Origin of the sequence: uncultured Ellagibacter sp., assembly GCF_934617235.1 — a bacterium.
Taxonomy (GTDB): domain Bacteria; phylum Actinomycetota; class Coriobacteriia; order Coriobacteriales; family Eggerthellaceae; genus Ellagibacter.
The window spans coordinates 57,672-115,342 of sequence record NZ_CAKTTZ010000002.1 but is presented as its reverse complement, the minus strand read 5'-3'; the positions used below and the strand labels follow the sequence as shown (position 1 = coordinate 115,342).

Below are 57,671 nucleotides of genomic sequence, written 5' to 3'. Positions count from 1 at the left end.
CGAAGGCTTCGAGCCCAAGCCCCATTGGGATCTCGGCACCGACCTCGACATCCTCGACTTCGAGCGCGGCAACAAAATCTCCGGCAGCCGCTTCACCGTGCTCGGTGGCGCAGGTGCACGCCTCGAGCGCGCGCTCATCAACTACTTCCTCGACACGCACACCTCCCGCGGCTTCAAGGAATGGTGGCCGCCTGTGGTCGTGAAGCGCGAGACCATGGTGGGCACCGGCCAGCTGCCCAAGTTCGAAGACGACGCCTACCACGTGTCGGGCGACATGTTCCTCATCCCGACCGCCGAGGTCACGCTCACGAACCTGCACGCGGGCGAGGTGCTCGACGCCGATACGCTGCCGCGCTGGTACACCGCGTTCACCCCGTGCTTCCGCGAAGAGGCGGGCTCGGCTGGCCGCGACACTCGCGGCATCATCCGCCAGCACGAGTTCGACAAGGTGGAAATGGTGAAGTTTGCCACGCCGGAGGACTCCGACAACCAGCTCGAGAGCATGACCGCCGAGGCGGAATACCTGCTCCAGCAGCTCGGCCTTCCGTACCGCGTCATCTCGCTGTGCACGGGCGACCTGGGCTTCTCCGCGCGCCAGACCTACGACGTCGAGGTATGGCTGCCCAGCTACAACGGCTACAAGGAAATCTCCAGCTGCTCGAACTGCGGCGACTTCCAGGCGCGCCGTGCCAACATCAAGTACCGCGACCCGGCGAACTTCAAGGGCTCGCGCTACCTGCATACGTTGAACGGCTCCGGCCTGCCCGCGGGCCGCACCATGGCTGCTATCATGGAGAACTACCAGCAGGCCGACGGCACCATCAAGGTCCCTGACGTTCTTGTTCCCTACATGGGCACCGACGTCATCAAGCCGGTGGAATAACGAGCGTGGATTCTCGCAATCAACAACGCGCGGGCGCTCGCTCGTCCGCGCGCACGGGGGGCGCATCGTCGCGTGATCGCGGGGGCGCCCCCCGCCCTTCTTTCGCGAAAAAGCGCAGGAAGTGGCCTTTCGTCGTTGCTGGCGCCGTGGTGCTCGTTGTGGCGGCCGTTGTCGTCGCCTTCTCCTGTTGGCGCTGGACGTTCGCGAACGACGCGCAGGATATCCAGGGCACGTGGTACATCGCCGGTACGCAGAAGACGGTCGACGTCACGGCAGACGGCATCAAGCTCGCCGACGACGTCACGTATTCCTACACGATCGACGAGGGCGCGAAGACGCTTTCGCTTTCTTTCGGCAACATGGAAGGCGAGGCGCGCTATCGTTTCTCGCTCGACAGGCAGACGCTTGCCTTGCGCGATGGGGAAACTACCTGGGGAAATTCGCTCTCCGAGGACATCTCTTGGACGATTGCCGCCCTCGGTCGCGCCATCCAGGGAGAACAGGCGAGCCCCGAGCTTTCGGGCGATTCGACCATGGTCCTCACCCGCACGCCGCAGGACTCTGCGTCCCAGGCTGCATGATGGAGGTCATCCGCGCGTCGCGCATCTGCGTGCGCCCCCAGCGAATCGAGGTGAACGTCGACGTCGCCGCGGGTTTCCGCACGACGACGCCCGAGATTGCCTCCCGCATCTGCGCGCGGTTCCCCAACCTGGTACACCACACATGCGTGAACGACGAGGGCCCCACCTTCGGCGCGGTGATCGATCATACGCCGTTGCCCCACTTGCTTGAGCACCTCGTCATTGATTTGCAGGTGGCGGCTGAAAAAAGCGATACCCTGTCACAAAGCTTTACGTACGTCGGAACGACGCAGTGGCTCGACGAGCAGCGAGGCCTCGCGCGCGTGGAAGTGAATTTCACGGACGATTTGGTGGCCTTGCGTGCTTTGAAGGATGCCCTCTGCGCGATTAACGAGGCGGTGGTACTCTAAGCATCATGACTACGGCACACATGAAATTCGACCAAACGAGCGACAAAATCGCCGACCGCGTGAGGAATCTGCGCTCGAGCGCCGTGCGCGACCTCTTCGCCGCGGCAGTTCGTCCGGACATCATCTCGCTTTCCGGCGGCATGCCCGACGTGTCGCTCCTTCCGCAGCGCGCCATCCAAAAGGCGGTGCACGCCGCCGTCACCGACGAGCGCGCCGTTGCCCTGCAGTACGGCTCGACGAACGGCCGCCTTGAAACCCGCCAGGTGCTTTGCGACATCATGCGCGACATCGGCGTGCGCGTGAAGCCCGACGAGATGCTGCTCACATCGGGCGCGCAGCAGGCGTTGAACCTGCTCGGCGAGACATTCCTCGACAAGGGCGACATCGTTTTGGTGGAAGGTCCCACCTACCTCACGGCGCTTTCCGCGTTCAACGCCTATGAGCCCGAAATCCATCCCGTGCCCTTCGACGACGAGGGCATGCGCATGGATTTGCTGGAAGAGGAGCTCAAACGCATCGGCAAGGGCAACAAACGCCTGAAGATGCTCTACACCATTCCCAATTTCCAGAACCCCGGCGGCGTCACCATGACGGGCGAGCGTCGCAAGCGCCTGATCGAGCTTTCGCACGAGTACGACTTCATGATCATCGAGGACGACCCTTACGGCCGCTTGCGCTACGAGGGCGGGCATATGGTTCCGCTGAAGGCGCAGGACGACCGCGTCATCTACCTGGGTACCATCTCGAAGATCTTCGCGCCGGGCCTTCGCATCGGCTGGATCTGCGCGCCCGCCGACGTGCTTGCGCGCATCAGCCTGGTGAAGCAGGGCGCCGACCTGTGCGGTTCGACGTTTGACCAGGTCGTGGTCGAGCATTACTTCACGGATACGCCGTGGCAGCGCACGCTGCAGAAGTTCATCAAGACTTATGGCGAAAGGCGCGACGCCATGCTCGCCGCGCTTGAGGAATATTTCCCGCCCGAGGCATCTTGGACGCACCCCGAAGGTGGCTTCTTTTTATGGGTCACGCTGCCGAAATACGTCGACACTGGCAGCATGCTCGCTGACGCGCTTGAGGCTGGCGTGACGTTCTGCCCGGGGGACAGCTTCTACGTCGACGGCGTGACGGGCAGAAACTGCATGCGTCTGAACTTCAGCTACGAAACGCCCGAGAACATCACGGAGGCGATTCGTCGTTTGGCGAAGGTGATCGAGGAGCGCCTGGAGCTCTATCGCGCGTTCATCGATGCGGGCGCCATCAAGGTTCCGGAAGAATAGCGGCAAACACTCCGCGCCGTGGGCGAGCGGCGCTATCGAAAGGGAAGAACATGGGTCTCAAAGTTGCAGTTTTGATGGGCGGAACCTCGTTCGAACGAGAGTTTTCGCTGGCCAGCGGCAAGAATGTGTGCGCTGCACTCGAGGAGGCGGGGCATAAGGTCGTTCCGCTCGACACGACGCGCGAGCTCGTTCCGACGCTGCGCAGCGAGCGCCCCGACGTGTGCTACAGCGCGCTTCACGGCAAGCATGGCGAAGACGGCTCCATCCAAAGCCTGCTTGAGCTTTTGGGCATTCCCTATGTCGGATCCGACGCGCTTGTGTGCCGTCGCGCGCAGAACAAGGACTCGCTGCATGCGACGATGGAGGCATATCGCGAGCTCACCGACGAGCCCGCGGTCGCTTCGTGGCCGCAGGGCATCTGCATCGCGCGTGACGCCTTCAAGGATATGGGTGCTGCAACGGCGCTTGACCTGGTGGAAGAGCGCGTTCACGGCGGGTATCCCGTGGCGGTGAAGCCGGCACATGGCGGATCTGCGATGGGCGTGCACCGCGTTGACGACATCGACCACTTGGGCGAGGCGATTCTCGATGCGCTGTCCTACGACGATCACGTCGTTATCGAGCAGTGGATCGAAGGCGTTGAGCTGGCGGTTTCCGTCATCGGCACCGGTTGGGACGCGCATGCGCTGCCCCCGGTGGAAATCGTTCCCAAACACGGGCTTTACGATACCGCTGCCCGTATGGACGCGAGCTTGGTCGATTACTATGCGCCGGTGCGCAACGAGTCGCTTTCCTCGAACGAGGCTGACGCGCAGGCGATTCGCGCGGAAATCGAGCGGGCGGTTTTGGAGGTCTATCGCGCATACGGCCTTCGCGACCTGGGTCGCATCGACCTTATCTGGGACGGTGCCCAGGCGCGCGTCATGGAGACCAACGTGTCGCCCGGCATGACGGAGACCTCGCTGTTCCCCGCGGCCTGCAAGGCGAGCGGTCTGAGCCTGTCCGCGGTGCTAGACGAGCTCGTCAACAACGCGAAAGAGCGCGGCGCGGTCTTCTGCTAGGTGAGCTGTCGGCAAAATCGCGTGAGCGTCTTGCGCAGCGGGTCGGCGATGGACGTGCTGGCGTCTTCAGCCGGGCAGGCTAGCGACAGGCGCGCGAACGTCTTGCGCCAGGCCATCCGCCAACAAAGTATTATCAGGGAAGGGCCCGTTCGCGGGCCTTTCTTGTGTCCAAAGGTCGCCTCCTCTTCAACGAAACGGCAACCGAATAGTGGAGGGGTCGCGATTTTAGGCGGCGACGCCCTGCAAGCACCTATAATGAGCGCATCGAGAAAACGTCTTGAAGGAGGCCGTTATGGGCAACAAACTCGGAGTGTTTCTGGCAGGCGGTCTTGTCGGCGCGGTCGCGGCGCTTTTGTGCGCTCCGCGTACGGGCAGCGAGACACGCAACATGGTTGCTGAGAAGGCGAATGCCGTGTGGGGCGAAGCTCAGGAACTGGGTGCCCAAACCGCCTCCACTGCGCAGCAGGTTGTGGAAGACGTCGCTGGCGCGGATGCCGCAGCGCGCACGCAGACGTTCGCCCAGGACGCGGTTGCCAAGGGCCAGAACGTCGTTTCCGCCGTCGCTTCGAAGGGCCAGGAAATCTACGGCGCAGCTGCTTCTCGCGTGCAGGAAGCGAAGAACAACGTGAAGCCTGCTCCCGAAGGCACCGATGACCTTCGCGAGAAGATCGAAGCCGCCCGCGCTCGCATCGCCGCGCAGGTTGCGAAGAACGCCGAGGAGTCCGCGGCTGCAGCTTCTGAGGAAATCCCGGTCGAGGTTTCGCAAGAAGTGACACCGACTACCGATACCGCCGAAGGCGAACAGGCATAACGAAAGGCAAGACGAAGCGCTCGCATCGTGGGCGCATGTGGAAGGGGCGCAATGCTCGTGTGCGGTTTCCGCCGTGCGCAGCGCGCCCCTCTGATTTTTCGGGGACGAAATGGCTAGCAATCTCATCACAACCAAGGAACTCTACAACGTTCGCGTCATGGGCGGCAAAAACGCGTCGAAGCGCATCGGCAAGGTGCGCGCGTTTGTCTACCACCCCAAGGAGCGTCGGTGCATCGGCATCATGGTCAAGCGCCCCGACTTGCTGTGGATGTTCCATCGCAAGGACTTGTTCGTTTCGCTCGACGGCTTCGAATTCGAGGACGGGCGCGTCGTTTTGTCCGACGACTCGAAAACGCGCGACAAAGCTGCTTGCAAGGCGATCGATGTGTGCTTGGACGACTGCGTCATCTGGGGCGGCATGCCCGTCGTCACCGAGTCGGGTGCGACGCTCGGCACCGTTGGTGTCGTGACGTTCAGCCTGATGACAGGCAAGGTTGATTCTTTCCTGGTCGACACGGGGGCGACGGCGAATGCGCTTTTGGGCACGCGCTCGGTTCCCGGCGACCTCGTGTTAGGGTTCCGTCGCGGCATCGGGTGCGCGCTCGCTGGCGAATACGAGGGCTCGGACGAGAATCCTGTGCTTGGCGCCATCCTGGTGAAGGACGAAGCGGCCAGCATTGCGATCGAAGGGGGCGCCGCCGAGAAGGCGGGTGCTGCCACCGCTGTTGCCATGGACAAGGCCCATACTGCCGTTGACAAGGTGAAACCCAAGGTCAGCGAAGCTGCGCACGTTGCAGGCGACGCAGTGAACAAGGGAGCATACGCAACGGGCAAGCAAATTGGCAAGGCGACGGGCATGTTCTCCGACTTCAAGGAGGAATACGACAAGGCTCGCGGCCCCAAACCCGAGAAGCATGTAGCCGACGAGGAAGTTCTCGTTGTCGACGATGACCAAGAGGACGAAATCGAAATCGCCCCTGATGAAACACCGAAGAAAAAGCCTGCGAAGAAGACTTCCCAGGACTCCGCATCCGAAGGGATTGGGCGTGCGGTTGGCAGCCAGCTGAAGGCGGCGGGCGGCATGTTCTCGGCATTTAAGAAAGAGTTCGACAAGGCCCGTCGGGACGACTAGGCAAGATGTCTGCAAAGTGATGCAGGGAGCGATTCTGAAGTGAGCAACGGTAGCGTCAGTCTGAAAAAATCGCAGGTGAAAACCACGCCTGACGATAAGGGTGCGCAAGAGAAGGCGTCGCCTCGGCTCGAGCGCGCCAGCGAACATCGCGAGACTGCGAAAGAACGTGCCCACGAGCGTCGCGAAGCGGTCAGAGAGAAGGCTCAGGAAGTCACGACAGTCCGCGGCCGCGAGATGACGCGCGGTGACATTTTCAAGTTCGGCGGACTCATCGCATTTTTCGCGCTGATGGTTCTTGTTGTTGTTCTGGTCTGGCCCTACGTTCATGAGGTTTTCGAGCCGGGTGGACTTAGTCGCGTAATCAACGACGTGCGCAATGCTGGTCCCCTCGGCTTCCTCATCCTTTTGGCCATGCAGTTTATGCAGATCGTCGTGGCATTCATTCCCGGCGAAGTCGTGCAAATGGCTGCGGGCATGATGTATGGTCCCTGGCTCGGGGCTGCGGTCATTTTGCTCGGGTGCATCATCTCGAGTGCGTTCGTGTTCGTGCTGGTCCATCGTTTAGGCGCGCCGTTCGTGCGCGACATGGTTCCCACGAAGTACCTCGATAAGTTCTGCGCCTTCGAGGAAAGTGGCAAGCTGTCCATCGTGGTGTTCATCCTGTTTTTGATTCCCGCGATGCCGAAAGATACGTTCACGTACTTGGTTCCGCTCACCAATATGCGCATGCGCGACTTCCTCATCCTGTCGAATGTGGGCCGCATCCCAGGCATCATCGTCTCCACCTATGCGGCGAATGGCCTGGTGGACGGGAACATCACGCAAAGTCTCATCATCTTTGCGGTCGTTGCGGTCATAGCGATCGTCGCCATCGTCTTCCGCGACAAGATTATGAACTTCTTCCATCACGGCAAAGACGAAGGCGGCGAATAGCGTCAACGGCGAGGCAAGTGCAAAAAGCTGTCAGAGCCGATAATGCGGCCAAGGCGGGATTGCTGCCAGTATTTTTGTCGCGTGGGAACGGAAGCGCTCGGTGACTTCGGTGTTTACGGCAAAGGTGGGAAGCCTCTTGTGGGCATCCCCCGATGCGCAGTAATCCGCCACGTGTCGACTCGATAACGAGCGCGTAACGCAATCGCGAGCTGCGCCTGCCTGCGGGTATCATGAATGCGACGGCACAGGTCGAAAGGTTTCCCATGAACGACTCCAACAACATCAACGATGAGATTGCCGCTGCTGAGGCGGCTTTGAAAGAAGCACAGGAACGCCTTCGCGAAGCGCGCGAGCGGCAGGCGCAGGCGGGCCAGTCGGGGGAGCCGAGCGAAACCGACGAGGCGGGCCAGTCGACCGAGGCGGGCCAGCAGGCTCCATCTCAGGATGCGCAGAGTACGGGGGGCCAGCCCTATCAGCAGGGTCAAGATGCCTGGGGTCAGGCTTACCAACAGGGCAAAGACGCCTGGAGCCAGCCCTACCAACAGGCGAACAACGCCTGGGGACAAACCTACCAGCAGGCCAACGGCCAAGCCTACCAACAAGCGCAAGACCCCTGGCAAGCCGGCCAAGCGTATTCCCAACCCTATACGCAGCAATATGGGCAGCCTTACCAGCAGCAGCCTTACGCGCAATCTGCCCCGAGCACGAAAGACCATGTGGCGGCGGGCTTGCTCGCCATCTTCCTCGGAAGCCTTGGCATCCACAAGTTCTACCTGGGCTACAACACGCCGGGGTTCATCATGCTGGCCGTCACCATTGTGGGAAGCATCTTCTCGCTGGGGATTGCAGGCCTGGTCATGGTGGTCATTTCCATTGTTGAAGGTGTGCTCTACCTCTGCAAATCGCAAACGGAATTCGAGCAGGTTTACGTCTTCAACAAAAAGGAATGGTTCTAGGCGCATTGCCTCACGCGGCAGGTATCGCTCGCCGACGTGTGCAGCGCGCATGCTCCCCTTTTGCTAGAATATCTTCCGTGCGTCGCCTTGCGAATCGTCGAAGCATCGGCCGCGGCGCCTTATATCGCATCCTAAAAGGAGGATCAACATGCCGAAAATCACCCGTGATCAGGTTCGTGTCCCCGCAGACGTCATGCCCGAGTCTCGCGAGGAATACATCGACAATTACCTGAAGGCCACGCGTGGAACCGGTCGTCTCATGCTGTTCGCGTGCGACCAGAAGATCGAGCATTTGAACAAGGACTTCTACGGTGAGGGAATCGATCTGGCTGACGCCGAGCCCGAGCACCTCTTCGAAATCGGCCGCCAGGGCGTGTGCGGCGTTCTCGCTGGTCAGCGCGGCCTCATCGCGCAGTATGCCGCCGACTATCCCGAGATTAACTACCTCGTGAAGATGAACTCCAAGACCAACTTGGTGAAGACTTCGCAAGACGATCCCTATTCGCCCCAGCTCTACGATTTGGACGCCATCCTCGCCATGCGCGAAGCTGGCGTGAACATCGTCGGTTTGGGCTACACCATCTATCTGGGGAGCGAGTACGAGTCCACCATGCTGGCTGAGGCAGGGGAACTCATCGCGCAGGCGCATGCAAACGGCTTGCTCGTCGTTTTGTGGATCTACCCGCGCGGCAAGGCCGTCACGGCCGAGAAGGATCCCGACCTCATCGCAGGTGCCGCTGGCGTGGCGCTTTGCCTGGGCTCTGACTTCGTCAAGGTGAACCCGCCGAAGCCCGAAGGGGACGACACGCGCACCCCCGCCGAGGCTCTGAAGATCGCTTCCATGGCGGCTGGTCGCACGGGCCTGGTGTGCGCAGGCGGTTCCACCGTTGACGCGAAGACGTTCTTGACGCAGCTCTACGACCAGATTCATGTGGGCGGGGCCTGCGGAAATGCTACGGGTCGCAACATTCACCAGCGTTCCCTCGACGAGGCGGTACGCCTCACGAAGGCCATCAGCGCCATCACGCTGGCCGACTATTCCGTGGCGGACGCCCTCGCGGTGTTCAACGGCGAGAAGGATTTCAGCCTGTAACTCGACGGATCGCTGCGGGCGGGCCCATGGCGGCAAACTCGTAGCCGCGCTCGGTTTCGCGCCGCGCGTCGCGGGGTTGCGACGGCTCGCTGCGGGTTCGACATAAGCACATCACACAAGCGCTTGGGAGCGGATTTCACCCCAAGCGCTTTCTTTTTGGGAAAAATCTTTGCTCGTTCGCAAAAAAATATCGAAAGAAATGTTACATAGCGGTTAACTAGGTCATAAAATAAGCCGTTCGCATTGGAACGTGGGGTGCGATGGTAGCGAAGAGGAAAGGCTTTCGGGTTTCTTGAGCGTGGGTTCAGCGGTTCAACCAGATGTCAAAGGCACTGACGAGCAGGTTAAACAGACGGGTTCGTCGGACAACTCCGAAAGGGCGGTGGCCGAACATGTCGCCGCATTGGACGGACAGCCAGTCCTTCGGTCTTCGGACGAGGTCCGTAAGGCACAGGACGCAAAGCAGCTGGTGCTGAAACGTATTCTCGCTGCACATGAGGCATTCTTCGATGTGCATCGGGATTACGAGTTCGCGGGGAAATCGTTTCCCGGTTTTGCCGAATTCCATTCATTTGGCGAGCAGTATGTGCTGGTCAAACGGGCAAAATTGTGGGAAGCAAACTCTCATGAGTATCTCTTTTTCGTCTATGCGGAAACCTTCGACGAAGCCCAGCTTGACGAATGGGTCCGGTTCATGAAGACGCGCGGCCTTGAAAAGGTCACCTCCGAGCCGAATCACATGTCGTCAGGGCTTGCGCTTGTGGTTATCGCTGATGATTGCACGGAAGGCGTGAAGCGCGCGGTCCGAAGGGTTCGGTTCCGAAAGAACTTCGCTCTTGGGTTTCGCGGTTGGGCGGATCTTCGCGTGGCGATCGCCGACCTTTCAACCCATTGCGTCTATGCGAACGCAGCTGGAAAACAGGTGGCTTCAACGGTTGAGGCCAATCTGCGACTGGCGTAATGCACTTCAGACATACGTAAGGAACCTTCAATGAACGCATTGATTATCTTCCTTGTTGCTGCGGTCATCCTGGTCATCGGCTATGTGTGTTACGGTGGCTGGCTTGCCAAGCAATGGGGGGTCGATCCGAAGCGTCCGACTCCGGCCCATGAGCTGGAAGACGGCGTGGATTACGTGCCGGCACCGCCTTATGTGGTGCTCGGCCACCACTTCTCCTCGATCGCTGGTGCGGGCCCGATCAACGGCCCGATTCAGGCGGCGGTCTTCGGCTGGGTGCCCGTGCTTTTGTGGGTGCTCATCGGCGGCATCTTCTTCGGCGCTATGCACGACTTTGGCTCTCTGTTCGCGTCGCTGCGCCACAAGGGCCAGACGCTCGCCGTCGTCGTTGCAGAGAACATCGACAATACGGCGAAGAAGCTCTTCTGCATCTTCGCGTACTTGACGTTGCTGCTGGTCGTGGCTGCATTCGCCTCCATCGTCGCGAACACGTTCGTCGTTTCTGCCTCGGCGGCCCCGGCGACCAACCTCGCCAACGAGCAGACGGCCATGATCTCGGTCATCTTCATCGGCGTTGCCATCGTCTACGGCTTCCTCACGCGCGGTCGCAACATTCCCGGCCCTGTGAACATCGCCACGGCGATCGTCCTGATCATCATCATGGTTGCCATCGGGTACAACCTGCCGCTTATGGGCATCGCGATCTCGCTTGACTACGACACGTGGATGATCATCCTGGGCGTGTACATCCTGATCGCCTCCGTTGCCCCGGTGTGGATTCTCTTGCAGCCGCGCGATTACCTGTCGAGCTATCTGCTCTACGGCATGATCATCTTGGCGATTATCGGTATCGTGGGTGCGAGCATCATGGGCGCCGCGACCGACCTGCAGATTCCGGCGTTCACCGGCTTCGTCGCCTCCAATGCCGCTTTCGACGCCTCGACTGGCCAGGCGCTCGTTGACGAGGCGGGCAAGACCATCACGAACAAGGCCGCTGCTTCGGGCTTTTTGTTCCCAGCGCTGTTCATCACCATCGCTTGCGGTGCGATTTCCGGCTTCCATAGCCTTGTCGCTTCGGGCACCACGTCCAAGCAGCTCGACAAGGAAGGCCAGGCTCAGCCGATCGGTTACGGCGGCATGCTCATCGAATGCTTGCTTGCGGTGATCTCGCTGTGCGCCGTCGGCTTCGTGTGGAGCGAGTACGCGAGGGGCGGATACGCGTCCCCGACGGCGGTCTTCGCGGACGGCCTTTCGCAGATGCTCGCGTGCATCCCTGGGCTCGCCGATGTGCAGGGGCTTGCATATGCGCTGCTCATCCTTGCCGTTTCCGCATTCTGCCTGACCTCGCTCGACACGGCGACGCGCCTTGCGCGCTACATGTTCCAGGAACTCTGGACGCCGGTCGACAAGAAGCCCGAGGAGCTCACGGGCGTGCACAAGTTCATGGCGAACCCGTATGTGGCGACCATCATCACCGTGGTCATCGGCATCATCCTGGGTATGACGGGCTACTCCATCATCTGGCCGCTCTTCGGTGCGGCGAACCAGCTGCTCGCCGCCCTCGCCTTGCTCGCCGTGTGCGCATGGCTTGGCAACGCCGGGCGCAACAACAAGATGTTCTTCGTCCCGATGGCGTTCATGCTGCTTGCCACGCTGACGTCGCTCGCCATCACGTTCTACCAGAAGGTGACGGCCATCGCGACGGGCGGCATCGCGCTCGCCCCCGTGCTGCAGGCCATCCTTGCCGTGCTTCTGTTCGTCCTGGCCATCGTTCTCGCCGTAAAGGGCGTGAAGACGATTGTCGCCACTTCGAAGAAGCAGAAGGCCGCGAAGGTCGAATAGCGTTTCGTTTTTGCGGTATCTTTTACGAAGGGACGCGCCTCGCACATGAGGTGCGTCCCTTCTTTTTGCGTGCTGGCCCACGGTGCTTCATGCTGGCCTGCGGTGCTCGGTTCTGCCAATCGGGTAGGTGCCAGCGGGCTGCTTTGTCTTCTCGCTCAGCTAGCGTCAGCAGCCGCTGCAGCTTCCGCACCCGCAAGATTTCTTAGCCGCTTCAGCCTTGCGCGCTTTTTCGTCGGCACTGGCAAGTGCGTCCAGGTCGATTTCTTGGAGGCGTTTTTCCAGGTCGGATCCACCGCTCGCGGCAAGAACGTTTTTCCCGTGTTTGGCGTACGCATCGCTTCCGAAGCGGCTCGCAAATTGCGAGGTCCCTTCTCGTGCGGCGAATTCTGCAGCGAAGGCGACCATCTCCCGCCCATTCCCGAAAACGCCCTCGATGAATGCGAACGCGCACTCGATTTCCCGTGCGCACGTTTCGGAGCGCTCTTTCATGTCCTGCACGCGAGCCGAGTAGACGCGTTCTATCACGGAAAATGCCGACTCGCCGGAGGGTGTGCGTTCGCTGTCGCATGCGCTTGCAAACTCGGAAAGCCATGCTGCGCCGAGGCGATAGGGGCGCAGCTTCTTTGCGGACACGCCAGCCTTCTCGTCGTGCGCGGCTTGCTGGGTAAGGGCGCGAGCCGCGCTCTCGAGTGCATCCCGCGCGCTTTCGCCATCCAAAATCGAAGGCTTTACTTCCCTGATCGCGTCGCGCACCACGCGCACGACCTGTTCTGCCTCGACGACCTTCTCCGCGTGGGCGTCGAGCGCGTCAAGGATAAGACGTGCGAGCGCGAGCCTTTCGTCAAAGCGCGCAGCCCTCGCGCGTTCCCTGATCTCATCGGGGGCGTTGCCCGCAAGAATCATCGAAATCCGATAGTCAGAGCGGTATTTCGTAAAGAGGAGGTAATACTGGGCGAATCGCTCGGCAATGGAATTGTCTTGCAGAAATTGGTCGACGAGGGTGCGGTCGACCGGCTTGCCCTTCATTTCGTGGAGCTTGATGATACGCGACAGATCGTCCCATCCGCGCGCGGTGACGAACGATTTACCGTCGGGCGTTGACTCGACGGAGTAGAAGTGGTCGGGCTTCACTTCGAGATACGACAGAATCGCAGGATGAACGCCTGTTTTGAGCGCATAGGCACGCCAGGCGCCCAGGTCGGGCTCGACGGCGATCTTGCGCAGTCGGTCGAGCGTCACAACGTCGAAATCGTAAACCGAGCGGTTATATTCGGGCGGATTACCTGCGCAAACCACGATCCACCCATCGGGAATTCTGTGGCGCCCGAAGGTTTTGAACTGCAGGAACTGCAGCATCGAAGGATAGAGCGTTTCCGATACACAGTTGATCTCGTCAAGGAAGAGAATGCCCCGATTATGACCCGTTTCCTCGCGGTAGTCGTAAATCGAGGCGATGATTTCGCTCATCGTGTACTCGCTGACGTCGAATTCCTCATCGCCGTAGCGCTTGTGCACGATGAACGGCAGGCCAAGCGCGCTTTGCCGGGTATGGTGCGTCATCGAATACGACACGAGCCCGATGCCAAGTTCACTCGCTACCTGCCCAACCACGGCCGTCTTCCCAATGCCAGGTGCGCCAAGGAGGAATAAGGGGCGCTGCGCTTCGGGCGCAATGAGGTAGGCGCCGGTTTCGTCGCGGGTGAGATACCCCTCGACCGTGTCCTCGATTTGGCGTTTCGCCTCTGCGATATTCATGAACTTGAGCTCCTTTCGGAATGGCCGCCCGACGTCGCGCGTTGCAGCGCTGTCCGTTAGGCATCTATCTGTTGCTATCTCGCCGAGTTTTCCCTACAGCTCGAATACGTCGTCTTCGTCCATAATCACCTTCATCGCCCATGGCGGCACCTTCCTCTCGCGCGGCGTCTCGTCGACGAAGACGAACGCCGTCTCGTAAGCAGGTGGGTTTGACGGGTATTTCCCCAGGCCATCGGTGAAATAGATGAGCCCTTTCAGGTTCGCGAGCTCACGGGTGCGCACGAGCTCGTCGACGTATTTGAACACGGGGCGGAAGTCAGTGCCGCCGAAGCCGCGCGTGACGAACTCCTCGAAGGCGCGGTCGATGTCTCGGATCGAAGTAATTTTCACATCGCGCGTGATGTCGCAGTCGCATTGGATCACGTGGATGTTCACCTTATGGCCGAAACCCTCGGAATTCTTCAGCACGTCGTAGGTCTTCTCCGCGAAGGTGCGCACGAGCTTTCCCGCGCACGACGCCGATGTGTCGATGGCGATGACGAAGTCGCGGATGCGGTTCGACTCCTGGTATTCAAGCGGCTCGATGAGCGGCATGTTCTTGTATCGCGAAAGCCCATACGTGTAGTAGATATAGTCGAACTCGTCAGGGCTTGTCTTCATTTCCTCCGACAGTGCGGAAAAGCGCTTGAGGAACGCGCGGTAGTCGTATCGTTTGCGATTTGCGACGGTGAGGTTCACCTGGAAGGTTCCGACGTTGAGACCTATCTTGCCCGAGAACGCCTCCATGTCCATATCGATCTGCGAGCTGATATCTTGCCAGCTCATGTCCGAGAAATCGGAGTAGGATACGCCGTCCATCGATTCGAAGGTTGCCTCTGCTTCCTCGGATGACTCCACGTCGACGATCGCATCGGGGTCCTCGATGTCCCCGAGCACCGCGTTGCTGCTCGACGATGGCGCCGCCATTCCGGGCATGTTAGCTCCAGGCGAGCGGCTTTTGTCCTCGCTGTTTGCGTCGTCATCGGTTTCCCCGCTGAGCTTGTCAGTTCCGTCGGAGGGCATAAGGGAAAGCTTGTCACCAGTGCTTTTCAGCGAGGAGTCGTGTTCGTTGGTGCGGGGCCACGCCTCGTGTCCATCGCGCGCGAACACGCCTTCGAGCGAAGCGGAGAAAGCAGGGGAGAGAACAGGCGGGTTCTCCTCGCCATTTCCAATGAGCGCACGGTAGATGCTCTGCGCGGTGAGGGCGGGGCATTTCTCGCGAATTTTGCCAAGCATGCGTTTCTCGGTGTTGTCTTGCGCGCTCGGAAAGCCCGTTCCGAGCAGCTCGATTGCAGTCGCCTCGACCGATGCGTCGCACGCGATGTCCCAAAGGGCGTGCGCGGGGTGCTTATCGTCGAAGGGGTGGCGGAATACGCAGTGCATGATGGTGTGAAAGTACCCGCGCAGCACTTCGTTGGGGCTTTTTCGGTACAGGTCGATCACTCGTGAGGGATCGAACCAAAGAAGGCGCCCGTCGGTTTCGAAGGCGTTTTCTTGAAGGCGTGCCACAAGCGGCATACGCCACAGTGCGACGTCCATGAAAGGGAGCTGCGCCATGAGGGAAATCCGTGCGCTTTCGATTGCCTCCTTTGCGATGCTTGCCGCTTCGGCGAGGACTGGCGCGGTTGCCGATGATGCTCTAGATTCCGTAATCGACGCACTGGTTGCCAAAGCGCTCCTCCTTCCCGTCGATCACGCGCGCTGCGGCAAGCGTGAACCCGAACCGGTTGAGCGCGCTTACCGCTTCGGGGGTGCGCTCGCCGTCGAGTATTCCCGATTCCATAAGGTTGTCGAGCGTTCCCCAGTCGTTGCGAGCGCCGGTGTGGACGCAAAGGCTCACAAACGATTTGTCGACGACGCTGCGGAAGAGGGCTTCGTGCGCTTCGTCGAGCAAGACGGGTCTCGCAAGGCGAGCAGCCATGAGGCGTGTCTGTTCGAATTCGTCTTTGACCTGGGGGAGGGAGTTGTCATAGGCGCTGGAGAGTGCTTCGGGGCGAATGCGGCCCGCGAAGAACGCCGCATCGATGATGGATCCGCGGACGGCGCCTGAGGGTACCTCGAGCGAGATTTCTCGATAGGCACCGCGGGGTATCGCGAACTCGATAGTGAGGCGGTCGCATGCGCGATTGGGAAGCGGTGGCGTATTCTCGGGGAAGGAGAGGCGCTCGGAGACGAGCAGGTGCGCGATGTGGCGGGTTCCCGCGAAGGTGGCGGGGGCAACCGACCGCACGCGCTCGTCGAGCACAACTTCGCCGATCGACCCAGGGCAGAAGACGGCATCGAGTCGCCCGTCTGGGAGCGCGCGGCACAGTACGCCGCCGTGCATCGTAAAGGTGCGATTGCCAGGCGCGACCGATATCTCGCTGAGAGAAGACGCGTATGCAAGCCCTGTTGACCCCGGGAAGGACGGCCCCGTGCATAGAGCGTCGTCACCGATGTTCTTGCAGGCAGAGGGGATGGCGAGCCGCGAAAGCGATGTGTTCGAAAACGCCGAGTCTCCGATGGTCGTAAGCGACTTTGGCAAATCGAGACGCCCAAGGTGAGAACAGCCGCGAAACGCCCCTTCGCCAATCACTTCGAGAGAGTTGCCTAGCTGCACGTCGCGAAGGTTCGCGCAGCGGGCGAAGGCCTCTTGCCCGATGGTTGTCAGCGAATCGGGCAGGGCAATGCGTTCGAGGGCGGCAAGATCGGAAAACGCGCCTCTGGAAATCGCGGTGACGGGCGCGCCGCCGAGGGCTTCAGGGACGACTATTTCTTTAGACGAGGACTCGGCAAGGAGGACGTATGCCTTCCCTGCGTCGGTGTGGTAACGGTATTTCGCCTGGTCGGTGAGGTGTACAGAGGTCGCATCGAGCGAGAAAGGAGAAGGTCGGTTGCCCGCAGGTTGTGAGGGGGCAATACCAGGCGAGGCGGGGATGCGGGGGATTGCTCGTCGCAGGGCGGCACCGCGCAACGAGTGCGGCGCGCGAGCTCCCCGGCCGCCCACTGTTCGGTGAGACGGTGCTGGGACGGTTGCGGCTCGCCCCTCCCGTTCGAGCGTTTGCGTCAATGCTGGTTGGTTCATCTTCGGGATGCGCCTTTCGATGATCTTCGTGCGGGTGCGCGAAGGCGGACGATGCGAACCTTTTCTCGTCCGGCGGTGTTGTTTAGAAGTTCGCTTCATCTAACACGAAAGGCAGTATACCGCGAAAGAGATGACAAGTTAGCCATACCAAACAAAATAATGAAACAAATTGTACGATCGCGCGAGAAGGCGAGGTGCGCTCGGGCTTGAGGTCGTGCGGGTTTTCGGAGGGCGATTTGTAGCCGAAAGGGATTGCTGTAGCGTTGCACGTCTTCATCGGGCGATTCGCGGTCGAAAGGGGCCGAACCGTGTCCCAAGAAGGAAGGCGATCCGTGTACAACGGGGCATGAAAAAAGCCGCTCAACGGCGGCTTGCTTGCGAAAAACTGGTGCCCGAGGCGAGAGTCGAACTCGCACGTCGTGAGACAACGGTTTTTGAGACCGCCGCGTCTGCCATTCCGCCACTCGGGCACATCAGCCTTCACAGTATAACGGAAGCATGCGGGCGCGTCCATGACAAAATTTGCCCAGAGCTCGACTCTGTTGCTGCCTGTTGCTACCTCTTCTCTTCGCCTCCGATTTCCGCTTAGCCCCAGCTTCCCTTTGCCGCCTTTGCCCCTTGTTTTCCTGCGACTCTTGTTTCACGTCCTCCCGCGCCTCGATTTCACCCCGCGCCTCCAGGCTTCACCTTCGCTCCCTGCCCCCAAGCCGCGCTCTTTCGCGAATCGCGCGATTGCGGGCTGTTCGCGGACGGTGCGCTGGGGTAAAGTTGACGCGATACCAACAACATCAAGGAGGTTGTCCCATGGAAGACGTTCTTGTGGGCGAAATCGATTCATATCTCGAAAAGCATTGGGAAGACATCGTCGCGGATATCGAACGCGTCGTGCGCATCGAAAGCACGGAAGATCTGTCGGCAGCGCAGCCCAACGCGCCGTTTGGGCCCGGCCCTCGCGCGGCTCTCACCGAGGCGCTCAACATCGCGCGTGACATGGGCTTTGACGTCCACGACGTCGATGGTTATGTGGGATATGCCGACCTGCCCGGCGAGTACGATACGCAAATCGGAATCATCGGTCATGTCGACGTGGTTCCTGCCGGCCCTGGTTGGACGGTCGATCCGTTCGCCGTCACGCGTCGCGAGGGGTATCTTATGGGCCGCGGCGTCATCGACGATAAGGGCCCTATCATCACGGCACTCCACGCGGTGAAGTTCTGGCTCGACAAGGGCGAAAAGCTGCCCTACACGATCCGCGTCATCTTCGGCGCGAACGAGGAAACGGGAATGGGCGACGTCCCGTACTACCGCGAGCGCTTCGCCGACCCGGCGTTTCTCTTCACTCCCGACGCCGAGTTCCCCGTGAGCTATGGCGAGAAGGGCCTCTACGACGGCACGTTCACGAGCAAGCGCTTCGAGGGCGGCGCGATCGTCGACATCGAAGGCGGCGCGGCGACGAACGCGGTCCCGGGCATCGCCCACGCGATCGTGCGCGCTGACGTATCGGCGCTCCCCCAGGCTGAGGGTATCGTCGTCACCGATGCGGGCGAGGGCCTGGCGCGTATCGATGCGCAGGGGAAGGCGGCTCATGCGAGCTTGCCGCATCTGGGCAAGAGCGCCATCGACCTGCTCGTTGCCTATCTGCTGGAAAACGACGTGTGCACCGCCGAAGAGCGGGCGTACTTCGAGCTGGTCCGCAAGCTCACGAGCGCGACCGACGGGGCGAACCTCGGCATCGAGACGGCCGACGAGCACTTCGGCGAGCTGACCGTGGTCGGTGGCACCATCTCGATGAAAGACGGTCGCGTGAGGCAAGCGCTCGACTGCCGTTTCCCCACGTCGATCACACCTGAGGAGCTTGCCGGAACTCTCGCTGGCTTGGCGGGCGAAGCGGGCGCCGACTACGAGACGACCCGCACGGTGGAGCCATTTCTCATCGACCCGGAATCGGGCTATGTCCAGGCGCTTCTTTCCGCCTACAACGAGGCCACGGGCGAGCATGCCAAGCCCTTCACGCAGGGCGGCGGCACCTATGCGCGCAAGTTCTCCTGCGCGGCGAGCTTCGGCCCCGAGATGCCGTGGATCGAGATGCCTGAATGGGCGGGCGGTATGCACGGCCCCGACGAGACGGTGCCCGAGGAGCTGCTCAAGAAGGCGTTCAAGATTTACGCGCTCACCATTGCGCGCCTGATGGAGCTCGAGCTGTAGAGGGCTGGCGCGCCGGGTCGCCTTGCGGTCGGCGCGCCGCGCTCGGCCTGCGCCCCCACTTCCTCAGCGACCCCCTGCTGGGGTTGTCGGCGTTGCGCTTACATTGGCAGCCAACCTGTTTCGAAATGATGCCGCATAACGTACAAATCTGGAGTGCTTTGATTTATAATCGACCGTTAGGAGTACGCTCTGCGAAAGGCGCAGATGCGGCATCATCGAACACGAACCTGGGAGGCTTATATGCTCAAAGCAATCATCGTCGACGACGAGGCCCCCGCGCGCTCCGAATTGAAATTCCTGCTCGACGAACTTGGCCAGACCGAGGTTGTTGCCGAGGCGGCTAGTGTGCGCGAGGCTATCGAAAAGCTCAAAGAATACCCCTGCGACGTCATGTTCCTTGACGTGAACATGCCGGAAGCCACCGGCCTTCAGCTTGCCGAGGCGCTGCAGCACCTGAAATTCCCGCCCGCGGTGGTGTTCGTCACCGCCTACAGCGAGCACGCGCTCGACGCGTTCAAGGTCAACGCCATCGATTACCTGGTGAAACCGGTCGAGACCGAGCGTCTCTCTCAGGCACTCGCCCGTGTGCGCGAGCACGTTTCGCTGCACGTGCAGGCTCAGAAGTCAGAGCGCATCCCCGTAGAAAAGGGCGGCAAGAAGATTCTCATCGGCATCGACAAGATCCGCTTCGTCATGGCGCGCGACGATTATGCATACCTGCAGACCGACACCGACCGCTATTTCTCCACGGTGAGCTTGGCTCAGCTCGAAAAGCGCCTGGACGGACACGGATTCTTCCGCGTGCACCGCGGCTATTTGGTGAATCTTTCCATGGTCGAGGAAATCGAGTCGGTTTCCGGCGGTACGTTGCTGCTTACGCTGAACGGCGTAGAAGAGAAGATTCCCGTAAGCCGCAGGCGTGTGAGCGCGCTGAAGAAGGCGCTGGGACTGTAGCGGCGATTTCGCTGCTTAGCACGGCATTTTCACAATTGGGATAAAGAGCGCTCGTCGCATTCGCGGCGGGCGTTTTTTGCGCAAGGCGGACATGGATGCGGGGACGCGTGTCCTGGAAAGCGAGTCACCGCAAAGGGGACGAGAATGGGACAGGGGCAACACGGAGAAGAGCGAGATGGACTAGGTCGAGGGCGAATACGCTTCCCAATGGTGATTCGCTCTGTGATTTCGACCCGTTTCCCCACTTGTCCATAACTCCATCACAGGGTTCGAGGATAATTCATATCGTGCATGCCTTCGAAGGGCGCGCACAATACCGAAAGAAGGTTTACATGCTGATTAGCGACATGGAAAAGCTATACCCTTCTGCGAAAACGCTCGTGAAGGAATGCGTCGCCAGCCGTGTGCGGGCCAAGGACGCATCGCTCTACGATTTTTCCGACGGTGCGCGCGAGTGTGCCGAGAATTTTATGGGATGGGTCGATTTGGGCATGAACCCCCAGTGCGACCTCGAGAAAGTCCAGCGCTTCGCCGATAACGTGGTGGACAGCGGCATTAAAACCGTCGTCCTCATCGGTCAGGGCGGCTCCACGCAAGCTCCCATGACCATCACGAAATACAATAAGTCCGATACGGTCCGGTCGAATCGCGTCTCCTTCAAGACGCTCGATTCCGATTCCCCCGTCCGCATGCGCGAGCTGCTTGCCGATTGCGATCCCGCGACCACGCTCGTGATCGTGTCCTCGAAGTCGGGGGGCACCATCGAGCCGCGACTGCTTTCCGCTGCATTGCGCGACGCTCTTGAGGCTCAGGCGCCGGAGATCAACTTCGCGAATCACCTGGTCGCAATCACCGACCCTGGTTCGCAGCTCGAGCGCCAGGCGCGCGAAGAGGGTTGGCTTGCGGTCTTCAACGGCGAGCCAACCGTCGGCGGGCGCTTCTCGGCGCTGTCGATCTTCGGCCTTCTGCCTGCGGCGCTTGCCGGCATCGACTTGGAGCAGTTCGTTGCCCACGCGTGCGAGGCCGAAGAGCATTGCAGCGAGGATTCCATCGACAATCCGGCAATCAATCTTGCCGCGTTCCTCTACGACAATTACCTTAAAGGCCGCAACAAGTTCTCCTTCCTCACGCCGAAGCGCGGGCGTGTTTTGGGCCTTTGGATTGAGCAACTTGTGGCCGAATCGCTTGGCAAGGAGGGGCAGGGCATCCTGCCGAACATCGAGGTCGACTCGCTTTTGCTTGCGCGCGACGCGGGCGATCGCAGCGTCATCATGTACCAGACGAAGACCGATTTGTGGGACGAGCGCAAGAACTTCGAGATGAGCCTCGCCTATATCGACCCGGCCATCCCGCGCCTGAATTTCAAGATCGACTCCGCGCTCGAGCTCGCTGAGCACTTCGTGATGTGGGAATACGCCATCGCGATGTGCGGCTACCTCATGCGCGTGTGCCCGTTCGACCAGCCCGACGTCGCCTCTGCGAAGGCCGAGGTCTTAAAGATTCTCGCCGAGGGGCAGCCGGAGCCCGATTTCGTGCAGGACTTCATCGGCGATGTCCACATGGGCGAAGTCGAGGTGCGCTTGGCCCCGTGCTTTAAGGATTGCACCGACGTGCGCGGCGTCCTGCGCGCGCTGCTCGGCAGCATCCAGCCGGGCGACTTCTTCGCGCTGAACGCGTTTCTGCCCTTCACGGGCGAGGGCCGTCGCGAAGCGCTCGAGGACATCCGCCACGGAGTGGGCGAATCGCGTCAGGTCGCGTCGTGCTTGGAGGTGGGCCCGCGCTACCTGCACTCCACCGGTCAGCTGCAGAAGGGCGGCCCGAACTGCGGCGTGTTCCTCATCTTGTCGGCTGACGAGCTGAAGGACATCCCGCTTAAGCGCGAGGCGGAAAGCCTGGGCGCGCTTGCGAAGGCGCAGGCGTCGGGCGATTTGCTCACGCTGGCGAGTCGCGGTCGTCGCTGCGTGCACCTGCATCTGCCCGACAACTCGGGCGTGACGTTGCGCGCGCTCGCCGCCGTCATCCGCGAGATCCTGGCCGAGCTCTAGGTTTGCGCCGTTTTGCGCCGCGCCCGTTGCGAGATGGGCGCGGCGTTCTGTATTGTCTGAGTTTTTGAGGGTGAGAAGCATGATCGAGGCGCTCGATATTCATGTGACGGGAATCGTCCAAGGGGTGGGCTTTCGCCCCTTTGTCTACCGAATGGCGAAGAAATACCTGATTAACGGGTGGGTTTTGAACGCGACGGACGGCGTGAACATCCATGCGGAGGGTGAGAGCCGCTTACTCGACGAGTTCGTGCTCGAGCTTTCCGAGAACGCGCCCGCGGCGGCCCAGGTGAAGGAAATAGAGCTGAAAGAAGTGCCTCTGCAGGATTTCACTTCCTTCGAGATCCGCTTCTCGGACGACGCTGCGGTGCGGGAGACCACGCTCGTGTCGGCCGACTTGGCGACCTGCGACGATTGCGTGGCCGAGCTTTTCAACCCGAACGACCGCCGCTTCCGCTACCCCTTCATCAACTGTACCAATTGCGGGCCACGCTTTACGATCATCGATGCGCTGCCCTACGATCGCGCGAGCACATCCATGAAGGATTTTCCCATGTGCGAGCGCTGTGCGGCCGAATATGCCGACCCCTTGGACCGCCGTTTCCATGCCCAGCCGGACGCGTGTTTCGAATGCGGGCCGCATCTTTCCCTTGCGTGGCGTCCAGAAGGCGAGTGCGAGTGCGAGTGCGAAGGTGAGAAGCTTCCGTCCTTGGCAGTCGACGAGGCGGGCGCGGCAGCGTCGGACGATCTTCCCAGTGGATGGCGTATCGCCTGGGGGAAGACGCGCGAGGCCTCAGATGCTCTCATTGCGCGGGTAGTCGAGCTCCTTTGCGCGGGGCAGGTCGTGGCCGTGAAGGGGCTTGGCGGGTTCCACCTGGTGTGCGACGCGCGCAATGCCGCGGCGATCGCGCGACTGCGCGAGGGGAAGCATCGCGGCGGCAAGCCGTTTGCCGTCATGGTGGCAAACGCCGATGCGGCGCGCAGCGTCTGCGAGGTGACCCCTGAAGAGGAAAAGGCCCTCGCCGATCCGGTGCGCCCGATCGTGCTGCTGAAGAAGCGTCCGGGTGTGGCGCTTGCCGCGGGGCTTGCCGATAAGCTGCTCGAGTTGGGCGTCATGCTCCCCGCAACGCCGGTGCAACACCTCCTGCTGCACGATTTCTCCGAGGCTCTCGAGAAGATGGGCGCTCCTGAGCCTGCGATGCTTGTGATGACCTCGGGAAACATCCATGACGAGCCGATTGTCACCGACGATGCCGAGGCGCGCGAGAAGCTCGGCGGTATCGCGTGTGCTGTGCTGGGGAACGATCGCGCCATTCTCTCGCGCTACGACGATTCGGTCGTTCGCATCATTTCGGCAGGTTCTGCGGGAGTTGCGGTGCAGATGATTCGCCGTGCGCGCGGCTTCGCGCCCGTGCCGCTGAAGCTGGCCCAAACGAGCGCCGAGGTGGCGGGCCAAGAGGGGGCGGCTTCGGGCGAGAGTCCCGCAGAAGCCGATGCCCCGACTGGTGCTGCCGATGTCTCCACGCCCGAAGAAGCCGATGCTCCCGCGGCGAGTGCCGCCGTGCTTTTCGCAGCTGGCTCGGAACAGAAAAACACCTTCACCTTCGTGCGCGGCGAAGAGGCGTTCGTCTCCCAACATGTGGGCGATCTGGAAAACGCCGAGTCCTTCGACGCCTGGCTCGATGCGAAAAGTCGCTTCGAGAAGCTGTTCGACCTGCAGGCAACGCGCTTTGCCTGCGACGCCCATCCCGAGTATCTGGCATCGAAATGGGCGCGTGAACAGGCGAAAAAGCAGAATATCCCCCTGCTTGAGGTGCAGCATCACCATGCGCACGTCGCTTCGGTCATCGGCGAGAACGGCCTTTCGGACGCGGTGTGCGGAATCGCCTTCGATGGAACGGGGTTCGGAGCGGACGGCTCTATCTGGGGCGGGGAAGTGCTGCTCGCGAATGCGCAGGCGTACGAGCGCTTCGCCAACTTCGCCTACGTTCCCATGCCGGGTGGCGCCGCATGCGTGAAAAACCCTCTGCGCATGGCGTACGGCGTGCTGTGGGAGTTCGACTTGCTCGAGCATCCGGCGGCGAAGCGTGTCCTCGATGCGCTTGGTGAGCAGGCCGATCTTTGCGACCAGATGATCGAGCGCGGCTTGAACACGCCGATGACCTCGTCGGTCGGCCGTCTCTTCGATGCGGTGAGCGCCATCTTGGGAATTTGCGAGCATCCGACTTACGAAAGCGAGGCGGCGGTCCTTTTGGAGGCTGCCCTGTGCCAGGCGGTGCCTTCCGATGGTGTCTCGCCTGATGAGAAGGTCGCCAACAGCCGCTACTCGGTCGCCATCACAAAGAACACCGCGACGCCGAGCTCGACCGCCCAGGACACGTCGGTCCTGCTCTTCGACGCAGCTCCCACGTTTAAGGCGCTTCTCGATGACTTGCAGGCCAACATCCCCATCTCGCTCATCGTCCGCCGCTTCCACAATGCCATCGTGGAAGTCATCGTGAACGCGGCGAAGCTGATGTATAGCGTGTACGGGGTGAGCACGGTGGCGCTTTCCGGCGGCGTCTTCATGAACCGCTATCTCATCGAACACGCGCTCGCCGCCCTGCAAGCCGAGGGCTTCACGGTTGCCGTCAATCGCGAGCTGCCGCCTAACGACGGATGCATCTCCTATGGACAGGCTGTGATAGCATGTTCGCAAGACAAGACGAAGAAAAAGGACTGAGTGCCTATGTGTCTGGCAATCCCCGCGTTGATCACGGAAAAGAAAACGAACAACATGGCCACGACCGAGATCCTCGGTGTCACGCGCGACGTCTCGCTCGATTTGACCCCGCAGGCCGAGGTCGGCGATTACGTTTTGGTGCACGCCGGCTTCGCCATCGAGGTAATCGATGAGGAATACGCGAAAGAGACTATTGAGCTGGTCAAACAATTCGAGGACGTTGCCGTATGAGCACCTTGGAAAACGTTGCCGACATCGATTTCTCGGCTTTTAAGGACCCGAAGCTTGCACGCGGGCTTATCGAGGCTATCCATCGTCTTGCCCCCGAGCATGCGACGCTCATGGAAGTGTGCGGCACGCATACTGTGGCCATCGCGCGCAACGGCATTCGCGATTTGATGCCCGAAGGGCTGCGTTTGGCGTCGGGCCCTGGCTGTCCCGTTTGCGTCACATGCAACCGCGACATCGACACGGTGATCGCGCTTTCGCGCATCCCGAACGTGACTATCACCACCTTCGGCGACATGACGCGCGTCCCCGGGTCGACTTCGAGCCTGCTTGCCGAACAGGCTGCGGGTCGCTCGGTCGAGATCGTGTACTCGCCCCTCGACGCGCTCTCCTTCGCCCAAGCGCATCCCGAGAGGGAGGTCGTGTTCGTGGGCGTCGGCTTCGAAACGACGACGCCGCTTGTGGCCATGGCGATCAAGCGCGCGAAGGCCATGGGACTTACCAACTTCACCGTGTTCGCGGCGCACAAGAACATGCCGGGCGCCCTGGAAATGCTCGTGGGGGATCCCACGCTCGAGCTCGATGCGCTCATTCTCCCTGGTCATGTGAGCACCATCATCGGTGCCGAGCCGTATCGGTTCCTTGCGGAGAAGTACGGCATTCCTGGCGTGATCACGGGCTTCGAGCCGGTTGACGTGCTGCAGGGCATTGCCATGCTCGTGCGTCAGCTTCACGAGGGCCGCGCCGAGATCGAGATCGCCTATGCGCGCGGCGTCATGCCCGAGGGCAACCCCGTGGCGCTTGCCGCAATCGACGAGGTGTTCGAAACCTGCACGGCCACGTGGCGCGGATTGGGCGACATCCCAGGCTCGGGGTATCGCATTCGCGAGGAATTCGCCGACTTCGACGCGGTTCGCCGTTTCGAGCCCGAAGTGGAGCCGACGCACGACCCCAAAGGCTGTCGTTGCGGCGATGTGCTGCGTGCCCGCATGGCCCCTAACGAGTGCCCCCTGTTCCGCACGGTCTGCACGCCGGAGAACCCCGTCGGGCCCTGCATGGTGTCGAGCGAGGGCAGTTGTGCGGCGTACTATCGGTATTATTAAAGTTAACTACGGTTAAGACCTTCCCCGTAACTGTTTGCGCTGTGGTACCATAGGGAAAAGCGCTGATTGGAGGACGAGCATGGAAAAAGTATCCATGTCACACGAAGATTATCTTGAGGCCATCGTCATGCTGGGCGGAACGACCGAAGACTCTGTGCGCTCGGTCGATATCGCGAACAAGCTGGGGGTCTCTAAGGCTTCTGTAAATAAGGCAATGAACGCGCTGAAGGAAAAGGGCTTCGCCGACCAGCCCTATTACGGCGACGTCACGTTGACGGAAGACGGCTATCGCTACGGCACGTCGGTGCTCGAGCGCCACGAGCTTCTCTGCAAGTTCCTCACCAAGGCTCTGGGAATTCCCGAGGAAACGGCTCAGGAGGAAGCGTGCTTGATGGAGCATGCCATCAGCGATGAATCCTTCGAGAAATGGAATTCTTATATCAAGCAACTCGATATCTAGAGCCCCTTTTTAGCCGTCTTTTCGCCATCTGATTCTTTCGGATGCGCGTCAAGGCTGCTCAGCGGGCTGCGAGCATAATAAACCACCCTCAAAGCGCTGGCCGTTTTCGCGTGCTGGCGCTTTGCTTGTGTGGTATCCTGCAAAGAGCTTCTTGCATTACACACACTCTCATCAAACCACGATGCACTAAGGGGCCATTCGTTGACACAACAGGCGAAAATACTTTCGTTTGACAAGGCGCGGCGTTCGCAAGGGAGCCGTCCGCATTCATTCGATTCATCCCAATCCACAACACGCGATGCGCGTTCTTCCCGCACGGGATATTCCTCCCGCGAACGTTCGGAGTCACGCGCGGCTGCTCGTTCGCGCCGCGAGGCGGACTATGCCGCCCGCGCGGCGGAGCGCTTGCGCTATTCGGATGAGGGAACGCGCGAGGTTCGCTCGCGTTCGTACGACGATGCCCGCGGCACCCGATCCCGTCCGCGTTTGTACGACTCCCGACGCTCCTCTTCGGGCAGGGATTCCTTTGACGGGCGCGCCTGCACTTCGCGCTTCGAGGATGATTACGCAAACAGCCGGCTCGCCTGGGATGATCCTTCTGAAGAAGTCGACGCGGAGCAGCAAGAGCGCGAGCCCGAGCGGCTTTCCCGCTTCGAGGCACTCAAGCGCAAGCGCGCGAAGGACAAGGCGGATCGCAAGTTCACGCGCCAGTACGGTGGCAGCGGAAACGCCGCGGCCTCTGGCGAAGGCGGCTCGCGCGCTGCGGTGTACAAGGGGGAAATGGGCTCGGCGCACCGGCGCTCCGCTCGTATGCAAAACGAAGGCTCCTCGTCGGCGTCTCGCCGTTCCCGCGGCGAAGGATCGCGCACGTCCGCATCGCGCCTAGTGACGCGTCCTTGGTTCGTCGCTGTGGCTGCCACGGCGTTTTGCCTGGTGTTCACCGTGTCGTTCCTCTATCCTTCGGCGGCGCAGCTCTACCACTCCGTGCGCGAGCGCGATCAGTTGCAGGCGGAATACGCCGCCATCGAGCAGCGCAACGATTCGATTCAGGCAACGGTTGACGCGCTCTCGACCGACGCAGGCGTGGAAGATCGTGCGCATCAGGAATTCGGCTGGGTCTCGAAGGGCGAAAACGCCGTCACCGTGTACGGCCTCGACCTCGACGACGATTCGACCTTCACGGCGAGCATCGTGCCTGGTAGCGTTCCCGCTCCTGAAACGTGGTACTCCAAGCTGCTCGACCCGATCTTCGGGGAGAAGTAATGCGCTTGGGAAGGTATGCCGCGATCGACATCGGGACGGTGACCTGCCGTATGCTCGTTGCCGATGTGGACGAATCGGGGCTGCGCGAGCTCACGCGGGAATATGCCATCACCAACCTCGGTGAGGGGGTGGATGCAACAGGCGAGCTTAAACCCGAGGCAATCGACCGCGTCGTGTGCGCTATCGATAGGTTCCTCACCGTTCGCGATTCGCTTTCGACACCTGAGCATCCCGTGATTTGCACCATCGCAGTGGCGACTTCGGCCGCCCGCGACGCGCGCAATGCCGACGATTTCGCGGCACGCCTGCGCGAGCGGGGGATCGAGCTGTCGGTCATCCCCGGCACTCGCGAAGCCGCCCTGTCGTTTTCGGGCGCTTCGATCGACTTTTCGGGCGAGCGCCTCATGGTGGTCGATGTGGGCGGTGGCTCAACCGAGGTCGTCATTGGGACGGGCGGCGCATCGCCCCAATGCGCGAATTCCTTCAACGTGGGATGCCGTCGGGTGACTGAGAGATTCCTGGCGAGCGACCCTCCTGCACCCGAAGAACTCGCCCAGGCGCGCGCGTGGATTCACGATCAGATGGCTTCCTGGTTCGCCGCTCAGGCGAAAGAGCTGCCCGAGCTCGAGCGCGTCATCGCGGTGGCGGGCACGGCCACGACCGTCGTCAGCATTCGCGAGCGTATGGAAGTCTACGATTCCGCTTGCGTTCACAAGGCGCAGGTCTCGCAGCGGGCCTTGCTCGAGGTGTACGAGCGCCTGGCCGCCTTGCCGCTTGTCGAGCGAGAGCAGGTGATAGGACTCGATCCTAAGCGCGCACCTGTTATGGTTGCGGGGCTTCTTATTTTGCTTGAAGTGCTTGATTTCGCCGGCATTGATGCGTTTACGGTGAGCGAAACGGACATTCTCCATGGTATTACGCTCGCTGCTTCGCATGAGGCCTGCGAAAAATCGCGCTTGTGATAGGATTTGCACGAGCAAATCGCGGGGGCGTGGCGGAATTGGCATACGCAGCGGACTTAAAATCCGCCGCCGCAAGGCTTGTGGGTTCGAGTCCCACCGCCCCTACCAGATTTGATCTTTCAGCAACGTTCGAACTACGAAGACAGGCGATTCACCGACCGCATGGAAACCATCAACGACATCATCGCATTGACCGAGCAGCCCCCCTCCTCGTTTGAGGAATACCTGGGTCGCTACGCGTCCAAAATTGGGGATATCCTAAATGCCTATATCCCGTCGGGGTCGCATCCCGATATGGATCGCTACCTCTACGACCCGCTGAAGCGCTATAGCGAAAACGGCGGAAAGCGTCATCGTCCGCTCATCTGCTATGCGGCGTGTCGCGCGGTTGGCGGGGATATGAATCTTGCCACGAGCGCTGCGGCGGCTATCGAGCACTTCCATACGGCCGCGCTCATTCACGACGACATCGCCGACGAGGCGGAGCTGCGCCGTGGTGAGCCGTGCCTGCACCTCACGGAGGGTATAGGCCTTGCCATCAACATGGGTGACCTTGCGTTGTCCCTGGTAAACGGTACGGTAATCAACGACCCGCTGCTCAGCGACGCGGTGAAGGTGCGCGTTGTGAGCGAGCTGATCGAAATGACGCGCCGCACCATCGAGGGCCAGGCACTCGATATCGGCTGGGCTCGCGATGGCCGCTACGACATCACGCCTGAAGACTACTTGGTCATGGCGACGCATAAGACTGCGCATTATTCGGGCGCGGTCCCCTTGGCTGTCGGTGCCATCGTGGGTGGAGGCACCGAGCAGCAAATCGAGGCGCTGCGCTCGTATGGTCTCGACACGGGCCTCGCATTCCAGATTCAAGATGACCTGCTGAACCTTATCGGCAGCGAAGAGTCCACCAAGAAGGACTTCCGCAACGATATCACCGAGGGCAAGCGCACGCTTATGGTTGTCCATGCGCTGCAGAATTCCCCGAAGCGCGATCGTTTGATTGAGATTCTCTCTTCCAAGGAGAAGGATCCCGCCGTGCTCGCCGAGGCGGTGGGGATCATGGTCGAGTCGGGCTCTATCGAGTACGCGCGCACCTATGCAGAAAATCTCACGAACGCTGCCAAGAATCGCCTGGTCGACCTTGTCGAGCCGTCCGATTCGCTGAAGCTGCTCATCTCCATGGCCGATTGGTTCGTCAACAGATTGAAGTAGGCGGTTCTCATGGATAGGATTAAACGAAACGACAAAGGGCCGGCGGTCGAAGACGTGCAGCAGCGCCTTGTTGCCGCAGATTGCCTTGAAGAAGGCGCCGTGAGCGGTGTCTTCGATGATGCGACGGTTGCCGCGGTGCGCGCCTTCTGCGTGAAGTCGGGCCTTCCTGCGGCTGAGGAGATCGACGAGAAGGTGTGGTCGGCGCTCGTCGACGCGACCTTCTCCCTGGGCGATCGCACGCTCTACCTGCGCATGCCGTACTTCCATGGTCGCGACGTCCGCGAGCTGCAGCAGGTTCTTTCTGCGCTGGGATTCGCCTGCGGCGTGATCGACGGCATCTTCGGGGCCCATACCGAAGACGCACTGCGCAAGTTCCAGCTCAACCTTGGGCTTCCCTCCGACGGCATCGCGGGCGCGTACACCTATGCCGCCATCCAGAACCTGCACCATTCGTGGGTCGGCAAGGCTGCTATCCATGAAATCGTGCATCTTGGGTTCGCGCGCGCGGCGGGCGTGCTCGAGCGGAACGCGTTGTGCCTGTTCGGCACCGAGGGATTCGCTCGCAGCGTCGCGTCGCGCATGTCGAATCTCTCACTTGCCACGAATCCTCAGTCGAAGATCCTCTCAGCGGATTCGCTTTTAGTCGCACCTGACGAGTCGATGCTTCTGGTGCACATTGTGCTTCCCGAGGAGGAGGCCGTGCAGAAGGTGCCGCGCGTGAGCTACGAGGACGAGGCGACGCTGCCGCTTCGCTTGGAGCAGGCCATCTCCGCTGCTCGCAAGGCAACGCCGCGCCGCATCGCCATCGAGCTTCCCGGTCGCGTATGGGAAGACGCAGGCGAGGGCCGCAGCGCCCAGCACTTCGCAATTACGCTGCTCGACGCTCTGTGCACCGCGCTTTCCCAAGGCGAGCGCTCTGCCTAAGTGCTGCCCGCTGCGCGTCTTGCGCGAAGGGCTGCAGCATCTCTCTTGAATGGGGGTTCGCTGCGAGACAATCGAAGAAATCGAATGAGGGCCGCCTTAGTGCGGCTCTCTTGCTGCGCTCGGCGTGAGAGGGCCAGCGTGCGTCTCTCCCGCTGTGTTGGGGACGGGGTTGCCTGCGCACGAGGCTCTTGCTGTCATTGCCGTATCGGGAATGACAGCAAGCGTACAGCCCTCTTGCTGTGCCGAAAATGGGACAGAAAGGCGTTTGAGCGCCTTGGTGAGTCGGGAATTCGATTAGTAATCTACCTGGGGCTTCAAGTAATACCTGAAATCCGCCGAATTTCAGGAAATTGCTCTTGCCTTGCGGATATCGAACATGACATAATGCCCGACAGTTGCCTGAATGTTGGGAAAACTTGTCGCTCGGGATCGAAGAACGTTGCTTCATGACGTCGCTTGTTTCCGTTCTCAGTCTCGCGTTCGGCAGCAACGTCGAAGAGATTGCGACCGACGTAAAAACGGACGAGAAACGAACGAAGCAAAGGGAGACATCATGGTTTCGAAGGCAGAAACGCCTACGGAGGGCCAGCGCGAGCATCTTACCCCGATGCAGGAGCGCCTGCTTGGCTATATCGCTTTCCGAACCGTCGACCAGGATGGGACGAGCGAGTCGAAGCGCCAACTTGCCGAGCACCTTCACAGCAGCACGAAAACGGTCGATCGGGCGATTACCCGTCTGTGCAACGAGGGCTACATTGAAGTGAAGGAAAACCTTCTTCCCGATGGTCGTCAAGGAGCCAACACGTATCGATTGATTAGATAAGCTAGCAGCTTACTTGCGTTTGTGCGCTTCGTCGTGAGGCTCCCTAGGGCTCGATTCTCCCGCCTCCCGTGCACTTTCCCGTGAACCCTTCTTGTCTTCCCGCGCGCCCCTCTCGCCTTCCCGGGCTTCGTCGCAATTTGCATCTTACGTGCGGATGAACTTCGCGACCTGGCGGGAGTGCTACAATGTGCGGGTTTTACAGACGGTTCAACTGCACGAAAGAGGGAGTCAACATGGCACGTCCCATGACCATGGCGGAAAAGATTTTGGCCGCCCATGCGCATCTCGATGAAGTGGAGCCGGGGCAGCTGATCGAATGCGATCTCGACCTCGTGCTTTCCAACGATATCACGTCGCCCATCGCGATCAAGAACTTCAAGAAGATCGGCGTCGAGAAGGTGTTCGACCCGACGAAGATCGCCCTGGTGCCCGACCATTATGTTCCCAACAAGGACATCAAGAGCGCCGAGCAGGCCAAACAGGTGCGCGAATTCGCCCGCGAGCAGGGCATTACGCACTACTACGAAGTCGGCTGCATGGGCGTTGAGCATGCGCTTCTGCCTGAGCAGGGCGTCGTGGGCGCGGGCGACCTCATCATCGGCGCCGACTCCCACACCTGCACCTATGGTGCGCTTGGCGCGTTCTCCACGGGCGTGGGCTCCACCGATGCCGCGGTTGGCTATGCCACCGGCAAGGCGTGGTTTAAGGTGCCCGAGACGCTGCTCTTCAAGATCGACGGCGAGCTCAACCCGGGAGTTACCGGCAAGGACATCATCCTCTACATCATCGGCATGATCGGCGTCGACGGTGCGCTGTACAAGGCGATGGAATTCACGGGCAGCGCTATTCGCAGCCTCTCGATGGACCAGCGCCTTTCCATCTCCAACATGGCGATCGAAGCTGGCGGCAAGGCCGGCCTCATCGAGGTGGACGACATCACGCGCGCCTACATGGACGGCCGCACCGAGCGCCCCTACACCGAGTATCATTCCGACCCCGACGCGAAGTACGCGAAGGTGTACGAGATCAAGGCGTCCGATATTCCGCCGACGGTCGCGTTCCCGCATCTGCCGTCGAACACGCGCCCGGTCGCCGAGGCCCGCGACGTGAAGATCGACCAGTCCGTCATCGGTAGCTGTACGAACGGCCGCCTGGAAGACATGCGCCAGGCCGCGGCCGTGCTCAAGGGGCGCAAGGTTCACCCCGACGTGCGCTGCATCGTGATTCCCGCCACGCAGCAGGTGTACAAGCAGTGCATCGCCGAGGGGCTCATGGATATCTTCCTCGACGCCAATTGCGCGGTGTCCACCCCGACGTGCGGTCCGTGCCTGGGCGGTTACATGGGCATCCTCGCCGCAGGTGAGCGCTCGATTTCTACAAGCAATCGCAACTTCGTCGGCCGCATGGGCGACCCGACGAGCGAGGTCTATCTTTCCTCGCCGGCCGTTGCCGCGGCGAGCGCCGTCTTGGGCCACATCGGCCTGCCGGAAGATTTGGACTAACGGGAAGGGAAGGTTCCACTCATGCATTTCAAGGGTACCGCGCATCGCTACGGGCGCGACATCGACACCGACGTCATCATTCCGGCCCGCTACCTGAATTCGTCCGAGCCCGAGTGGCTCGCGCAGCATTGCTTGGAGGATTTGGACGCTGACTTCGTGAAGAAGGTCAAGAAAGGCGACATCATCGTGGCTGAGGAGAACTTCGGCTGCGGCAGCTCTCGCGAGCATGCGCCGATCGCCATCAAGGCGGCGGGCGTCGACGTGGTCATCGCGAAGAGCTTCGCGCGCATCTTCTACCGCAACTCGATTAACACGGGTCTCGCCATCATGGAGTGCCCCGAGGCGGTCGACGCCATCAAGCAGGGCGACGTTGTGGATGTCGACGCCGATGCGGGCGTCATCACGAACGCTACGACGGGCGAGACCTTCAAGGCGCAGCCGTTCCCGCCGTTCATTCGCGAGATTATCGAGGAAGGCGGCCTGATCAACCGCACGAAGAAGGTGCTGGGGAAGTAAAGAAGGGCAAAGAGGCGGCGACGCAAACGAAGGTGAAGGGGCGGCAGGCGGCGGTTCGCGCTGCGGGAAGGTGCGCGGTGGCGGCGGTTGCTTCAGTTTAACCTGGCGCCTCCCGTTTCCCTGATTTTGCACTGCTCCATGCTTTCCAGATACGGGCCGCCTCCCGTCTTCCGGACGTGAACGGCCTCCCCTTTCTCGGATACGAGAAAGGGGAGGCGGCGACGATGTTCGCCGAAGGTTGCGGATACCGTGGGGCAAAGATGCCACTACGGAAGTACCCCGCGGGGCGAGCATGTTGCTTCCAAGATGTCTTGTAGAGCAAGTGAGTTGCTTCTCGGGCGTCTCCAGGGAGCACAACCCCGAGTTCGTGGTCAACTGAGCGAGTTGTGCGCTGCCATTTCTCAGAATAATCCAACTTGCTTTAAGTTGACCTGGGGCTTTGCTCTCGAAGGACGCTCCAAGCCATCATGAAGGGGAGAATCGGGCGAAAAAACGTCGCACAACTCGTCCAGTTGACCACGGACTTGCCTCTCTGCTGATCGGACGCTGTCTTTCCGCAAATGCGGCAATGATTTTCCACCTGATAACTGGTGTTCTGAAAAGCGAATACCAGAGTTATCTGATTTCCATTCAGGTAGTGCGATTCTCCGATACACTAATCACTCGTATTAGAACCATATAAACTTACTAGGGAAATGCTGGCTTCTCCGTCCTGCCTCTGCGTGCGTAGCTCGCGCGGCGGACTGGCGCAGGTCGGGCGCACGTGCCGTCCTGCTTCTGCGCGAGCGGTGCGTGGTGGAGGTTGCGTGGGCCGGACATGCTGTGCTGCGCAGGTCAGGAGCGCGTGTCATCCTGCGAGGGCCCGGCGCGCAATGGGTTGGCGCGGATTGGGTGCACGTGCCGTGTAGTGTGGGCGAGAGCCTCAAGATTTCTGCGAGCTGTTGTGCCTCGGTCTTTGCGCGCCCCGCATGGACGAGGCCGCTGGGGTGGCTAGCGTTTTCCGAGCGTTTGCCCTTTGCGGAAGACGACATCGAGGAAAGGAACGCAGGCTGCATGAACGACTCAAGCTTCGAGGCGATGGCTGGGGAAATCGAGGGGCTTCTCGGCATTGACCAGGAAAAACACGCTAGTTGGCACGCGGAATCCATCGCGGTCCATGGCTACGAGGGCGCAGACGCGCGCACGGGCGCCATCAGCTATCCCCTCTATCAGTCCGCGACGTTCGCCCATCCTGCTTGGGGCAAATCCACTGGCTATTGCTATTCCCGCTGCGGGAACCCGACGCGCCTGGAGCTAGAGAACACCATCGCCCTTTTGGAAGGCGGGAAGAAGTGCATGGCATTTTCGAGCGGAATGGCGGCCATCACCACGCTGCTCAAGCTTCTGCGCTCGGGCGACCATGTGCTGGTGAGCGACGACCTCTATGGCGGAACGTATCGCCTGTTCAGCAACATCTACACGCAGTACGGGCTGGAATTCGACTACGTCGACCTTACCGATTCCGACGTGCTTTCGGCATCGTTCAAGCCGAACACGAAGCTTGTGTTTCTGGAAACGCCCACGAACCCCACGATGAAGGTGGCCGATATCGCCGCCGTCGCCGAGGCTGCCCACGCGCACGGTGCCGTGCTTGCAGTGGACAACACCTTCCTCACCATGTATTTCCAAAAGCCGCTCGAACTGGGCGCTGACGTGGTCGTTTGCAGCGGCACGAAGTACCTGTGCGGGCATAACGATGTGCTGTCGGGCTTTCTCGTGTTGCGCGACGGCGCACTGCTCGAGACGCTTTTCAACGCCACGATGAGCGAGGGCAACCAGCTCGACCCGTTCGACAGCTGGCTTATGCTGCGAAGCCTGAAGACGCTCGGTGTTCGCCTGCGCCAACAAGAGGGCAACGCGCAGCGCATTGTGGAGGCGCTGAAAGCGAATCCCCATGTCACCGATGTGTTCTACGTGGGCGACCCCGATCATCCGGACTACGACTTGTCCCGTCGTCAAACAACGGGTTTCGGCGCGATGGTCTCCTTCAAGGTCGACACGCACGAACGCGCGCTGGCGGTGCTCGAGCGCGTGCGGCTCATCCTCTTTGCGGAAAGTCTCGGCGGGACGGAGAGCCTGGTGACGTACCCGCTCGTGCAGACGCATGGCTCCATCCCGAAACCGATGCTCGACAAGCTGGGAATAGACGAGCGCCTGTTGCGCCTTTCGGTCGGTCTTGAAAACGCGGAGGACCTTATCGCCGACTTGGGACAGGCAATAGGGTAACCTTGTCAAGGGAGGAAAAATCACCAAGGTCGTGCGTTTCGCCTGGGACGGGTGCGCCCAGGTGCGGCCTTGCGTGCGCAAGTGAATGGAGCATTCGCATGACGAAGTACGATTTCGAGACGATCATTGAGCGCCGTGGCACGGGCAGCTTGAAGTGGGACGCGTGGAGCCGTCGCGGGCATACCGCCGATGAGCTGCCGCTTTGGGTTGCCGACATGGATTTCAAAACCGTGCCCGCCGCAATCGAGGCGCTGACGGATCGCGTGGCGCACGGCGTGTTCGGCTACTCGATGGCGCCCGACGGGTACTACGAGGCGGTGCAAGGATGGTTTGAACGCCGCCATGGCTGGCGCCCCGCGCGCGAGTGGTTCGTCATGACGCCCGGCGTGGTGTTTGCCCTGGCCATGGCCGTGACTTCGTTCACGCAGCCAGGCGATGCCGTGATTATCCAACCGCCCGTGTATTATCCGTTCCGTATGATGATCGAGGACAACGGCCGCAAGATGGCCACGAGCCCCCTGATTTACGAGGGCGGGCGCTACACCATGAACTACGAGGGCTTCGAGCGCGAGCTGGAGAAGACGGGCGCGAAGCTGTTCATCCTGTGCAGCCCGCACAATCCCGTGGGGCGCTCGTGGACCGAAGAAGAGCTGCGCCGCATCGGCGACATCTGCCTGCGCCACAATGTGATCGTGGTCGCCGACGAGATCCACGCGGATTTCGCGCGCGCGGGTCATGTGCACGTGCCGTACGCTTCGCTTGGAGAACGCTATGCCAACAACGCCGTCATCTGCACGGCGCCGAGCAAGACGTTCAATTTGGCGGGGTTGCAGCTGTCGAACATCTTCATCCCGAACCCCGACCTGCGTGCCGCATTCAGGCGCACGCTCGACCGCACGGGCTACGACGAGCCGAGCGTGTTCGGCGTCGTGGCCACGCAGGCGTGCTATGAGCAGGGCGAAGAATGGCTCGACGAACTCAAGGGCGTGCTTGACGAGAATTACGCCGTGCTCGAAGCGGCGGTTTCGCGCATGCCGGGCGTGGAGCTCGTGCCGCTCGAGAGCACGTACCTGCCGTGGCTCGACTGTCGCGGCCTGGGGCTTAGCGACGACGAGCTCAAACATCTGGTGGAGCATGACGCGAAGCTTTGGCTCGACATGGGGACGATGTTCGGCTCCGAGGGCGCGGGCTTCGTTCGCGTGAACCTCGCGAGCCCGAAGGCCATGATCGAGGATGCCTGCGGCCGGCTCGAGCGTGCTGTCGCGGCTCTGGGGGAGTAGTCGCCTGGGGTTGGCTGAGGTGCGGGCGGGTGTTCGCTCGATTGCGCCCTGATAAGAGCTTCCTGTTGGGAGAGATCGTGCCAAGGGGTCGAGTTGGAGGCCTCCGGTCTTAGGGCGTTCGGCAACGCAAAGGAGCGACCAGGCCATCGTTTGCCCTGGTCGCCCCCTCCCTGCAAGTGTTTGTCGCCCAGCGGCCTACTTCCCGAATATCTTCGAGAAGAATCCTTGCTTCTTGATCTTCTCCTCGCGAAGGGCCCCTTCCCGCTTCGCTTCTGCCTGCGGAGCGCCACTACCGCCACCGTTGCCGCCGCCACCGTTGCCGCCGATGCGGACGATTTCGTGCAGGAAAGGCGACTTCACGTAGCGAATCTCGATGGGCGTTGCGTGCACGGTGCTCTCGCCCGAGAGGTGCAGGTTCGAGTTGAGCGGCGCGACGACGTGGATTTCGCGCGTCTCGCTGAACACCACGGCGGCGGCGCGCCCCGTCTGGCCGTTCACGGCGATGCGAACCTGCTCGCCCTCGCGTCCGTCCGAGGCGGGCCTGTCGACGTAGTAAATGGGTACGAGCATCAGCCCAGAAGTGTGCTTTCTCACATTGTATGTCCAGGTGCGGAGGCTCTTCTTGCTCAGGCCGAGCGCCTCCTCCGCGTCGTTTATCGCAATCTTGAGCGCCAGGTTGTCGATGATGACGCTGTCCTTCGCGAAAGCCTCGACGGCCGCCACGCGGAAATTCCCTTCTTGCATGGCGGGGTCGAAGGGGGCAACCGCCGAGAAATCCCACGGCTCTAAAAGGTTCATGAGGGCCAGGTCGAACATGCGTGTTTTGGGGTAGACCCAGTCGAGCACCTCGAAGAGCACGAGCGTCTCTTTCTGGAGCTTCTTGCCGGGATAAGACGCGATTATGCGCAGGTCGGCAAGCGATACGGCGGCATATGCGAGGATCATCTGGTTTGAGATGGCGTCTTCCACATTGTGGCCTGCGAAGATGTCCGGATGCTGCCGCACGAGCTCGCGCGCGTTGGCGCGCGCCTGCTGCTCGGATATGCGGCAGGGAATTGCCTGGTCAGGAATGTATTCCGAGCCCGTCCCGATGGACAGGTACTTGCTGAAGGTGCCGGGTTGCAGCAGGTCGGTGGCGCCGATTTTGTTCCCGCACGACGGACACTCGAACACGCTTTGCGTCGATTCGCCTTCGAACGCCGCGCCGCAAAACGGGCAGGGGATGCTTACGGTCGTCGCGCGCTCGAACTCGCCTGCCGTGGCGGGGTCTTCGTTCAAGATCCACTCGGTGAGGGACATGTTGCGCCAGTAAGGTTTGAAGAAATACCAGTCGGATTCCTTCGGAGGCTCAAGACGCGACACCTGCGGCAGTTTGATCAGGCCGTTTACCATCTGAAGGGGCTGGTGGCGGAACTTCACGATGGAATCTTGGTCGGACGCGCCTTCTCCCCAGGGCTCGCTCGACCCGCAATACGCGCATTCGAAGCTGCGAGTTGCCTGATGGGAATACATGGGGCCGCCGCAATTCCGACACTTGATGGCGAAGAAATCTTCCATGAAGCCTCCTTAGCATTTGGGTTGCGCCTGAAAGTATGCGTGAGCGAGTGTGGGCTCGGGAATACCCCTATGGCCCAATTCGCGCCGCCGTTGTGGTCGGGGCAGCATGCTCTTACTGGCTGGCGTGCGCCCCAATCGGGCGTGCGGTTCAGTTGCCCGCTGCCGTCGCGGCCACGTTTTCCCGTTTCGCGAGTTTGCGCGGGGAAATCCGAGTGAGACCCTTCCTTACCGTTGCGCTGCGCTACTATAGGCGGGTGCGAGAAAACGCTTATCGAAAGAGGCATGCAATTATGACTACGAAGTACAACATTTGCCTTTTGCCAGGTGACGGCATCGGCCCCGAGATCATCGCGGAAGGGGTGAAGGTCCTAAACGCTGTCGGCGCGAAGTACGACACGGAATTTGCGTGCGAGGAATCGCTCATCGGCGGCGCCGCCATCGATGCGACAGGCGAGCCGCTTCCCCAGGCGACGCTTGACGCCGCGAAGGCTGCCGACGCCGTGCTGCTCGCCGCGGTGGGCGGGCCGAAGTGGGATACGACCGACCCGAACGCGCCGCGCCCTGAGCAGGGATTGCTCGGCATCCGCAAGGGCTTGGGCCTCTACACCAACCTGCGCCCCGTGCAGATCTTCGATGCGCTCGCTGGTGCTTCCACCCTGAAACCCGAGGTCATCGCGGGTGTTGACCTCATGATCGTGCGCGAGCTGACGGGCGGTCTGTACTTCGGCAAGCGCGAGCGCTTCTACGACGAGGAAGGTGCGGGCACCAACGGCGCCAAGGGCCAGCGTGCCTACGACACGCTCGAGTACCGCGAGTACGAGATCGAGCGCATCGCGCGCCAGGCGTTCGAGGCTGCGCGCAAGCGTCGCAAGAAGGTGACGAGCGTCGACAAGGCCAACGTGCTCGAGACCTCCCGCATGTGGCGCGAGATCGTGCATCGCATCGGCGAGGCCGAGTACCCCGATGTCGAAATCGAGGATTTGCTCGTGGACAACACGGCGATGCAGCTGATCAACCGTCCCGCCGACTTCGACGTTGTGGTGACCGAAAACATGTTCGGCGACATCCTCTCCGACGAGGCTGCCCAGATCACAGGCTCGCTCGGCATGCTCGCCTCCGCCAGCTTGGGCGACGGCACCGCACTCTACGAGCCCTCCCACGGCAGCGCTCCCGACATCGCGGGCAAGGGCATCGCGAACCCGCTCGCGCAGATTCTCTCAGTCGAGATGATGCTGCGCTACAGCTTCGACATGAACGATGCTGCCGATGACATCCGCCGCGCGGTGACCAACCTGCTCAACGACGGGTGGCGCACGGGCGATCTGAAGGATGCCACCACTCCTGCCGACAAGGTGGTCAACTGCGCCGGTATGGGCGATTTGGTCGTGAAGTACCTGTAAACTAGTCCTGACGTGATGCTATCGAAAGGAGCCGACATGGCTGACGATTGCTTGTTCTGCAAACTCATCTCCGGGGAAATCCCCACGAACAAGGTCTATGAGGACGACATCTGTTTCGCGTTCGACGACATCGAGCCCGAGGCGCCCGTGCACACGCTGCTTGTGCCGAAGAAGCACTACGACGACATGTGCGACGGCGTGCCCGAGGAGGTTTTCGGCCACATGATGTCGGTCGTCCCGAAGGTCGCTGAGATCAAGGGCGTGCGCGAGTCCGGCTTCCGCACGGTGGTGAACACTGGTCCCGATTCCGCGACCACGGTGAAGCATTTCCACATCCACATTCTGGGTGGCGTGAAGATGGGCCGCTTCACGTTCGAGAACTCCCAGCGCGCGCAGGGCGAGGAATAGGTCCCGGCGCTCGGCGTGACGCTGCGCTTGGGCGCTCGGCCTTTTGCCGGGCAGCTTTCGGCGTGACGGCTCGCAGGGTGCTCATGCCCCTTTCGCCAACGAGTGCGCTAGCTGTCCGGCCAGCGCTTGCTCGCGCTCTCTTCAAGCCCCTCCGAATCGCAGTTTGAACTGTGCGGAGGGGCTTCTTATGTCGCGATCTGCAATATCACGAGCGCCCATGTCTCCGCCCGGCGCGAGATGCGCGGCAAGCTTCACGCGGGCGCAGCACGACCTGCCTCAACGTAAGGTGCGGGAAAAATCCTCCTCAAGAGTTCGTGCGCGCTCCATCTGCGCCTGCCCTTCCCGATAGGGTTTAACGGTTGTTGCCTAGTGAAGAGGGGTAAACCCGTGAAATCCAATCGCTTGGGGAAGCTGTCGGCTGCGTGCCCCACGCGCCGCTCTCGCATCGCCGTCGCCGTGTTCGCTATCCTGCTTGTTGCCTTCGCGGGGTTCCTCGTGTGGTTCAATTCGGGAATCGATCGCGTCCCCCTGCGGCCGACCGGGGGAAGCGAGTTCGAGAAAGCGACGGTTGACGAGGTCATTTCGAGCGACGTGAGTTTGAGCGACTCGGGCGAGATGCAGGGGAACCAAACGGTGCTCCTCACGATTGCGTCGGGACAATACGCAGGGCAGCAGGCGAAGGCGACGAGCCCGTACTCCAACAACTCCGGCGCGTTCTGCTCGCCGGGCCTGAAGGTGATTGTCCTGGTGAACCAGGGGCAAGATGGTTCCCTGGTCGCGACGGTCTACAACTACGACCGCGGGATCGTGCTCTGGGCACTCGTGGGGTTGTTCCTCGTTTTGCTCTGCGTGGCAGGCGGGCGCTCGGGAACGCTCTCGGCGCTCGGCCTGGCATTTACCTTCGCCTGCATATTCTTCCTGTACCTGCCGATGGTCTACAGCGGCGCGTCGCCCTTTTGGACCGCCGTGCTCGTGGTGGTGCTCGTGACGATTGTCGGCATGTACCTTATCGGCGGCTGGTCTGCAAAAACGCTCTGCTCGATAGTTGCTACGGTCGTGGGTGTGCTTGTGGCCGGCTTGGTCGCCAGCGTGTTCGGCTCGCTGGGTCATATCTCGGGGTTGAACGTCAGCGAGATTGAAACGCTCTCCTACGTTGGGCAGAACAGCAAACTCGACGTGTCGGGTCTTCTGTTCTCGGGGATTCTCATTTCCTCGCTCGGCGCGGTGATGGACATTTCCATGTCGGTGACCTCGCACGAGTGCGAACTTCACGCCGCTAACCAGGCGCTTTCCATGCGCGAGCTCTTCAAGTCGGGGATGACCGTCGGCCGCGACATGATGGGCACGATGACGCACACGCTCATCCTTGCGTTCGCCGGCGGCGCAGTCAACACGCTTGTGATCATCTACGCCTACGCGATGCCGTACTTCGAGTATTGGAACGAATATGCCATCGGAATCGAAATCCTGCGAGGCCTTTCTGGATCGATCGGCATTATCGTGTCCGTTCCGTGCGCCGCACTGATTACGGCTTTCTGCCTTTCGAGAAAGAGCCAGTTGGCTAAGTAGGGGGACTCTGCGGGGGGGTCGAGGAGCCCGGGGAGGAAGATTCGGCGCATTGTCCGCATCGTAGGCAATGCGCCGAATGATTTGCCACCGAATCCTATCGGCGGCTTACCTCAGGCTGTAATGGGACTCCGAGAGGGGAGGATCCGTGGCGCGCTCGAGCGCTTCCGCTGTCCCCCTGATACGCCGCAAATCGGGACGCCGCCCCCGTTGTCGGCGAAGCAGGAAGGGCTCTGGCGCTGTCCCCCTGATACGCCGCAAATCGGGACGCCGCCCCCGCCTTGTAAATTCCTTAACAGAGCTTAACGTGCTTCTTGCGAAAGCAATGCCCAAACCTTCCCTTCGCCTGATGCCGACCTTACGTTGGTTGGCCACACTTATCAGTTGTGCCCGCAGTGCGCGCGGACGCGAATAATCATGCGAAAGAGGAGGAAAGCGGAAGTATGAAACGATGCTTCAACGCCGTGATTGCCGCAACGCTCGCTGCGTCGCTCGCGGTACCGGTGCCTGCGGCATTTGCCGACGGGTCTGGAGACGATGCAACGGACGGCACCGCACAGGCGGCGGCAGCAGCTGCAGGCAGCGCGGGGGAGGACCAGGCGGCTTCAGGCCAAACGACTTCAAGTCAGGCGGCTTCAGATCAGGTGTCTCCGCTGCTGGTAACGGAAGTGGTCACTGATTCCCCTGGCAAGGGGAAGTACACCTACGTCGAGGTGTACAACAACTCCGACAGCCCCATCAACTTCAAAGATTACGTGTACTACTACTGCTACGAGGGAGGCATGGGCACGGGAAAGGTGTTCAGCTCCTCCGATAAGCATCTGGGCATCGATTACGGCAGCAAGGGCTCCGACGTCATCATCGAGCCTGGTAAGACGCTTGTCCTGTGGATGGGCGGTGCGAAGAACGAGACGTCGCTCGCCGACTTCAACAAGACGTACGGAACCAACCTCGTCGAAGGCAAGGACATCATCCGCACGCCGTATTCGGGCATCCACACTACGAACAAGCGCGGCTACTTCTTCGGCAAAGACAGCGACGCCGTCATGGTCGGTGCCTGGTCAAACGCAAACGGCGACGAGATTCCCGCGGGTAATCCCGACAAGCAAGGCATCCAGTACACCTATCCCGGCTCCGGCCGCGAGTGCGTCGACAACGGCCTCGCGAAGGCGACCCCGGGTTCGGTTTCCGCCGACCAGATTCCGGCGCAGCGTTCGAACGCGAGCGATCAGCAGGCGAAAATCGAGAAGGCGAGCGCAACTGGCGACGGTCAGTTCCAGGTAACTGCTGAGGTTCCTTATCAAGGTTCGTCGGCGCCTATGTTCGTGAACCTGCACTACAAGCAGCACTACGGCGAGAAGGCGTCCGATGAGAAGACGGTTACGCTTGAGCCGACCGGAGACGGCAAGACCTTCACAGGCGCGATCGACTCGAGCGAGCTGTTCGGCGAAAGTGTCGAGTGGTATGTCACCGCGTACGGCAACACCGGCAACGAAGTGCGCACGGATGCCCAGACGACCCCGATCACCGCGCAGGTGCCCGTCGCGGAGAAGGCGGCGCCCTACTACATCACCGAGGTGCACGCCAACCCGCAGAGCACCGATGGCAAGCAGTATTCCTATTTCGAGGTGTACAACGCTTCCGACAAGCCCATCAACCTGAGCTACTTCAAGATCTTCTACTACTACAACTACCCCGATCAGACGGCCTCTGCATATGGCAAGGTTTGGTCGCTCGACGATTTCACGGCTTATCTCGAGCCGGGCAAGACCATGGTGTACTACCTGTCTAGCAACGGCACCACGGTCGAGGACTTCAACAACTTCTACGGTACGAGCCTCGAGGAGGGCAAGGACATCGTGCGCGTGAACTACGCGGGCCTGCACTCCTCCGAAGCTCGCTGGATTCGCTTCGGCACCACGGAAGATGACGCGTTCACCGTGGCGGGCTTCAACGAGAATGCGGCCGAGCGCAGCAACCGCGACACCTCGCTGCAGTACACCTATCCTCGCGGCACGGGCGATCGCGAGCCGGTCGGCACGGGCGGGCTCACGGCGACGAACGCGTCGCTTCCTGTCGAGGTTTCCGCCGCTACGCCCGGCGAGGTCGCCGATTGGCAGAAAAGCCCGGTGACGGCGAAGTTCCAGGGCTATCCGGGATATCCGGAAGATGACGGCCATGCCCCGACGCTTGCCGAGAACACGCAGGACATCTACACCGTTCCCGAGTCCATCGACGAGGGCGACACGCTGAAGGTGCTCTACGACACCGATCTTCTGCTCGGTGCCACGGGCGATGCCCGTCGCGACGCCTTCACCGACAACAAGGAGAACGCGTCGGGCGCTGACAATCCGACGAACTACCCTGGCGGCGCGGAGGCGCTCAAGACGCGTCCGTACCTGCTCGGTACCGAGGTGCTCTACAAGCTCGACGATGACTCCGATTGGACCGTCGTCAAGCAGAAGACCCAGTGGCGCCTGGGGCATTTCATGATGCAAATCCCCTCTGACGTGCTGTTTGGCCACGACAAGGTCACCTACAAGGTGCGCGCTTACTCCCTTTACGGCATGAGCGAAACCGACGAGAAGACGGTGAAGATCAACCGCCTGAACGACACCGAGGGCATGCGCCTGTCGGTTAAGGATGGCTCTGTTGTCTCCGGCACCACCACGGTGACCGCCAACGATGGCTCCGACAACGCGAAGACGACGATCTCCGTTGACGGCACTCAGGTCACCGATTCGCGCAAGACCTTCGAGAACGGCGCCTGGTTCATGGTGCAGACGAGCGGCATGGACAGCTACTTCAAAAACGCCATCACCGCGCCCTACGGCGACAACTCGCGCGACATCATCACCATCCTGGGGCCGTGGTGTGAGACCCCGACGTCGCGTGCGGTGCATATCGACAACAAGTACTTCACCTACAACGCGGAGAAAAACACCTACAACGTGACGCTGACCTTGTGGGCGGGCGATTCGGGCACGCCGTTCGAGGAGACGCTCTACCCCTCGGTGTTCGGCGAGAACCATGAGGACTACAAGGTGTCCGGCCTGCAGATGAAGCTCGCGAATGGCAAGAGCTACCTGCCGGTGAGCATCGCGCCCGACAACGAGAAGACCAACACGAGCACGGCGCTCGGCGTATGGCACACCATCGGCGACTCCGCGGGCATGGAGACTCACCTCGATGCCACGTTCGAGATTCCTGCGGCGGACGCTACGGCCATGGGCTTTGATTGGGACACCTCGCAGGTTGCCGACGGCACGCATGCCGTGACCGCGCAGGGCGAGAAGGGCACGGCTTCGGCCAACGTCATCGTCGACAACACCAAACCGATGATTGACCTGGGTATTGAGGATGGCAAGCCGCTCTATCAGGCCGTCACCCTCGACCCCTCTAAGATCGCGAGCGATGCGAACGGGCTGAAGTCGGTCGCCGCTACGCTCGATGGGGAAGACCTCGCGCTGCCCTCCGCCATCGACCCGCAGAAGCTCGCGGTGGGGGAGCACGTGCTCGCCGCCGCCGCGGTCGACGAGGCTGGCAACACCACGACCTCGCAGGTGAAATTCACCGTCGAGGACAATGACCCCAACGTGACCGTCGACTCTGACGGCGACGGCATCGGGACCACGACGGCGAACCTGACGGTTAACGTGGGCGAAGACCCCGCCAACGTGAGCTTCCGCCAGGGCCGCACGCTTTCCGCTGACGACATCGTTGCGGCGTCGACCAATCAGACGACCACCGACGACGGCTCGTTCCCGGCGCAGCTGTTCGAGGCGAAGGTGGGCACTGCCGCCGAGGGCGATGTCGTGTCGCTTTCCTGGAAGGGCCAGGCGTCGAACGTCGATGACGCCCATCCGATCATGATGTACGCCTACAACTTCACGACGCAAGGCTGGGAGAAAGTCGCAACCGCTGACTCGAGTGGCGAGATGACCGGCGAGTTTGCTGCGGCCGACCACCTGCGCGACGGTAACGCGGTGATCCTCGTGCAGCAGGTTGCCACCGAAGGCTATCCGACGGCGGCGCTTCCCGACGAGTCCGTGTTCACGGAAAATGTGTCCCTGCAGTCCCTCGACGGGGCGGGCGAGGCGGCCCAGTCCAGCTGGGATGGCACGGGCCTTCCCGAGAGCTACGACTTCTCCTTCGCTTGGGAAACCGACACCCAGTACTACGCCGAAAGCTTCCCCTACCACTACGACAACATGAACCAGTGGATCGTTGACAACGCGCAGAGGCTCGGCATCCGCTACGTCATGCACACCGGCGACATCGTCGATGATGTGGACATGGGCGGCGAATGGGTGAACGCCGACCACTCCATGAAGATCCTCGACGACGCGGGCATCCCCAACGGCGTGCTTGCGGGCAACCATGACGTCTATGCGGGTATGGAAGGCTACGGCAACTACTGGAAGTACTTCGGCGAGGACCGCTACAACGGAAACCCCTGGTACGGCGGCTCGTACAAGAACAACCTCGGCCACTACGACCTGCTTTCCGAGAATGGCCAGGACTTCTTGGTCCTGTACATGAGCTGGGACATCTACACCGACGAGATCAACTGGATGAACCAGGTGCTCGCGCAGTACCCCGATCGCAAGGCCATCATCTGCCTGCATCGCTACGCCAACGTGAAGGAAACGGGCGCGGGGCTGCTCGACTACACCGGCAAGCTTTTGCAGGAGGAAGTCGTCGCGAAGAACCCGAACGTGTTCGCGGTGCTCAACGGGCACTACCATGGGTCGTCCATCGAGACGAGCTCGTTCGACGACAACGGCGACGGCGTGAACGAGCGCACGGTGTACCAGATCTGCACCGACTACCAGTCCGATCCCGAGGGTGGCAGCGAGTACCTCAAGTTCCTGTACTTCGATTTGAAGAACAACAAGATTTACGTGAACTCGTATTCCCCCTATCGCGATGATTTCAACTACTACGACACCGCGAAGCAGAGCTCGTATGCGGCCGGCACGCTGTACCTCAACCAGGACATCGTGGAGCTCGACGTGCCGTTCACGAAGAGCGCCGACGACCTGAACAAGAGCCTGACCACGCAGGCGATCAGCGCAAACGTGGAAAGCGCGACCGAGATCGGTGCTGCGGCGGGGTCGGGGGATGTCTCCTTCACCTGGAAGGGGCTGACGCCGAGCACCAAGTACGGTTGGTATGCGGTGGTCACGAACGACAAGGGTGGCGTGACGCGCACTGCCGTGCAGGAGTTCACGACCGAGGCGGCGGCCGAGCCTGTGGTACCTACTTTCACCGATGTCGACTACTCGCTTTGGTACGGACCTGCGGTGACGTTCGTTGCTGGCAAGGGGCTCATGACGGGCTATGCCGGAACCACCCTGTTCGGCGTCGGCGACACGCTGACGCGCGGCCAGCTGGCGACGATCCTTTGGCGTAACGCTTGCCCCGATGAGGCAGCGTCCTACGATGCGACCACGGCCAAGGACGAGACCGGAATGGCGGGGTCGGCTGACGGCATGTACTACACCGCCGCTGCCAACTGGGCCGTGAAGCAGGGCGTGATGACGGGCTTCATCCTCGATGACGGTTCGGCGAATTTTGCGGCGGAGGAGAACGTGACCTTCGAGCAACTTGTCACGGTTCTGGCTCGCCTCACCGCGAAGTCCGGCGACATCGATGCGGCGGACGACAATCTGTCGAAGTTCGTGGACGGGGCGACCGTGTCCGATTGGGCGAAGAAGTACGTCAACTGGGCAGCTGGCGAGGGCCTTGTGAAGGGTTACGACACCGATGCGGGCCAGGTGCTTCTGTCGGGCGAGGATGTTCCCCGCGAGCGTGCGGCGATGGTTCTTCTGCGTGCGTTTGACCTGGGCCTTTTGAAATAGAGTTGCAGCTGATTTCTGCTCGCTGACGTTTGGCGCGCAACCCGAGCCCCTCCGCGATCTGTGGCGGAGGGGCTCGCCTGTTTTGCGGACGGTTTAAGCCTCTCTCTGCGGGGAGCGGAATCTTTCCCTGCGTTTTGCGGTTATCGTCCTTGGACTAACTGGGCTTCCTTCTCGAGTGTACCGACTCGACCAACGTGCGCGGCCTCTTTCCGACCTCTATATCTCGATTGATATGATAGTAATTAAGTGTCATTTAGAGACATATTCGCGCCATTCGTCCTAGAACGCAGTCGTCGCGGTAAAATACTCAATATCTGGAGTATTTTGAACTCCGTGAAACGAGTTGGTTGCATGGCCGCGACGGGGGTTGCGTTGACTGCGCGGCATGCGGGGAAACGGGACGGAGCTCCCGAAGAAAGAAGGCAAGATGACTACCTCGATCAAGCTCGCTGTGCCGACGATGGGCGCGGCTGGACTCAATGCGGAGCGTTCCGGCCACTTCGGCCATTGCGACTGCTTCACCGTGGTCGAAATCGTCGACGGCGTGGTTTCCGAAGAGGCGACGATGGTCGCGAATCCGCCGCACGAAGAGGGCGGTTGCCTGCGTCCGGTGGGCTTGCTCGCCGACGCCGGTTGCAACGCAATCGTTGCTGCTGGCATGGGCATGCGTCCGCTCATGGGCTTCAACCAGGCGGGCATCACCGTGTACTACGACGCCGAGCATCCCATCGTGGGCGATGCGGTTCGAGCAGTTGCGGCTGGCGAAGCGCCGATCATGTCTGCTGACCAGGCCTGCAATCACCACCACTAAGTTCCCTTCGAATACCCTTCGCGCGGCGGTTCGATCGAGCCGCCGCATTTTTTTCGCGGGGACGGTTTTGTGCCAGAATCTCGCCTTTGCCGTGCACCGAGTCGCTCGTATCGACATTGCGCTTCGTCGAGCGGGGCATCTGCGCTGCGCAGTGCTATCCTTTCCCCAAGAGGAAAGGAAGTTTGATGGCTCATTGCGAGGCGGAACGAGACGGCGTATATCGCATCGATGGCAAGGTCGGCCTTTTCGGCACGCGCCTTCAAGTGCTGCCCGATGCGGTCATGCCTCTGCCCGATGGTCCCGCGTCGACCTCATCGTTCGGTTGGATCCGCGACCGCTCCATCACCCCTTCTGCGGGGGATCTCTACCTGGTTGAGTTCATCGCGGAAAACAAGTTCCGTATCTGGGGATACGTCGATTGCTACGGCCGCGCGTTCGTGACTGACCGCCCGCTTTTCGCGCCCCCGGCACGCGATCCCGACATCCTGTTCTCACGACCCTGGGATGGGAAATCCCCAACCGATTTCGGCACGCTTGTCACGCCTCGCTCGAAATTCAAGCGTGACGAGGAGATTCGCGGCACCGTCCAGCTGCGCGACAAACGCGGAGTGCGCCAGGTTTCGCGCTTTTCCCTGAAAAATGGCCGCTACTCGCTTTTCGATTCCTGGTGCGATTTCGGCGCTCATTCGAGCGACCTTACCTATTACGAGGTTCTTGCCCGCTGCTTTTTCGCGTTCACCTTCCGCCCGCTGCTTGGCGGCGCGAGGGTTCCGGCGCGCGGTCTCAGCGAGATCATGGCAAGCCTCGATTCCGAAACGCCCTTCGACGATTTGCTTGACGCCCTGCGCGATATCCGCTCGGCGGCTCTCGATCCCGCGATGCGGCCTCCGGCGCTCGCGCTTCTGCTTGCGAGTTGGCTTGATGATGCGAACGCGATGGGCGTGCTGGCGAGCGCCCAAGCCGATGAGCTGAACGCTCCGTCGCTGCGTTTCGTTCGGGCGAAGCGCTATTCCGATACGTATTTCATCGGTCGCGGGGAAGGCGACGACGGAATTCCCGAGGAGACGATTTGGGCTATCGAGTCGGCGATCAACCGCTTCGTGCTCATTGCGCGAGCGCTCGAGGACGACTTGGGTGACGTTCGTCGCGACGGGACGGATGGGGAATTCTCCGAAATCGATGCGTGCGGGGCGGTCGAAGCTCAGCTGTTCGAGGTGGTCGCGACGCAGGCGCCCGACCCTGCGCACCCTGCGGATGAAAACGCCGCGGCGCCGAATAGGGCGGGGGAATGGGATGTCCGTCGTTTGATTGGGGAATCGATCGAGCGCTTCCAATTGCCTGTTCGCTTTGCGGTCGAGTATCGCGTCGATGTGTGCGCCGGCACGGTCGCCTTCGATGCGGTCGTGCCGTCTGCGCAGCTCATGCCGCAGCGGATGTTCTCTTTGCAGGCGGGTACCTGGATCGATCTTGCAGATGACGAACGCGAGCGGATGGCGCTGCGCTACGCCGAGCATGTGGGAATGATGCTTGCCGCCGCCGCGTTTCATGCGGGTTGCTCGATCGAAAAGGTCGTCGTGTGCGCGAGAGAGCTGGCGACCGCCGGCGGTGCTGCCTCCGGTGGCGACCCGCTTGACGGTGCGGGTGGTGGGGTCGGTTGCGACACGAGCGACAATGAGCTTGGTGACGCAAGTGACGGCGCGCTTGACGGCGGCGCGAGCGCCGAAGGTGACGACTTCGAAGGCGGCAGCATCATCGTTGAGCTCGAAGACGGCAGCATCGTCGTCAAGCCTGGCAGCAACGTCAGCGGAACCCTCGACGGCGACAGCCGCGATGCGCACCCTCTCTACCAGGTGACATTCTCAAGGAACATCTGCGAAAGCGCCCGTTTCCGCGAGGCGCTCGAAAGCGATCCCGCGTCGTTGTTCGCGGAATGCAGGGCGCGTTTCGGCAAAGATGCAGACGGGTTCTCGCTCGACGACGCAGTCTCCGCCGATGCGCGGCGTGTCCGCGGCGAGCTTCCCGAGGTGGGCACGCTTGCCTTCGGCCCGCGCGAGGCGAAGGCGTTCGGCGCCGAATCGCTTCGTGACCTAAGAATTCACGCAGATGCCCAGCTGCGCAACGCAGGCGAGCGGCTCGCCGATGCGATTGCCCGCGCGACGAGCACCACCGAGGCCATCCGCCTTGCGCAGGCGGAGCAGAACGCCGCTGACGACCCGCGCGTTTTCGAGGCTTGCACGCGCCTCATGACCGATCTTCTTGAGGGAAAACTCGACCCGCACGATCAAAATGCGCTGGTCAGCTGCTTCATAGGGGAAGACCCCTACCTGAATGCGCTCAGGCAGGCGCGAGCCGTCGCGCAAACCGACCCGCATAAGGCGGCATCGATCCTGCGTGACACGATTCGCCAAACCGAGGAGTCCAAGCGCTTCGCGGACAACTCCGAGGCCGTCCATCGCATGTTCGACTCCTATGCGTCGCGCATCATCTACAACCGCGAGCGGCAGGGAAGCGCGCCCTGGCGCAGCGGGCTCGCCTTTCCTCATGCTGACGAGGGAAAACGCGTCGAGCTGCTGCCGTCGTCTTTGGCCATGTGCTATCTGGAGTCGGTGCGCCTTCTCGAGGAGTCCTTCAACCACGCGGAGGAAGCCGTGCAGTTCGGCCTGCGCTGCATCCAGGTTGCGCCCACCTATACGCCCGCGTATCGCCAGACGGCGCGCGCGTACATGCTCATGGGCGACATGTCCACGTCCTCGCGCATGCTCAGGCGCTGTTTGGAGATCGCCACGCAGCCCGACGAGATCGCGCTTGCGTATTACCAGCTCGCGTATGTGGAATGGAAGGCGGGGAAGGCGGCGCTCGGCATGGCGTGCTACATGAAGTCGATGCTGGTGGCGCCGGTTTATCTCGCGCAATGCACCATCGAGATGCATCGTCTTGTGGCAGAAACCGGACAGGGACCTATCGATCGTGAGGACGTCGATGCGATCCTTGCAAGCGAAGGCGTGCCCGTCGCGCCGCTCGACTCGCTGCTCGACGCGCTCGATGATGCCATGCGCACGGCGATTGACGACAACATCTTCCAGGTTGGCCAGCCCCTCTTGGCGCTGCGGTTGTTCTATCGCCCCGACGACGCGCTCGTGAACGTGCACAAAAGCCTCAACGCCCCCCTGCCGCCGCAAGCGCTCGACTAGGGGGAATGGGTGCCGCGGGCCAACCCGCGAAGAGCCGCAGCACCAGTTCGCTCGCCGCCATAAGGCCAGCTCGCGTGCTATTTTCTCGAAGCCTTCCAACAACACCGGGAAGCCGTGCGACCGCGAAACAAGGTCGCACGGCTTCTCTTTTTCTCCGCAATCTCTCTCAAAAGATGCGACATCTCCCCGCATCTGTCTCACGGGAAAAACACGACGGCATACCTGTCTCAAACGGTCTTTTTTTGCCTGCGAGCGGTCGCTAAAGTACGTGTCGTTCGGTCGGCAAGGGCTGACCGACATGCACCATCGCAGGCCAATCAGCAAGGCGTTCGCCAAGGCTTGTGAGCAAGAGGGGTAAGCGGAGCGGGCAAGACAACAACCCGCCCATGAGAGAAAAAGAGGGGTTGAAAATGAGCGAAGAGGCTCGCAAGTCCGAGATCAATCAAACAGGCCGCGCGTGGCTTGTCGCGATTATCGCGATCGTCGCGTCCATCCTTATCTCGGTCAACAACAACAAACTTCCTGCAACGGCGTCACTTGTGTTGCCGGCGCTGGGCATCGACACCGGTGCGCTCAGCACGCTGATGTCGTTGAACGGCTACGTCGGGTTTGTCCTGGCGTTCGTGGCTGCAACCATCATCATGAAGTTCGGTTCGAAGAAATCGACGCTCATGGTGCTGGGATGCGCGCTTGTCGGTGCAATCATCAGCGCGTTCGCGCAATCGTATGAGCTTCTGGTTGTCGGACGTCTCATCGAGGGCGTGGGCTACGCCTGCATCGGCACCGTGGTTCCCGTGCTCGTGTCCGAATGGTTCCCGCCCTCGAAGCGCGGCGTGCCGATGGGCATCTTCTCCGTATGGGTTCCGCTCGGCTCCATGTTCATCATGGGCACGTCCGGATTCTTCTTCAACACGGCCGATCCGTCGAGCTATCACAACGTGTTCTGGTTCGTCGTCGTGCTCATGGCGATCATCACCGTCATCTGGGTTGTCGCCGTTCGCAATCCGCAGCATTCCTACCTGGAAGACGAGGCTGACCCTAGTGCACCGAAGCCGAAGGTCTCCGAGGGCTTCAAGAGCTTGTCCTGCTGGGTTGCCATGATTGCATTCGCCGCGTTCGCCCTGGGCACTGCGTGCGTCATGAACTTCGAGACGCTCTACATGGTTCAGACCATGGGCATGGATCAGGCAGCCGCGAACGGCATGCTCAACGTCGCGAACATCGCGGTCGTCGTTGGCGGTATCGCAATCGGCTTCGTCATGAACGCGGTGAAGAGCAATTCCGGCCGCCTGGCTATCTTGGTCGTCAGCTCGGCGGTGCTCGGTATCTGCTTCGCGCTGGCCTACACGGTCAGCGGCGCGATGCTCACTCCGTGGCTCATCGTGTTCGGCCTGTCGAACGGCGTCGTGCCGGCCATCTTCTTCACGATGGTCGCGGAAATCGCCCCGCGTCCGGAGCTCGCGAGCGTGTCCTCCACCCTCATGAGCTGCGGCCAGTGCGTCGGTGGCATCCTGTTCGCCGCGGTTGGCGCGGTCGTTGCAACGGCTGGCTGGGGCGCATGCACGGGCCTGCTCGCGGCTGTCGGCATTGTTCTCTTCCTTGGTTCTTTGGCCCTTCTGTTCGTGCTTAAGGCGCGTGAGAAGAAGCAGGCATAAAGATACAGAGCGTTAACTACCTTCCGATTATTTGAGACGAGAGAGAAAGACGAGAGGAGCTAGATCATGGAATTCAAGAACGACCTGGGCAAACCTTGGAAGTTCCAAGATGGCGACTTCACGGTTTACCGTTCATCGGTGTGGAGCCCCCCGGGGTGCCATCCAGTTGGATGCGGCATCAAGATCTACGTCGACAAGGACGGCCGCATGGACCACATCGAGGGTGACGAGAACGACCCCATCACGCATGGTCGCCTCTGCCCGAGATGCCTGGCGCTCAAGGACTACGTGTACAATCCGAGCCGCGTCATCTACCCGATGAAGCGCGACAAGGCCGAACGCGGCAACGCCGACGCGTGGGAGCGCTGCAGCTGGGATGAGGCGCTCGACCTCATCATGGACAACTGGAAGGAACTCACCGAGCAGTACGGTCGCAAGACCATGGCGATCTTCGTGGGCACCGGCCGCGACGGCATGCTCTCGCAGGACTTCCAGCTCTCCATCTTCCGCACGCCCAACCTGGCTTACACGCAGTCCGGCTACGCCTGCTACCAGCCGCGCATGATGTCCTCCCAGATGGTTCTCGGCGCGCTCTACCCCGAGCTCGACTACGCCGGCGGTCTCGAAGGCGGCTACGACGACCCCGAGTATCAGGTGCCCGAGCTCATGGTTCTCTGGGGCAAGATGCCGCTCGCGTCCAACCCCGACGGCTTCTTCGGCCACGCGGTGATCGACCTTATGAAGCGCGGCGCGAAGCTCGTGACCATCGACCCGCGCGTGAACTGGCTCGCCACCCGCTCCGTCGTGCAGCTGCGCCTGCGCAACGGCACCGACGCGGCGCTCGCGATGGCGATGTGCAACATCCTCATCAAGGAAGACCTCTACGACCACGACTTCATCGAGCGCTGGTGCTACGGCTTCGACGAGTTCGCCGAGCGCGTCTCCTACATGACGCCGGAGAAGGCGGCCGAGATCTGCGAGGTGCCCGTCGACGACATCTACCGCGTGACCCGCATGTACGCCGCCGCGAAGCCCGCATCCATCGCTTGGGGCCTCGCATTCGACCAGAACACCAACGGCATGCAGGCCGGCCAGTGCGTGCTTGCCATGATCTGCATGACCGGCAACCTCGACGTTCCCGGTGGCAACATCGTCGCCGACCTGTCGATGCCCGAGGACCTCACTGGCGATGCAGCTGCGGGCCAGTCTGCGCACAACACCGATACCCGCTCGTTCATCACCGAGGGCTGGTACCAGATGACCGACGAGGAGCGCGCTGAGTGCGTCGGCATGGACAAGTACCCGCTCTACTGCAATCAGATTACCGGCTGCCAGGCGGACTGCATTCTCGACACCTTGGAAACCGACGAGCCCTACCCGGTGAAGATGGCCTGGATCGCCAACACCAACCTGCTCGCGCCGACGAACTCCGCCGAGCCGACGCGTTGGCACAAGGCCTTCCAGCGCTCCATCGAGTTCGCCTTCGGCACCGACTGCTTCATCACCCCGACCATCCAGGCGGTATGCGACGTGTTCCTGCCGCTGTCGACCGTGGTCGAGCATGACGGCGTGAACCGCACCCACTACGGCGCTGCCTCCATCACCACCGGCTGCGGCAACAAGGCGATCACGGTGGGCGAGGCGAAGTCCGACCTCGAGATCTACTGCCTGCTCGCCGAGCGCATGGCCAAGATGTTCCCGGACGACCCGAAGGCCTGCTTCGCGCACGAGAAGTACGCCGAGTACCACGACTACCTGAACAAGAACCGCCTCGAGGGACGCCACACCTTCGACGAGGTCAAGGGCCTTGTGAAGTTCAAGCGCAAGGTATACTACAAGAAGTACGAGACCGGCAAGCTGCGCCCCGACGGGCAGCCCGGCTTCCTCACCCCGACCGGTCGCGTGGAGCTGTGGTCCTCGCAGTTCAATGACAACGGCATGGATCCGCTGCCGTACTACTACGAGCCCGACCTTTCGCCGCGCATCCCGGACAAGAAGCCCGAGGACCTGCATCTGCTGGCGAACCCCTATGTGCCCGAGGAGCTCGACGCCAAGTGGCATGAGCGCGACCTCTCGCACGAGGAGATCATGAAGAAGTACCCGTTCATCCTCTCCACGGGCCATCGCCGCTACAGTTCCTTCCACTCCGAGCATCGTCAGATCGCCGTCCTGCGCGAGATCGACCCGAACCCGATGCTCGAGATCAACCCGAAGGACGCCGAGAAGATAGGCCTCGCCGACGGCCAGTGGTGCGAGATTTCCAACATGTTCGGCAAGGCGAAGTACAAGGCTCGCATCTTGCCGACCATCAAGGAAGGCCACGTCGAGGCCGACCACGGCTGGTGGTTCCCTGAGCAGGACGGATCGGAGCCCTCGCTGTTCGGCGTGTGGCAGTCCAACTGCAACGACCTGATCCCGCTTCATCACAACAACGCGCTCGGCCTGGGCGCACCGTACAAGAGCGCGTGCTGCAACGTCACGCCCCTGAAGGAAAGCTACGACGTCGACATGAAGGCGTTCGGCGAGAAGTTTGGAAAGCTGGTGTAACGAAAATGACTCAATACGGTCTGCTTATCGACTACGAATACTGCACGGGCTGCCAGTCTTGCGAGGTCGCCTGCAAGGAAGAGCACAACTTCCCGGTGGGCAAGTGGGGCATCCGCGTGCTCGACGAGGGTCCTTGGCAAAAGGATGACTCCTCTGACCAGGGCGCGAACTTCAACTGGAATAAGATTCCGGTCCCGACGGACCTGTGCGACCTGTGCGCCGAGCGCCTGGCCGACAACCGCGAGCCGGTGTGCGTGCACAACTGCCTCGGCGCGTGCATGAAGTTCGGCACCATCGAGGAGATGGCCGCCGAGCTCACCAAGAAGCCCAAGCAGGTTCTTTGGGCGCCGACTGAATAGCTATCCGACGCTCTGCGAGATTCTCCACCTCGTATGAGCAAACCCCGAGCCGATTCAACCTCCCCCCCCAGAGTTCGGCTCGGGGCATTTCCCTCCCCGCGTACCGCCTGCGCGCTTGCGTGCACTCGCGGTACGCATCGGATGGGGCAACGAGCGCACGATTGCTCCATCCGATGCGTCGATCGGGGGATTTCGCGCATAATAGAAAGCCTAAGAAGAGGGGTTGTAGGCATGAAAAACAAAGAGGGGTGGGGTCTTTCGACCCTTAACGTAATCGGTATTTTGGCGCTCTTCTGCACGATGAGCGAGTTTGCCATCTTGACGCCTTCGATAGCCGCGTTCTCGCACCATTTCGTGGGGACGGACATCACGACTATCATGTTTGCGAACAGTATCACGGGTATCGTATCGGTGCCGGTGAGCGTGCTTTCGGGAGCTATTCTTCACAAGGTCGGCTTCAAGCCGATGGCTATCCTCGGTATCTTGGTGATGTCGCTCGGCGGCGCTTTCCCGTTTCTTATGCCGGACATCACCGACTACACGCCTGTCATCTTTTCGCGCGTTATCGTGGGCATCGGCTTGGGCGTGATGTTCCCTGTGGGGAATGCGACCATCATCGCCCTGTTCGAAGGCGAGAAACGCTCGCGCCTTCTGGGGCTCGGCATCACGATCCAGTTCCTGTTCAACCTGATTTACACGACGGTTGCGGGGTATCTCACCGAAATCGGCTGGAATTATTCCTTCCTTGCGTATCTTATCGGCCTTGTCCCCATGGTTATCGCGCTTGCGTGGATGCCTGAGGCGAAAGGCGTTGTAGCCGAGGGTCGCGAACGCGAGCGTGTGGAATGCACGGAGGCGGCAAAGGAGAAGATTCCTCACGCTATCTGGGGATATGCGCTCTTTGCGCTGGCGACGTGGACCTGCGTCGTGACCGTGCAGATCATCACATCGACCATCCTCGACGTTCGTGGGCTTGCAAGCTCCGGTCAGGCGGCGCTCGTCATCAACTGCTGCGGTATCGGCACCATCTTGTGCGGGCTTGCCTTCCCGACGCTTG

43 protein-coding genes and 2 tRNA genes (2 of these 45 cut by a window edge) are annotated in these 57,671 nt (G+C 61.2%); 39 read left to right on the top strand and 6 right to left on the bottom strand.

Annotated elements, in window-relative coordinates:
• The 12 genes from serS to Q0G85_RS00945 form a co-directional block, all read left to right on the top strand.
• Positions 1-883: the 3' portion of a serine--tRNA ligase gene (serS, locus tag Q0G85_RS01000; RefSeq protein WP_297153892.1), read on the top strand. Its footprint begins 407 nt before the window's first position; 883 of the gene's 1,290 nt are visible here — the last part of the coding sequence; the start codon falls outside the window, past its left edge; it ends in the stop codon at positions 881-883.
• A 146-nt stretch (positions 884-1,029) separates the two neighbouring features.
• Positions 1,030-1,464: a hypothetical protein gene (locus Q0G85_RS00995; RefSeq protein WP_297153889.1), complete on the top strand. Its 435-nt coding sequence runs from the start codon at positions 1,030-1,032 to the stop codon at positions 1,462-1,464.
• On the top strand, positions 1,461-1,874 hold the full coding sequence (locus Q0G85_RS00990; RefSeq protein ID WP_297153886.1) for a cyanophycin synthetase family protein: 414 nt from the start codon (positions 1,461-1,463) through the stop codon (positions 1,872-1,874). Before Q0G85_RS00995 ends, Q0G85_RS00990 begins: the two co-directional genes overlap by 4 nt.
• A gap of 20 nt (positions 1,875-1,894) precedes the next feature.
• Positions 1,895-3,151, top strand: a complete 1,257-nt coding sequence (locus Q0G85_RS00985; protein WP_297153883.1) for a PLP-dependent aminotransferase family protein — start codon at positions 1,895-1,897, stop codon at positions 3,149-3,151.
• Between the two features lie 50 nt (positions 3,152-3,201).
• On the top strand, positions 3,202-4,212 hold the full coding sequence (locus Q0G85_RS00980) for a D-alanine--D-alanine ligase (RefSeq protein ID WP_297153880.1): 1,011 nt from the start codon (positions 3,202-3,204) through the stop codon (positions 4,210-4,212).
• Positions 4,213-4,504: 292 nt separating this feature from the next.
• Positions 4,505-5,023: a YtxH domain-containing protein gene (locus tag Q0G85_RS00975; RefSeq protein WP_297153877.1), complete on the top strand. Its 519-nt coding sequence runs from the start codon at positions 4,505-4,507 to the stop codon at positions 5,021-5,023.
• 109 nt (positions 5,024-5,132) lie between these two features.
• Entirely contained in the window at positions 5,133-6,155 is a 1,023-nt protein-coding gene (locus Q0G85_RS00970; RefSeq protein ID WP_297153875.1) for a PRC-barrel domain protein, read from the top strand.
• 39 nt (positions 6,156-6,194) lie between these two features.
• Positions 6,195-7,088: a TVP38/TMEM64 family protein gene (locus tag Q0G85_RS00965; RefSeq protein WP_297153872.1), complete on the top strand. Its 894-nt coding sequence runs from the start codon at positions 6,195-6,197 to the stop codon at positions 7,086-7,088.
• Positions 7,089-7,351: 263 nt separating this feature from the next.
• Entirely contained in the window at positions 7,352-8,044 is a 693-nt protein-coding gene (locus Q0G85_RS00960; protein WP_297153869.1) for a TM2 domain-containing protein, read from the top strand.
• Between the two features lie 148 nt (positions 8,045-8,192).
• Positions 8,193-9,137: an aldolase gene (locus Q0G85_RS00955; protein WP_297153866.1), complete on the top strand. Its 945-nt coding sequence runs from the start codon at positions 8,193-8,195 to the stop codon at positions 9,135-9,137.
• A 292-nt stretch (positions 9,138-9,429) separates the two neighbouring features.
• Complete coding sequence (locus Q0G85_RS00950) at positions 9,430-10,098, top strand: hypothetical protein (protein WP_297153863.1); 669 nt, start codon at positions 9,430-9,432, stop codon at positions 10,096-10,098.
• A gap of 30 nt (positions 10,099-10,128) precedes the next feature.
• Positions 10,129-11,937, top strand: a complete 1,809-nt coding sequence (locus tag Q0G85_RS00945; RefSeq protein ID WP_297153859.1) for a carbon starvation protein A — start codon at positions 10,129-10,131, stop codon at positions 11,935-11,937.
• Positions 11,938-12,102: 165 nt separating this feature from the next.
• Here Q0G85_RS00945 and Q0G85_RS00940 read toward each other — a convergent pair whose 3' ends face one another.
• The 4 genes from Q0G85_RS00940 to Q0G85_RS00925 form a co-directional block, all read right to left on the bottom strand.
• Positions 12,103-13,692: an ATP-binding protein gene (locus tag Q0G85_RS00940; RefSeq protein ID WP_297153857.1), complete on the bottom strand. Its 1,590-nt coding sequence runs from the start codon at positions 13,690-13,692 to the stop codon at positions 12,103-12,105.
• Positions 13,693-13,785: 93 nt separating this feature from the next.
• A complete protein-coding gene (locus Q0G85_RS00935) occupies positions 13,786-15,402 on the bottom strand; it encodes a VWA-like domain-containing protein (protein ID WP_297153855.1) in 1,617 nt (538 codons plus the stop codon).
• Positions 15,371-16,795: a leucine-rich repeat domain-containing protein gene (locus Q0G85_RS00930; protein ID WP_297153851.1), complete on the bottom strand. Its 1,425-nt coding sequence runs from the start codon at positions 16,793-16,795 to the stop codon at positions 15,371-15,373. The genes Q0G85_RS00935 and Q0G85_RS00930 overlap by 32 nt, the downstream gene beginning before the upstream one ends.
• Positions 16,796-17,181: 386 nt before the next feature.
• A tRNA-Leu gene (locus tag Q0G85_RS00925) sits at positions 17,182-17,265 on the bottom strand.
• A gap of 334 nt (positions 17,266-17,599) precedes the next feature.
• Between Q0G85_RS00925 and Q0G85_RS00920 the strand changes: the two genes are divergently transcribed.
• From Q0G85_RS00920 to Q0G85_RS00890, 7 genes are all read left to right on the top strand, one after another.
• Positions 17,600-19,000 carry a Sapep family Mn(2+)-dependent dipeptidase gene (locus Q0G85_RS00920; protein ID WP_297153848.1) on the top strand — a complete coding sequence of 467 codons (1,401 nt, stop codon included), beginning with the start codon at positions 17,600-17,602 and terminating at the stop codon, positions 18,998-19,000.
• Positions 19,001-19,240: 240 nt separating this feature from the next.
• Positions 19,241-19,954, top strand: coding sequence for a LytTR family DNA-binding domain-containing protein (locus tag Q0G85_RS00915; protein WP_158050265.1), 714 nt, complete (start codon positions 19,241-19,243; stop codon positions 19,952-19,954).
• Positions 19,955-20,286: 332 nt separating this feature from the next.
• Entirely contained in the window at positions 20,287-21,999 is a 1,713-nt protein-coding gene (locus Q0G85_RS00910) for a glucose-6-phosphate isomerase (protein ID WP_297153845.1), read from the top strand.
• 79 nt (positions 22,000-22,078) lie between these two features.
• The gene (locus Q0G85_RS00905; RefSeq protein WP_297153842.1) at positions 22,079-24,718 is read left to right on the top strand and encodes a carbamoyltransferase HypF; all 2,640 of its coding nucleotides are present in this window, start codon (positions 22,079-22,081) and stop codon (positions 24,716-24,718) included.
• A 6-nt stretch (positions 24,719-24,724) separates the two neighbouring features.
• Positions 24,725-24,949, top strand: a complete 225-nt coding sequence (locus tag Q0G85_RS00900; protein ID WP_297153839.1) for a HypC/HybG/HupF family hydrogenase formation chaperone — start codon at positions 24,725-24,727, stop codon at positions 24,947-24,949.
• On the top strand, positions 24,946-26,049 hold the full coding sequence (gene hypD / locus Q0G85_RS00895; protein WP_297153836.1) for a hydrogenase formation protein HypD: 1,104 nt from the start codon (positions 24,946-24,948) through the stop codon (positions 26,047-26,049). The genes Q0G85_RS00900 and hypD overlap by 4 nt, the downstream gene beginning before the upstream one ends.
• A 79-nt stretch (positions 26,050-26,128) precedes the next feature.
• Positions 26,129-26,509: a metal-dependent transcriptional regulator gene (locus Q0G85_RS00890; protein WP_297153833.1), complete on the top strand. Its 381-nt coding sequence runs from the start codon at positions 26,129-26,131 to the stop codon at positions 26,507-26,509.
• On the opposite strand, the gene Q0G85_RS00885 is transcribed toward Q0G85_RS00890, so the two are convergent.
• Entirely contained in the window at positions 26,506-26,826 is a 321-nt protein-coding gene (locus Q0G85_RS00885) for a hypothetical protein (protein WP_297153829.1), read from the bottom strand. The two genes, Q0G85_RS00890 and Q0G85_RS00885, sit on opposite strands and share 4 nt — an antisense overlap.
• An 88-nt stretch (positions 26,827-26,914) precedes the next feature.
• On the opposite strand from Q0G85_RS00885, the gene Q0G85_RS00880 reads away from it, so the two are divergent.
• The 10 genes from Q0G85_RS00880 to Q0G85_RS00835 all read left to right on the top strand — a co-directional run bounded on the left by Q0G85_RS00880 (position 26,915) and on the right by Q0G85_RS00835 (position 37,256).
• On the top strand, positions 26,915-27,772 hold the full coding sequence (locus tag Q0G85_RS00880; protein WP_297153826.1) for a septum formation initiator family protein: 858 nt from the start codon (positions 26,915-26,917) through the stop codon (positions 27,770-27,772).
• Positions 27,772-28,734, top strand: coding sequence for a Ppx/GppA family phosphatase (locus Q0G85_RS00875; RefSeq protein WP_297153823.1), 963 nt, complete (start codon positions 27,772-27,774; stop codon positions 28,732-28,734). Before Q0G85_RS00880 ends, Q0G85_RS00875 begins: the two co-directional genes overlap by 1 nt.
• 23 nt (positions 28,735-28,757) lie before the next feature.
• Positions 28,758-28,842: transfer RNA gene (locus Q0G85_RS00870), tRNA-Leu, on the top strand.
• Between the two features lie 54 nt (positions 28,843-28,896).
• A complete protein-coding gene (locus tag Q0G85_RS00865) occupies positions 28,897-29,946 on the top strand; it encodes a polyprenyl synthetase family protein (RefSeq protein WP_297153820.1) in 1,050 nt (349 codons plus the stop codon).
• 9 nt (positions 29,947-29,955) lie between these two features.
• On the top strand, positions 29,956-30,870 hold the full coding sequence (locus Q0G85_RS00860; RefSeq protein WP_297153818.1) for a peptidoglycan-binding protein: 915 nt from the start codon (positions 29,956-29,958) through the stop codon (positions 30,868-30,870).
• Positions 30,871-31,423: 553 nt separating this feature from the next.
• Complete coding sequence (locus Q0G85_RS00855) at positions 31,424-31,693, top strand: winged helix-turn-helix transcriptional regulator (RefSeq protein ID WP_297153816.1); 270 nt, start codon at positions 31,424-31,426, stop codon at positions 31,691-31,693.
• A 233-nt stretch (positions 31,694-31,926) separates the two neighbouring features.
• Positions 31,927-33,195: a 3-isopropylmalate dehydratase large subunit gene (gene leuC / locus Q0G85_RS00850; RefSeq protein WP_297153813.1), complete on the top strand. Its 1,269-nt coding sequence runs from the start codon at positions 31,927-31,929 to the stop codon at positions 33,193-33,195.
• 21 nt (positions 33,196-33,216) lie between these two features.
• Complete coding sequence (leuD, locus tag Q0G85_RS00845; RefSeq protein ID WP_297153810.1) at positions 33,217-33,711, top strand: 3-isopropylmalate dehydratase small subunit; 495 nt, start codon at positions 33,217-33,219, stop codon at positions 33,709-33,711.
• A gap of 1,053 nt (positions 33,712-34,764) precedes the next feature.
• The gene (locus Q0G85_RS00840) at positions 34,765-35,976 is read left to right on the top strand and encodes a PLP-dependent aspartate aminotransferase family protein (protein ID WP_297153807.1); all 1,212 of its coding nucleotides are present in this window, start codon (positions 34,765-34,767) and stop codon (positions 35,974-35,976) included.
• Between the two features lie 98 nt (positions 35,977-36,074).
• Positions 36,075-37,256 carry a MalY/PatB family protein gene (locus Q0G85_RS00835; protein ID WP_297153805.1) on the top strand — a complete coding sequence of 394 codons (1,182 nt, stop codon included), beginning with the start codon at positions 36,075-36,077 and terminating at the stop codon, positions 37,254-37,256.
• A 195-nt stretch (positions 37,257-37,451) separates the two neighbouring features.
• Here Q0G85_RS00835 and Q0G85_RS00830 read toward each other — a convergent pair whose 3' ends face one another.
• Positions 37,452-38,813, bottom strand: coding sequence for a hypothetical protein (locus Q0G85_RS00830; RefSeq protein ID WP_297153801.1), 1,362 nt, complete (start codon positions 38,811-38,813; stop codon positions 37,452-37,454).
• A 290-nt stretch (positions 38,814-39,103) separates the two neighbouring features.
• Between Q0G85_RS00830 and leuB the strand changes: the two genes are divergently transcribed.
• The 10 genes from leuB to Q0G85_RS00780 all read left to right on the top strand — a co-directional run.
• A complete protein-coding gene (gene leuB, locus Q0G85_RS00825) occupies positions 39,104-40,213 on the top strand; it encodes a 3-isopropylmalate dehydrogenase (protein ID WP_297153798.1) in 1,110 nt (369 codons plus the stop codon).
• A gap of 36 nt (positions 40,214-40,249) precedes the next feature.
• A complete protein-coding gene (locus Q0G85_RS00820; protein ID WP_276998092.1) occupies positions 40,250-40,621 on the top strand; it encodes a histidine triad nucleotide-binding protein in 372 nt (123 codons plus the stop codon).
• A 387-nt stretch (positions 40,622-41,008) separates the two neighbouring features.
• Positions 41,009-42,190: a YibE/F family protein gene (locus Q0G85_RS00815; protein ID WP_297153794.1), complete on the top strand. Its 1,182-nt coding sequence runs from the start codon at positions 41,009-41,011 to the stop codon at positions 42,188-42,190.
• Between the two features lie 440 nt (positions 42,191-42,630).
• Positions 42,631-48,051: an S-layer homology domain-containing protein gene (locus tag Q0G85_RS00810; protein WP_297153791.1), complete on the top strand. Its 5,421-nt coding sequence runs from the start codon at positions 42,631-42,633 to the stop codon at positions 48,049-48,051.
• Between the two features lie 427 nt (positions 48,052-48,478).
• Positions 48,479-48,862: a NifB/NifX family molybdenum-iron cluster-binding protein gene (locus Q0G85_RS00805; protein WP_297153789.1), complete on the top strand. Its 384-nt coding sequence runs from the start codon at positions 48,479-48,481 to the stop codon at positions 48,860-48,862.
• Positions 48,863-49,047: 185 nt separating this feature from the next.
• Positions 49,048-52,053, top strand: coding sequence for a M48 family metallopeptidase (locus tag Q0G85_RS00800; RefSeq protein ID WP_297153786.1), 3,006 nt, complete (start codon positions 49,048-49,050; stop codon positions 52,051-52,053).
• A gap of 410 nt (positions 52,054-52,463) precedes the next feature.
• Positions 52,464-53,708: a CynX/NimT family MFS transporter gene (locus Q0G85_RS00795; RefSeq protein WP_297153783.1), complete on the top strand. Its 1,245-nt coding sequence runs from the start codon at positions 52,464-52,466 to the stop codon at positions 53,706-53,708.
• Positions 53,709-53,774: 66 nt separating this feature from the next.
• On the top strand, positions 53,775-56,255 hold the full coding sequence (locus Q0G85_RS00790; RefSeq protein ID WP_297153781.1) for a molybdopterin-dependent oxidoreductase: 2,481 nt from the start codon (positions 53,775-53,777) through the stop codon (positions 56,253-56,255).
• Positions 56,256-56,260: 5 nt separating this feature from the next.
• Entirely contained in the window at positions 56,261-56,614 is a 354-nt protein-coding gene (locus Q0G85_RS00785; RefSeq protein ID WP_297153778.1) for an oxidoreductase, read from the top strand.
• Positions 56,615-56,845: 231 nt separating this feature from the next.
• Positions 56,846-57,671, top strand: the 5' portion of a protein-coding gene (locus tag Q0G85_RS00780; protein WP_297153775.1) for an MFS transporter. It continues 443 nt past the right edge of the window; only the first 826 of its 1,269 coding nucleotides appear in the window; it begins with the start codon at positions 56,846-56,848; its stop codon lies beyond the right edge, outside the window.

Coding starts and splice junctions, on each gene's coding strand:
- Q0G85_RS00990 (WP_297153886.1), top strand. CDS start 1,461: ATGATGGAGGTCATCCGCGCGTCGCGCATCTGCGTGCGCCCCCAGCGA.
- Q0G85_RS00985 (WP_297153883.1), top strand. CDS start 1,895: ATGAAATTCGACCAAACGAGCGACAAAATCGCCGACCGCGTGAGGAAT.
- Q0G85_RS00980 (WP_297153880.1), top strand. CDS start 3,202: ATGGGTCTCAAAGTTGCAGTTTTGATGGGCGGAACCTCGTTCGAACGA.
- Q0G85_RS00975 (WP_297153877.1), top strand. CDS start 4,505: ATGGGCAACAAACTCGGAGTGTTTCTGGCAGGCGGTCTTGTCGGCGCG.
- Q0G85_RS00970 (WP_297153875.1), top strand. CDS start 5,133: ATGGCTAGCAATCTCATCACAACCAAGGAACTCTACAACGTTCGCGTC.
- Q0G85_RS00960 (WP_297153869.1), top strand. CDS start 7,352: ATGAACGACTCCAACAACATCAACGATGAGATTGCCGCTGCTGAGGCG.
- Q0G85_RS00955 (WP_297153866.1), top strand. CDS start 8,193: ATGCCGAAAATCACCCGTGATCAGGTTCGTGTCCCCGCAGACGTCATG.
- Q0G85_RS00945 (WP_297153859.1), top strand. CDS start 10,129: ATGAACGCATTGATTATCTTCCTTGTTGCTGCGGTCATCCTGGTCATC.
- Q0G85_RS00940 (WP_297153857.1), bottom strand. CDS start 13,692: ATGAATATCGCAGAGGCGAAACGCCAAATCGAGGACACGGTCGAGGGG.
- Q0G85_RS00930 (WP_297153851.1), bottom strand. CDS start 16,795: ATGAACCAACCAGCATTGACGCAAACGCTCGAACGGGAGGGGCGAGCC.
- Q0G85_RS00920 (WP_297153848.1), top strand. CDS start 17,600: ATGGAAGACGTTCTTGTGGGCGAAATCGATTCATATCTCGAAAAGCAT.
- Q0G85_RS00915 (WP_158050265.1), top strand. CDS start 19,241: ATGCTCAAAGCAATCATCGTCGACGACGAGGCCCCCGCGCGCTCCGAA.
- Q0G85_RS00910 (WP_297153845.1), top strand. CDS start 20,287: ATGCTGATTAGCGACATGGAAAAGCTATACCCTTCTGCGAAAACGCTC.
- Q0G85_RS00905 (WP_297153842.1), top strand. CDS start 22,079: ATGATCGAGGCGCTCGATATTCATGTGACGGGAATCGTCCAAGGGGTG.
- Q0G85_RS00900 (WP_297153839.1), top strand. CDS start 24,725: ATGTGTCTGGCAATCCCCGCGTTGATCACGGAAAAGAAAACGAACAAC.
- hypD (WP_297153836.1), top strand. CDS start 24,946: ATGAGCACCTTGGAAAACGTTGCCGACATCGATTTCTCGGCTTTTAAG.
- Q0G85_RS00890 (WP_297153833.1), top strand. CDS start 26,129: ATGGAAAAAGTATCCATGTCACACGAAGATTATCTTGAGGCCATCGTC.
- Q0G85_RS00875 (WP_297153823.1), top strand. CDS start 27,772: ATGCGCTTGGGAAGGTATGCCGCGATCGACATCGGGACGGTGACCTGC.
- Q0G85_RS00865 (WP_297153820.1), top strand. CDS start 28,897: ATGGAAACCATCAACGACATCATCGCATTGACCGAGCAGCCCCCCTCC.
- Q0G85_RS00860 (WP_297153818.1), top strand. CDS start 29,956: ATGGATAGGATTAAACGAAACGACAAAGGGCCGGCGGTCGAAGACGTG.
- Q0G85_RS00855 (WP_297153816.1), top strand. CDS start 31,424: ATGGTTTCGAAGGCAGAAACGCCTACGGAGGGCCAGCGCGAGCATCTT.
- leuC (WP_297153813.1), top strand. CDS start 31,927: ATGGCACGTCCCATGACCATGGCGGAAAAGATTTTGGCCGCCCATGCG.
- leuD (WP_297153810.1), top strand. CDS start 33,217: ATGCATTTCAAGGGTACCGCGCATCGCTACGGGCGCGACATCGACACC.
- Q0G85_RS00840 (WP_297153807.1), top strand. CDS start 34,765: ATGAACGACTCAAGCTTCGAGGCGATGGCTGGGGAAATCGAGGGGCTT.
- Q0G85_RS00835 (WP_297153805.1), top strand. CDS start 36,075: ATGACGAAGTACGATTTCGAGACGATCATTGAGCGCCGTGGCACGGGC.
- Q0G85_RS00830 (WP_297153801.1), bottom strand. CDS start 38,813: ATGGAAGATTTCTTCGCCATCAAGTGTCGGAATTGCGGCGGCCCCATG.
- leuB (WP_297153798.1), top strand. CDS start 39,104: ATGACTACGAAGTACAACATTTGCCTTTTGCCAGGTGACGGCATCGGC.
- Q0G85_RS00820 (WP_276998092.1), top strand. CDS start 40,250: ATGGCTGACGATTGCTTGTTCTGCAAACTCATCTCCGGGGAAATCCCC.
- Q0G85_RS00810 (WP_297153791.1), top strand. CDS start 42,631: ATGAAACGATGCTTCAACGCCGTGATTGCCGCAACGCTCGCTGCGTCG.
- Q0G85_RS00805 (WP_297153789.1), top strand. CDS start 48,479: ATGACTACCTCGATCAAGCTCGCTGTGCCGACGATGGGCGCGGCTGGA.
- Q0G85_RS00800 (WP_297153786.1), top strand. CDS start 49,048: ATGGCTCATTGCGAGGCGGAACGAGACGGCGTATATCGCATCGATGGC.
- Q0G85_RS00795 (WP_297153783.1), top strand. CDS start 52,464: ATGAGCGAAGAGGCTCGCAAGTCCGAGATCAATCAAACAGGCCGCGCG.
- Q0G85_RS00790 (WP_297153781.1), top strand. CDS start 53,775: ATGGAATTCAAGAACGACCTGGGCAAACCTTGGAAGTTCCAAGATGGC.
- Q0G85_RS00785 (WP_297153778.1), top strand. CDS start 56,261: ATGACTCAATACGGTCTGCTTATCGACTACGAATACTGCACGGGCTGC.